The 57,671-nt window shown below is 43.0% G+C and carries 38 protein-coding genes, 3 tRNA genes, 3 rRNA genes, 19 pseudogenes and 1 riboswitch (1 of these 64 running past the window's edge); of the genes and pseudogenes, 33 read left to right on the plus strand and 30 right to left on the minus strand.

Annotation, left to right across the window (positions count from 1 at the left end):
* From phnE to ITG10_RS25385, 4 genes are all read right to left on the minus strand, one after another.
* Positions 1-219, minus strand: partial view of a phosphonate ABC transporter, permease protein PhnE gene (gene phnE, locus ITG10_RS25370; protein ID WP_017629953.1) — the beginning only. The gene continues 570 nt to the left of window position 1, outside the view; 219 of the gene's 789 nt are visible here — the first part of the coding sequence; it begins with the start codon at positions 217-219; its stop codon lies beyond the left edge, outside the window.
* A gap of 50 nt (positions 220-269) precedes the next feature.
* Positions 270-1,265 (minus strand): phosphonate ABC transporter substrate-binding protein, encoded by a 996-nt coding sequence (gene phnD, locus ITG10_RS25375; protein ID WP_017629954.1) that lies wholly within the window; start codon positions 1,263-1,265, stop codon positions 270-272.
* Between the two features lie 17 nt (positions 1,266-1,282).
* Entirely contained in the window at positions 1,283-2,095 is an 813-nt protein-coding gene (phnC, locus tag ITG10_RS25380; protein WP_017629955.1) for a phosphonate ABC transporter ATP-binding protein, read from the minus strand.
* Between the two features lie 374 nt (positions 2,096-2,469).
* The gene (locus tag ITG10_RS25385) at positions 2,470-3,693 is read right to left on the minus strand and encodes an MFS transporter (RefSeq protein ID WP_017629956.1); all 1,224 of its coding nucleotides are present in this window, start codon (positions 3,691-3,693) and stop codon (positions 2,470-2,472) included.
* A gap of 407 nt (positions 3,694-4,100) precedes the next feature.
* On the opposite strand from ITG10_RS25385, the pseudogene ITG10_RS25390 reads away from it, so the two are divergent.
* The 7 genes and pseudogenes from ITG10_RS25390 (at position 4,101) to ITG10_RS25420 (ending at position 10,393) form a co-directional block, all read left to right on the plus strand.
* Positions 4,101-4,766: pseudogene (locus ITG10_RS25390) on the plus strand (PAS domain-containing protein).
* Positions 4,767-4,790: 24 nt separating this feature from the next.
* Positions 4,791-5,174, plus strand: coding sequence for a RidA family protein (locus ITG10_RS25395; RefSeq protein WP_017111552.1), 384 nt, complete (start codon positions 4,791-4,793; stop codon positions 5,172-5,174).
* Between the two features lie 37 nt (positions 5,175-5,211).
* The gene (locus ITG10_RS25400; RefSeq protein WP_017629959.1) at positions 5,212-6,618 is read left to right on the plus strand and encodes a cation:dicarboxylase symporter family transporter; all 1,407 of its coding nucleotides are present in this window, start codon (positions 5,212-5,214) and stop codon (positions 6,616-6,618) included.
* 77 nt (positions 6,619-6,695) lie between these two features.
* Positions 6,696-8,018 carry a CoA-disulfide reductase gene (locus ITG10_RS25405; RefSeq protein WP_017629960.1) on the plus strand — a complete coding sequence of 441 codons (1,323 nt, stop codon included), beginning with the start codon at positions 6,696-6,698 and terminating at the stop codon, positions 8,016-8,018.
* A gap of 664 nt (positions 8,019-8,682) precedes the next feature.
* Positions 8,683-8,910 carry a hypothetical protein gene (locus ITG10_RS25410; protein ID WP_102463808.1) on the plus strand — a complete coding sequence of 76 codons (228 nt, stop codon included), beginning with the start codon at positions 8,683-8,685 and terminating at the stop codon, positions 8,908-8,910.
* A gap of 99 nt (positions 8,911-9,009) precedes the next feature.
* Positions 9,010-9,481: pseudogene (locus ITG10_RS25415) on the plus strand (DDE-type integrase/transposase/recombinase); the annotation flags it as partial.
* A 75-nt stretch (positions 9,482-9,556) separates the two neighbouring features.
* A pseudogene (locus ITG10_RS25420) lies at positions 9,557-10,393 on the plus strand (IS5 family transposase).
* Between the two features lie 123 nt (positions 10,394-10,516).
* On the opposite strand, the gene ITG10_RS25425 reads toward ITG10_RS25420, so the two are convergent.
* From ITG10_RS25425 to ITG10_RS25435, 3 genes and pseudogenes are all read right to left on the minus strand, one after another.
* Positions 10,517-12,007, minus strand: a complete 1,491-nt coding sequence (locus ITG10_RS25425) for a hypothetical protein (RefSeq protein ID WP_248387012.1) — start codon at positions 12,005-12,007, stop codon at positions 10,517-10,519.
* Between the two features lie 595 nt (positions 12,008-12,602).
* Positions 12,603-13,521 (minus strand): annotated as a pseudogene (locus ITG10_RS25430) (IS5 family transposase).
* 170 nt (positions 13,522-13,691) lie between these two features.
* The gene (locus ITG10_RS25435; RefSeq protein ID WP_016769046.1) at positions 13,692-14,102 is read right to left on the minus strand and encodes a hypothetical protein; all 411 of its coding nucleotides are present in this window, start codon (positions 14,100-14,102) and stop codon (positions 13,692-13,694) included.
* Between the two features lie 305 nt (positions 14,103-14,407).
* Here ITG10_RS25435 and ITG10_RS25440 point away from each other — a divergent pair.
* Positions 14,408-15,336: pseudogene (locus tag ITG10_RS25440) on the plus strand (IS5 family transposase).
* A 249-nt stretch (positions 15,337-15,585) separates the two neighbouring features.
* Here the strand turns inward: ITG10_RS25440 and ITG10_RS25445 are convergent.
* On the minus strand, positions 15,586-16,614 hold the full coding sequence (locus tag ITG10_RS25445; protein WP_017632805.1) for an IS110 family transposase: 1,029 nt from the start codon (positions 16,612-16,614) through the stop codon (positions 15,586-15,588).
* A gap of 118 nt (positions 16,615-16,732) precedes the next feature.
* On the opposite strand from ITG10_RS25445, the pseudogene ITG10_RS25450 reads away from it, so the two are divergent.
* Positions 16,733-16,858: pseudogene (locus ITG10_RS25450) on the plus strand (IS110 family transposase); the annotation flags it as partial.
* Positions 16,859-16,911: 53 nt separating this feature from the next.
* Here the strand turns inward: ITG10_RS25450 and ITG10_RS25455 are convergent.
* Positions 16,912-17,294, minus strand: a pseudogene (locus tag ITG10_RS25455) (IS5/IS1182 family transposase); the annotation flags it as partial.
* A gap of 51 nt (positions 17,295-17,345) precedes the next feature.
* Here ITG10_RS25455 and ITG10_RS25460 point away from each other — a divergent pair.
* Complete coding sequence (locus ITG10_RS25460; protein WP_248387013.1) at positions 17,346-17,822, plus strand: helix-turn-helix domain-containing protein; 477 nt, start codon at positions 17,346-17,348, stop codon at positions 17,820-17,822.
* Here ITG10_RS25460 and ITG10_RS25465 read toward each other — a convergent pair.
* Positions 17,774-17,998: pseudogene (locus ITG10_RS25465) on the minus strand (IS110 family transposase); the annotation flags it as partial. The gene ITG10_RS25460 and the pseudogene ITG10_RS25465 overlap by 49 nt on opposite strands.
* 487 nt (positions 17,999-18,485) lie before the next feature.
* Between ITG10_RS25465 and ITG10_RS25470 the strand changes: the two are divergent.
* From ITG10_RS25470 to ITG10_RS25490, 5 genes and pseudogenes are all read left to right on the plus strand, one after another.
* Entirely contained in the window at positions 18,486-19,892 is a 1,407-nt protein-coding gene (locus ITG10_RS25470) for a hypothetical protein (protein ID WP_017631285.1), read from the plus strand.
* A gap of 449 nt (positions 19,893-20,341) precedes the next feature.
* Positions 20,342-20,656 (plus strand): hypothetical protein, encoded by a 315-nt coding sequence (locus ITG10_RS25475; RefSeq protein WP_032545065.1) that lies wholly within the window; start codon positions 20,342-20,344, stop codon positions 20,654-20,656.
* A 433-nt stretch (positions 20,657-21,089) separates the two neighbouring features.
* A pseudogene (locus tag ITG10_RS25480) lies at positions 21,090-21,408 on the plus strand (IS66 family insertion sequence element accessory protein TnpB).
* 5 nt (positions 21,409-21,413) lie between these two features.
* Positions 21,414-21,518, plus strand: a pseudogene (gene tnpB, locus ITG10_RS25485) (IS66 family insertion sequence element accessory protein TnpB); the annotation flags it as partial.
* A gap of 45 nt (positions 21,519-21,563) precedes the next feature.
* Positions 21,564-22,666 (plus strand): annotated as a pseudogene (locus ITG10_RS25490) (IS66 family transposase); the annotation flags it as partial.
* 400 nt (positions 22,667-23,066) lie between these two features.
* Here ITG10_RS25490 and ITG10_RS25495 read toward each other — a convergent pair.
* Both ITG10_RS25495 and ITG10_RS25500 read right to left on the minus strand, forming a co-directional pair.
* Positions 23,067-23,645 (minus strand): porin family protein, encoded by a 579-nt coding sequence (locus ITG10_RS25495; RefSeq protein WP_016769054.1) that lies wholly within the window; start codon positions 23,643-23,645, stop codon positions 23,067-23,069.
* Positions 23,646-23,697: 52 nt separating this feature from the next.
* Positions 23,698-24,038: pseudogene (locus ITG10_RS25500) on the minus strand (alpha/beta hydrolase); the annotation flags it as partial.
* 352 nt (positions 24,039-24,390) lie between these two features.
* On the opposite strand from ITG10_RS25500, the gene ITG10_RS25505 reads away from it, so the two are divergent.
* The 4 genes and pseudogenes from ITG10_RS25505 to ITG10_RS26535 form a co-directional block, all read left to right on the plus strand.
* Positions 24,391-24,627, plus strand: coding sequence for a hypothetical protein (locus tag ITG10_RS25505; RefSeq protein ID WP_236610067.1), 237 nt, complete (start codon positions 24,391-24,393; stop codon positions 24,625-24,627).
* A gap of 411 nt (positions 24,628-25,038) precedes the next feature.
* Positions 25,039-26,358, plus strand: a pseudogene (locus tag ITG10_RS25510) (ATP-binding protein).
* Between the two features lie 220 nt (positions 26,359-26,578).
* Positions 26,579-26,896 (plus strand): hypothetical protein, encoded by a 318-nt coding sequence (locus ITG10_RS25515; RefSeq protein WP_248372268.1) that lies wholly within the window; start codon positions 26,579-26,581, stop codon positions 26,894-26,896.
* 138 nt (positions 26,897-27,034) lie between these two features.
* A pseudogene (locus ITG10_RS26535) lies at positions 27,035-27,299 on the plus strand (IS110 family transposase); the annotation flags it as partial.
* Positions 27,300-27,358: 59 nt separating this feature from the next.
* Here the strand turns inward: ITG10_RS26535 and ITG10_RS25520 are convergent.
* Together ITG10_RS25520 and ITG10_RS25525 are read right to left on the minus strand one after the other, a co-directional pair.
* Positions 27,359-28,397 (minus strand): annotated as a pseudogene (locus tag ITG10_RS25520) (IS481 family transposase).
* 108 nt (positions 28,398-28,505) lie between these two features.
* Positions 28,506-28,694: pseudogene (locus ITG10_RS25525) on the minus strand (transposase); the annotation flags it as partial.
* Positions 28,695-28,970: 276 nt separating this feature from the next.
* Here ITG10_RS25525 and nrtS point away from each other — a divergent pair.
* The 3 genes and pseudogenes from nrtS to ITG10_RS25545 all read left to right on the plus strand — a co-directional run bounded on the left by nrtS (position 28,971) and on the right by ITG10_RS25545 (position 30,909).
* Positions 28,971-29,209, plus strand: a pseudogene (nrtS, locus tag ITG10_RS25530) (nitrate/nitrite transporter NrtS).
* A 2-nt stretch (positions 29,210-29,211) separates the two neighbouring features.
* A pseudogene (locus tag ITG10_RS26540) lies at positions 29,212-30,140 on the plus strand (methyl-accepting chemotaxis protein).
* A gap of 37 nt (positions 30,141-30,177) precedes the next feature.
* Entirely contained in the window at positions 30,178-30,909 is a 732-nt protein-coding gene (locus ITG10_RS25545) for an EAL domain-containing protein (protein WP_248387015.1), read from the plus strand.
* A gap of 679 nt (positions 30,910-31,588) precedes the next feature.
* Here the strand turns inward: ITG10_RS25545 and ITG10_RS25550 are convergent.
* From ITG10_RS25550 to ITG10_RS25560, 3 genes and pseudogenes are all read right to left on the minus strand, one after another.
* Positions 31,589-32,405: pseudogene (locus ITG10_RS25550) on the minus strand (IS5 family transposase).
* Positions 32,406-32,697: 292 nt separating this feature from the next.
* Positions 32,698-32,928 (minus strand): hexameric tyrosine-coordinated heme protein, encoded by a 231-nt coding sequence (locus ITG10_RS25555; protein ID WP_016784144.1) that lies wholly within the window; start codon positions 32,926-32,928, stop codon positions 32,698-32,700.
* Between the two features lie 1,418 nt (positions 32,929-34,346).
* The gene (locus ITG10_RS25560; RefSeq protein WP_248387016.1) at positions 34,347-34,943 is read right to left on the minus strand and encodes a type IV toxin-antitoxin system AbiEi family antitoxin domain-containing protein; all 597 of its coding nucleotides are present in this window, start codon (positions 34,941-34,943) and stop codon (positions 34,347-34,349) included.
* 473 nt (positions 34,944-35,416) lie between these two features.
* Between ITG10_RS25560 and ITG10_RS25565 the strand changes: the two genes are divergently transcribed.
* The 3 genes from ITG10_RS25565 to ITG10_RS25575 all read left to right on the plus strand — a co-directional run bounded on the left by ITG10_RS25565 (position 35,417) and on the right by ITG10_RS25575 (position 38,126).
* Complete coding sequence (locus ITG10_RS25565) at positions 35,417-36,148, plus strand: site-specific integrase (protein WP_248387017.1); 732 nt, start codon at positions 35,417-35,419, stop codon at positions 36,146-36,148.
* Between the two features lie 442 nt (positions 36,149-36,590).
* Positions 36,591-37,475, plus strand: a complete 885-nt coding sequence (locus tag ITG10_RS25570; RefSeq protein WP_248387019.1) for a hypothetical protein — start codon at positions 36,591-36,593, stop codon at positions 37,473-37,475.
* A gap of 72 nt (positions 37,476-37,547) precedes the next feature.
* On the plus strand, positions 37,548-38,126 hold the full coding sequence (locus ITG10_RS25575; RefSeq protein ID WP_248387021.1) for a hypothetical protein: 579 nt from the start codon (positions 37,548-37,550) through the stop codon (positions 38,124-38,126).
* A gap of 85 nt (positions 38,127-38,211) precedes the next feature.
* On the opposite strand, the gene ITG10_RS25580 is transcribed toward ITG10_RS25575, so the two are convergent.
* The 9 genes from ITG10_RS25580 to ITG10_RS25620 all read right to left on the minus strand — a co-directional run bounded on the left by ITG10_RS25580 (position 38,212) and on the right by ITG10_RS25620 (position 46,547).
* A complete protein-coding gene (locus ITG10_RS25580; RefSeq protein WP_017633219.1) occupies positions 38,212-38,643 on the minus strand; it encodes a hypothetical protein in 432 nt (143 codons plus the stop codon).
* Positions 38,636-39,892, minus strand: coding sequence for a site-specific integrase (locus ITG10_RS25585; protein ID WP_248387023.1), 1,257 nt, complete (start codon positions 39,890-39,892; stop codon positions 38,636-38,638). Before ITG10_RS25585 ends, ITG10_RS25580 begins: the two co-directional genes overlap by 8 nt.
* A gap of 88 nt (positions 39,893-39,980) precedes the next feature.
* A tRNA-Ser gene (locus tag ITG10_RS25590) sits at positions 39,981-40,071 on the minus strand.
* Between the two features lie 69 nt (positions 40,072-40,140).
* Positions 40,141-40,256: ribosomal RNA gene (gene rrf / locus ITG10_RS25595) — 5S ribosomal RNA — on the minus strand.
* A gap of 94 nt (positions 40,257-40,350) precedes the next feature.
* Positions 40,351-43,241 (minus strand): 23S ribosomal RNA (locus tag ITG10_RS25600).
* A gap of 411 nt (positions 43,242-43,652) precedes the next feature.
* Positions 43,653-43,726 (minus strand) — tRNA-Ile (locus tag ITG10_RS25605).
* Between the two features lie 2 nt (positions 43,727-43,728).
* A tRNA-Glu gene (locus tag ITG10_RS25610) sits at positions 43,729-43,803 on the minus strand.
* 88 nt (positions 43,804-43,891) lie between these two features.
* Positions 43,892-45,441 (minus strand): 16S ribosomal RNA (locus tag ITG10_RS25615).
* The 16S, 23S and 5S rRNA genes sit together here with 3 tRNA genes alongside, the layout of an rRNA operon.
* Before the next feature lie 581 nt (positions 45,442-46,022).
* On the minus strand, positions 46,023-46,547 hold the full coding sequence (locus ITG10_RS25620) for a DUF3087 family protein (protein ID WP_017631593.1): 525 nt from the start codon (positions 46,545-46,547) through the stop codon (positions 46,023-46,025).
* A gap of 256 nt (positions 46,548-46,803) precedes the next feature.
* Here ITG10_RS25620 and trmY point away from each other — a divergent pair, with 256 nt between their 5' ends.
* Together trmY and ITG10_RS25630 are read left to right on the plus strand one after the other, a co-directional pair.
* Positions 46,804-47,403: a tRNA (pseudouridine(54)-N(1))-methyltransferase TrmY gene (gene trmY, locus ITG10_RS25625; RefSeq protein WP_248387024.1), complete on the plus strand. Its 600-nt coding sequence runs from the start codon at positions 46,804-46,806 to the stop codon at positions 47,401-47,403.
* A gap of 252 nt (positions 47,404-47,655) precedes the next feature.
* Positions 47,656-48,858, plus strand: coding sequence for a hypothetical protein (locus ITG10_RS25630; protein ID WP_017631592.1), 1,203 nt, complete (start codon positions 47,656-47,658; stop codon positions 48,856-48,858).
* 105 nt (positions 48,859-48,963) lie between these two features.
* On the opposite strand, the gene ITG10_RS25635 is transcribed toward ITG10_RS25630, so the two are convergent.
* On the minus strand, positions 48,964-50,064 hold the full coding sequence (locus tag ITG10_RS25635; RefSeq protein ID WP_017631591.1) for a permease: 1,101 nt from the start codon (positions 50,062-50,064) through the stop codon (positions 48,964-48,966).
* Between the two features lie 233 nt (positions 50,065-50,297).
* On the opposite strand from ITG10_RS25635, the gene ITG10_RS25640 reads away from it, so the two are divergent.
* Together ITG10_RS25640 and sigZ are read left to right on the plus strand one after the other, a co-directional pair.
* On the plus strand, positions 50,298-50,594 hold the full coding sequence (locus ITG10_RS25640; protein WP_004733042.1) for a metalloregulator ArsR/SmtB family transcription factor: 297 nt from the start codon (positions 50,298-50,300) through the stop codon (positions 50,592-50,594).
* Positions 50,578-51,177, plus strand: coding sequence for an RNA polymerase sigma factor SigZ (sigZ, locus tag ITG10_RS25645; protein ID WP_017631590.1), 600 nt, complete (start codon positions 50,578-50,580; stop codon positions 51,175-51,177). The genes ITG10_RS25640 and sigZ overlap by 17 nt, the downstream gene beginning before the upstream one ends.
* A gap of 144 nt (positions 51,178-51,321) precedes the next feature.
* On the opposite strand, the gene ITG10_RS25650 is transcribed toward sigZ, so the two are convergent.
* Both ITG10_RS25650 and ITG10_RS26545 read right to left on the minus strand, forming a co-directional pair.
* Positions 51,322-51,936: a YitT family protein gene (locus ITG10_RS25650; protein ID WP_017065874.1), complete on the minus strand. Its 615-nt coding sequence runs from the start codon at positions 51,934-51,936 to the stop codon at positions 51,322-51,324.
* A 472-nt stretch (positions 51,937-52,408) separates the two neighbouring features.
* The gene (locus ITG10_RS26545; protein ID WP_206598117.1) at positions 52,409-52,558 is read right to left on the minus strand and encodes a hypothetical protein; all 150 of its coding nucleotides are present in this window, start codon (positions 52,556-52,558) and stop codon (positions 52,409-52,411) included.
* Between the two features lie 29 nt (positions 52,559-52,587).
* Between ITG10_RS26545 and ITG10_RS25660 the strand changes: the two genes are divergently transcribed.
* The 3 genes from ITG10_RS25660 (at position 52,588) to ITG10_RS25670 (ending at position 55,195) form a co-directional block, all read left to right on the plus strand.
* The gene (locus ITG10_RS25660; protein ID WP_017631588.1) at positions 52,588-53,799 is read left to right on the plus strand and encodes an MFS transporter; all 1,212 of its coding nucleotides are present in this window, start codon (positions 52,588-52,590) and stop codon (positions 53,797-53,799) included.
* Positions 53,800-54,023: 224 nt separating this feature from the next.
* The gene (locus ITG10_RS25665) at positions 54,024-54,749 is read left to right on the plus strand and encodes a sulfite exporter TauE/SafE family protein (RefSeq protein ID WP_206598116.1); all 726 of its coding nucleotides are present in this window, start codon (positions 54,024-54,026) and stop codon (positions 54,747-54,749) included.
* An 83-nt stretch (positions 54,750-54,832) separates the two neighbouring features.
* Positions 54,833-55,195, plus strand: a complete 363-nt coding sequence (locus tag ITG10_RS25670; protein WP_017631586.1) for an MmcQ/YjbR family DNA-binding protein — start codon at positions 54,833-54,835, stop codon at positions 55,193-55,195.
* A 47-nt stretch (positions 55,196-55,242) separates the two neighbouring features.
* On the opposite strand, the gene ITG10_RS25675 is transcribed toward ITG10_RS25670, so the two are convergent.
* Positions 55,243-55,986, minus strand: a complete 744-nt coding sequence (locus tag ITG10_RS25675) for a phosphatase PAP2 family protein (RefSeq protein ID WP_017631585.1) — start codon at positions 55,984-55,986, stop codon at positions 55,243-55,245.
* A gap of 373 nt (positions 55,987-56,359) precedes the next feature.
* A riboswitch (FMN riboswitch) is annotated at positions 56,360-56,510 on the plus strand.
* Positions 56,511-56,697: 187 nt separating this feature from the next.
* Here ITG10_RS25675 and ribB point away from each other — a divergent pair.
* The gene (gene ribB / locus ITG10_RS25680; RefSeq protein WP_017631584.1) at positions 56,698-57,354 is read left to right on the plus strand and encodes a 3,4-dihydroxy-2-butanone-4-phosphate synthase; all 657 of its coding nucleotides are present in this window, start codon (positions 56,698-56,700) and stop codon (positions 57,352-57,354) included.
* Positions 57,355-57,671: the final 317 nt, after the last annotated feature.

Here is a 57,671-nt window from a genome sequence, read left to right on the forward strand (position 1 = left end):
TAGCATTTCAGTTAAGTACACATTGCTTTCACTAAAGTCAGCAGGGAAAAAGTCTTTGCCTAGCTGAACCATGTTCTCAGGGTGTTCAAAGAACATCATTGGTGCCATTTCCGCGCCTTGCCACGCCCAGCTAAGGACCAGTAGTGCTATCACAGCAATCACGCCGTTTTTAATCGACAGCTTTGATGAAGGCTCGTAACTTTGAGTCATTGCAGTCATTATTCTCTACTCTTTTATTGCGCCGCCAACAGCGGAGCATGGGGATGTGGTTAACCTTTCAGCGCATCAATTTCTGTTTGCAGCTGGTCGATTTCGGCTTGGTATTGCGTCATACGATCGGTTCTCACTTTCTCGCTTAGGTTGCTGTTGTTTTCAGCTTCAACTAGCTTCTTGAACGCTTCCATTTGACGAATAGGCAGTAGCTGGTTGTTATCAGTAGCAGCAAAGCCAGACCAAGCCAGTTGATTTAGGTTTTTAAGCTGCTCTGGCTGTTCGCCGTAACTGACGAAGAAATCACGCGCCTTTTGTTTCAAGCCTTCGTTCAAATCTTTGCGGTAGGTAATTACATCTGATGGAATGAGCTCTGACTGCCAAACCACCTTAAGCTTGCTAAACAGCTCAGGGTTCTGATCTTCAATGCGAATAAGGCTCATGGTGTGATTAGTTGCGACATCGACTTGGTTATTCGCTACGGCCATCACGTTAGCGCCATGGCTTGCGGTCACATTGCGGTGAAAATCATTCGCGGAGATGCCATTGTTGGCAAATGCTTCGAAGTTCGGAACGAGAAAGCCCGACGTAGAGTTAGGATCGCCATTACCAAGCTTGAGTGTTTTGTGTTGCTCTAAAACATCTTCAAGTGAGTTGATATTGTCGTTTTCAGCGTTAACAATCAGTAAGCTGTAATAGCCTTGTAAGCCATCTTCATCGATGTAACGAACAAAGGCTTCAGCGTTTGCACGGTTAGCAGCTTCCATCGCCGCCTTATTTCCATAGTAAGCAAAATCCACTTTGCCAAAACGCTGCGCCTGAATAATGCCTGCGTAATCAGGTGCAAAATAGGCGTTCACTGGCATGCCTAACGCTTTACCTAAGTCATCCAGAAGAGGCTCCCAGCGGCTACGCAAGTTTTGTTGTGCATCGGTAGCTATGATGCCAAAGTTGATCGAATCTTTGGCAAAAGCGTGACCAGCAGTGAGTGTCGTCATCAACACGGTCGCTAGCGTCACTGCCTTCTTAATTCCTGATTTCATTGAATGAAACATCTTAAATTCCCTGATACTTAAAAAGACGCAGCGAGCACGTCGTTAGGTTGAATGTGTGGCGTGTTTGTCGATTTTTTAGAACGATATAGCTCTTCAAGCTGAGGTTTAGTCAGTTCCGCACTCTTTCCTTCGTAGAACACTTCTCCGTCTTTAAGCGCTATGATGTTTTCGCAATACTTGAGAGCATGGTCGACTTGGTGGAGTGTTACGATGACAGGAATTCCTTCCTTCTGATTGATGTCCGTAAGCAACTCCATCACGATGCGTGCTGATTCTGGGTCAAGCGAAGCGATAGGCTCATCGGCAAAAATTATTTTGGCTTTCTGCATCAGCGCACGTGCGATTGCGACACGTTGTTGTTGGCCACCGGATAGGTTGTCAACGTGTTGTCCTGCGAAATCTTCCATACCAACTCGACGCAGTGCTTCAAGAGCTTCTCGCTGTTGTTCAACCGTAAAAATACCCGTCAGAGTGCGCCACTTAGGTGTAGAACTCAGCGCGCCAATCAGTACATTGGTCATCACCGATAAGCGGTTAACGAGATTGAATTGTTGGAAGATGTAACCCGCTTGCGCACGGATGTCGCGGACATTACTGTCTGCCTTACCGTTCGCCTGTACCGTTTGGCCAAGCACGTTAATTTGAGAATCCGTGCTTTTATCTCCGATGATCAGACCGCTTAAGTGACGAAGCAGTGTAGATTTACCTGAACCAGACGGGCCAAGTAGCGCTGTCATCTTACGACTGGTAATCGTCAAATTGATGCCATTCAGTGCCTTGTTCGAACCGAATGTTTTGTTGACCTTCTTAACTTCAATGATGTTATTCATCGTCAATGTCCCTGTTTGATTTAAGGCCACTTTGACGTCTGATTATTAAAGTTACGTGTCGGTTTATTTGCAGAAATGAAATATTTCAAGGGGTTAGTTAACTTGTCTAGACAAGCTTAACTCGCTGTTTTAAATACCAAAATCAGGAGAGATTTGAAGGGGAATATCAACTTATATACGGACGTAATTCACAGTAATTTGACAATAAAAAGCTCAATAAACATGGCAACGTCTTGGTGTTCTCCAAGCAATAGATACACACCTCCAATAACTGCTAAATTCACATACAAAAAAGCACCCCATAAAGGAGTGCTCAAAGTGATTAAGTGTTTAATTTCAAAGCGATGTGAATATCGCCTCAGCACAATCTATGTCTACGATAAACACGATTGAGTTCGAGCGAGATGAAGCCTTGATACAGTGACTATCGAGATAAAACCAACAACTGCACTACCAAAGATACTCCACAGCACCCATTGATAACCGCCTATTTGCCAAATAATCGCGCCAAAGTATGGCGACAATGCAAACGCCAACAAATAAGGTACCGCCATTGCACCCGCTAAAGAGCCAAAGTTAACTTCCCCCATCACCTCACGAGTCGTCAGTGGTTTCACAATGCTCATCACACCATAAGCGGAACCTTGTAAGAGTACAAAACCGAACACTAGATACAGAACATTCTCAGACAGAATCAAACACAAGGTCGCACAACAGATGCTCAGAAAGCACGCGACAGTGATTCGCATGATCGACCAGTGTTTATCAACCAACAACCACATCACACGCCCAGCCACCTGCATAGGCCCTATCAAAGAGATCACCAATATCGCTAAGTCATCAGGGACATTACGCTCATCCAACAATGGCAACAGGTGGTTTAACACCACACCATGATTTAATGCGAGCATCGAGAAACCAAAAGCAAGTAACCAGAACATTGGATTAGACAGGTAAGAGGCAGAGCTTGAGTGAGTAGTTGAAGATCCAGATATTTTGGGAGGCAATTTTGAGTCAACCTCACTGTTAAATGACACATGAAGCCGAGCAAGCGATTTAGTATTGATGAACAGTGACGGAGCGGCGACGAACAAAACAACTACGGCAAAAACCTGCAATGTAACCACCGGGCCGTAGTGCTGAGCGAAGTAGTGAACCGTTGGAAAGCTGAGAGTACTCGCAAAGCCTGCCACTAAGGTGATCATAGTGATCGCACGTTTGGCTTTCGTTCTCAAATTGCGGATCAGAAAGGCAAAGCAAGGCTCATAAAGGCAACCTGCCATTGCTATTCCCATCAATCCCCAGATCACATAAAACCAAGCCAGTTGTTCTACCAAACTGACTAGAAACAACAGCACGCCACCAATAACCGCCGAAACCGTCATCATCAATGCGCCATAACCCTTGTCAATCAGGCGCCCCGCAGGTAAAGCCGCAATGGCAGACACGCCCACAGCCAATGTCAGCCCAAGCATAAATTCAGAACGACTCCAGTCGTGCACTTCCTCCCAATGCAGAAGCATCGCCGGAAAAACGTAATAGAGACAACACCAGAGCAATGTCTGGCCGAGGGCTAAACCCCAAACCGCTTTGTTCATAAATCCACACTTCTAGAAAATTCGAATAATTTAAATACAGTTATAGTAAAAGACAGCATCACCTGCTCACCCTATCGCTCAAAAGTGACAATCTAAAGAAAACCAGATGAATAGTTTGCAAAGCGTGTTTTAGCTGAATGTAGAACTTGTCCTAGATCATCAAAACATTCAATAACGCAACCTTTGATTTTAAATATGTAAACTTTGATAGGGTTTAAGAAATTAAACCTATTTTGACTATCTTTGGTGATCTTGTTCAAATTTCACTCGTGATTTAGATCTAAAATTCCATTTTCGTTGATGTTTTGAACGCTTTTTGTCGGTTTACAGAAGTTTACTGCATCTTGCCGAAATACCACCAAAGGAGTAGTTTTCAGTCATTGAGTTCAAAAATGTAAACCGAAATCATGAATGTAAAACAAGTTCGATTCACCGATGAAGACAGAGAATGTTTAAGCAATTACTTCCGCTTAGCGGACACAATTGCTGACTTGATTGGCCCTTACTGTGAGGTGGTCATTCACTCCTTTGAAAGCTTAGAAAACTCTGTTGTGAAGATCGTCAATGGTCACCACACGGGGCGTGAAATTGGTTCACCGATCACCGATTTAGGTTTACGCATGTGGAGTGCATTCGAGAAGACTGGCGAAGTTTCTCCAAAAAGCTACTTCACCAATGCAGCAGACGGATCCCTACTATAATCGACTACCTGCGTATTGGCTGGTCCACAACAAAAGCCGATCGGCATGCTGTGTATCAACATGAACTTATCTTTCCCATTTCCAGAAATCGTCAAAACGCTGATGCCGCAGTGCAATGTGCCGCAAGCCATTGTCAGCGAGACATTCAGCAACAATGCAAACGACGTGATTCAACAAGCATTGAGTTCAGCCATTAACGAGGTTGACCAAGACGAGTCGGTTTCTTCCAAAGGTCGCAATAAAGCCATCATCCGTTGCTTATTTGATAACGGAGTATTTGAGCTAAAAGAGACGACTACACAAGTATCAGAGCAACTTGGGATCAGCCGTCAGGCGGTTTACAAGTTTATCCGTGAATTTAAATCAGAATAAAACCAATAATTTAGGAGTTACATCGTGAAACAAATCATTGCCACTGAACAAGCACCTGCAGCTATCGGCCCTTACTCACAAGGTACGTCTTACGGCGACATGGTTTATACATCAGGCCAATTACCTCTCGTTCCAGAAACCATGCAGTTTGTTGAGGGCGGCATCAAAGAGCAGGCTCGTCAGTCTCTAGAAAACTTAAAAGCGGTATTAGAAGCGAGTAATGCGGGACTGGACACTGTGCTTAAGACAACCTGTTTCCTATCAGACATGGAGAACTTCGTAGCCTTTAACGAAGTGTACACAGAAGTGTTTGGTACAGAGAACGCACCCGCTCGTTCTTGTGTTGAAGCAGCAAGATTACCAAAAGACGCATTGGTTGAAGTTGAAGCCATCGCATACAAAAAATAACCGACTTAGTTATTAATGGGTATCATAGGAGATTCTCATGAGCGTTTCATTTATTGGATTAAGCATACTGTTCTTTGGGTTCTACGCACTGCTGTCGAGCTTCAAAAAGCAAAAGAAAAGTTTTAACTTCCGCGTACTGAGTGCGCTTGCTGCTGGCTTACTGTTCGGTGGCGCGATTCAACTTGTTTTCGGTGTCGGTAACGTTGCGACATCTGGCTTCGCTGAACTGATTTCTGTGTTCGGTAAAGGCTACATCAAACTTCTACAAATGATCGTTATCCCGCTCGTATTCGTGGCTATGATCTCTTCGATCATGAACGTTGAAGGCGGCGGCGCGTTATCTCGTATCGCACCGAAAATCATCGGTATTCTACTTTTCACTTGTGCAATCTCAGCGGCTGTTGGTATCGCAAGTATTTACCTATTTGGTATCGATGCGAACGCTCTAGTAAGCACAATCGGCACAAACAGTGCAATTGAAGCTCGCGGTGATTCACTGGTAGCAACACAAGATGCAATGGCGAGCAGCGGCCTATCTGGTATGGCTCTGTCTATCATTCCAACCAACATATTCGACATGCTAACAGGCTCTCAACGTACTTCTACACTATCAACTGTACTGTTCGGTATGTTCCTTGGCTACTGTATCCTTCAAGTTAAGAATCGTAAGCCTGAGAAAGTGCAAAACTTCGTTGATTTCATCAACTCTGCAAAAGAAGTGGTGCTTTCAATGGTACGTGAAATTCTGAAGCTAACGCCTTACGGTGTATTCGCTCTGATGACCACGTTCATGATGACGAATGACCTATTCGCACTGGCTGAAATGGGCCGCTTCCTTCTAGCAAGCTACGTAGCAATCGGCGTGATGTTCGGCATCCACTTCGTGATGGTGTCAATGTTTGGCCTGTCTCCTGCTAAGTTCATGAAGAAAATCTGGCCAGTATTGGTATTCGGTTTCGGTTCTCGCTCAAGCATGGCAGCTATTCCACTAAACGTTGAAACACAAACTCAACGCCTAGGTGTCGACGAAGAAACAGCAAACATGTCAGCGACATTCGGTACCAGTATCGGTCAGAACGGTTGTGCGGGTATCTACCCTGCCATGCTAGCTATCATGGCGGCACAAGTGATGGGCATGCCAGTTGACCTAGGCTTCATCCTACAACTGATTGCAGTTATCGCGATTGCTTCATTCGGTATCGCGGGGGTTGGTGGCGGTGCAACGTTCGCAGCAGTAGCAGTACTGACCATCATGGGCCTAGACATCACAGTAGTAGCGATTCTGGTGTCTATCGAAGCTCTGATTGACATGGCTCGTACAGCGCTAAACATCTCAGGCTCTATGTTGTCTGGTGTTCTAACGGCTAAGAAAAACGGCTCGTTAAACACAGAACAATACGACGCTGACGTTACAGCGACAGTATCAAAAGAAGCAGCAGTATAATTCTCAAACTTAATTAAGAGCACTCCACGTGGGTGCTCTTCTGTTTTTCCTGAGTTCAGGTTATTTAGGTAGTAAATATGAAAGTTGTTGTTATAGGCGGCAGTGCCGCGGGTATGAGTTTCGCAGCAAAATACAAACGTAATCAGCCATCAGACGAAGTCGTCGTTCTAGATAAGCGTAGTTACATCTCTTTTGGAGCATGTGGTTTACCCTATTTCGCAGGTGGAATGTTTGATGACACAGAACGAATGATCTCTCGAACACCAGTTCAAGCTATTAAGTCAGGCTTAGATGTACGTGTAGAAACCGAAATGGTGTCGTTCGACCGCACTGAAAAACAAATTACGGTACGTCACCAAAATGAAGAAAGCGTCATCGATTACGATATGTTGGTCATTGCAACAGGTGCGCGGCCAATCGTTCCATCATTCGGTGAATTCAATCCAGAACACGTATACACACTAACCAGCATGGAAGACGGCTTGGCGGTTAAAGAAGCGCTAAAGGATAGTAACAAGAAGCGTGTGTGTGTTATTGGAGCAGGCTTTATCGGTCTGGAAGTCTTCGACGCTGCACACGGCTTAGACAAACACGTGACGATCATCGAACGTGAACAGCACATCATGAGCCGTCAGTTCAGCCCAGAGATCATTGAAGTCGTTGAAGGTGCGATTCGAGAATCCGGTGCTGACCTTAAAACCGGTTGTAGCGTGTCTGCTATTCGCGATGCGGAGCTAGGTGGTTACATCGTTGAAACTGATAACGGAAACGTAGAAGCCGATGTCGTGATCCTGTCACTCGGTTTCAAACCAAATACCGAAGCATTCGAACTGCCAAAAACCGCAAACGGCGCTTTGCTGGTAAATGAATATGGTGCTACTGAAGATGCTTATATCCATGCTGTCGGCGACTGTGCTGTTGTCCATCATATGGCACTAGATAAGCCTGTTTATGTTCCTCTAGCAACCACAGCCAACAAACAGGCGCGTATGATGGCGGATAAGCTAGCAGGTAAAGATGTCTACATGTCAGGCTTCTTAGGTTCATCTTGTTTGAAAGTGCTCGACTACGAACTAGCCTGCACTGGCGTGAATGAACTACTGGCGAAAGAACACAACTTAGATGTGAAAGTATCAACCATTTCAGATAAGAACCAAACCGATTACTACCCAGGCCAAGAAGACATCAAAGTTAAACTGGTTTATAACCCAGAGACTAACGTTCTACTTGGTGGCGAAATCGTAGGCAAGAAAGGAGCTGTAGGTCGTATTAACGCACTAGCCGTTGCCATCACTGCAAAGATGACCACCCAACAACTTGGTTACATGGACTTCTGTTACGCACCACCATTCTCCCGCACATGGGATGCACTTAACGTGGCAGGTAACGTAGCCAAATAGGCCTTACTAGTCGCAAAGACATACAACTAAAACATCAAAGCAGAGCCTGAGCGCTCTGTTTTTTAATACCTAAGCTCTACATAACCTAAAGCAGAATTAGATAACGACGTATCTAAAAGTATTTGGGCTTTCTTTTGTCAAATTCAAGACGAAAAAAAGCCCGCTGATTTCTCAGCGGGCTTTCTAATGGTGGTGGAGGGATAGGGATTTGAACCCTAGAAACTCCGACATTCATTCATTAAATAACCTGATATCAATAACTTAATCATAATGCAGACTAAATTTGCTAATGATTGACTTACCAAATTGACTATAGTTTGTTATTCGTAAATCCGTCAAGTAACGCTTCTAAAATATCCTATATTCGTTCACTTTAGACTAAAAATCACTCCCGCTCACAGGCCGCGTTTACACTAAATCACCTATAGTTGAAACTTGGGCAAACAGGCGCTTACTAGCAGGGTAGCTGTCACTGTTAGAATTTAACCAGTTTGGGCGATGAAGAGTAGTTGTGTCTCGTATCTCAGTAGAAAGAAAAGAAGCGATATTGAAGAAGCTATTGCCTCCCTATTCGATGTCAGTTAAATAAGTGTCGGAAGAGGAAGGAATTAGCACTGCGACCCTGTATCATTGGCGGCAGTAACTCAGACGTTCAGGAGCCGCTGTGCCAGATAGCAACACTTCATCAGAGCAGTGGTCTGCTCAAACTAAACTTGCCATTGTAGCTGAAACCGATTCAATGACAGAAAGTGAACTCAGCCAATATTGTCGTGAAAAGGTCTTTTTCCAGAACAAATCCAAAGCTGGCGCAGCGAATGTATGCAAGGGTTTAAGTCGAGTAAAGAGCAGGAAGCCGAGAGCCATTTACGGGGAAGAGCCAGAGGGCGACTAACCTCAACCGATGAAAGGCAGACCCTAGTGACTCTTATCCTTGAAGCGAAGCAATACGGATGTCGTTTAGAGCCAGCTGACATGAAGTTCAAATAGACTGAGAACGTACCGTCGCTGGTATCAGCAAGGTGAAGTTCAAACTCACAAAAGGCCAATATGCATCAGACCTGAGCCTGCTAACAAGCTGTCGCCGGAAGAGCGTGATGCGATTATAGAGGTGAGTATATCGCCTTTGAGTCGAGCAAATATCGAATACTGAGTACGCAGGGGCAACTCCACAAACGAGGTCGTCAGCGGAGCAGACAGAAGCAAGCGAAGCCAACAAGTTAGACAGCGACGGACTCGAACCAAGTCTAGACGTGGGATATCACTTACTTACCTTCAAGGGTTCGAGGCAACACTATTACCTATATGTCATTGAGGACATCTACAGCCGAAAAATTGTTGGTTATGAAGTGTATGAGCATGAATGCGGTGAGTTGGCGTCACAACTTCTGCAACGAACGTTGATGCGAGAGCAATGCTTCAATCAAGCGCTGGTTTTTCACTCAGACCATGGTGCACCGATGAGGCCTTGTTGCGTAATTCAATGGAACTAAAACAAGAGCCTACGATCAGATGAGCTACGTCCACTCTCTCTTAGCCCTATGCCTAAACCTCGTTACAAAACAACCAACTGGAAGCAATACAACCAATCACTCATTAACCGTGGCTCTCTGACTTTTGGGATTGATGAAGAGGCAATAAGCGGGTGGGCGCAAAGCAAACAGAATAAGCGCGGGAGGCCACGGCGGTTCAGTGATTTAGCTATCACGACAGCACTCATGGTGAAACGGATTTCTCTATGCCACTGAGAGCGCTGCAAGGATTTATCGACTCGATATTTAGGTTAGTCCATGTACCGTTAAGTTGACCGCATTACACCTGCATCAGTCGTAGAGCCAAGCAAGTTGAGGTCTCATTTAAGACTAAAACGAGAGGGGCGATACAGTACCTAGCCATTGATTCTACTGGCCTTAAAGTTTATGGCGAAGGTGAATGGAAAGTCAAAAAGCACGGGACAGATGTCAAGCGTAGAGTCTGGCGAAAACTTCATATTGCCGTCGATACAAGCACTTATGAGATCATTGCCGCCGAGCTTAGTTTGTCAACGGTTACAGATAGAGAAGTCTTCCTGAACTTACTGAAACAAACACGCCGAAGTATCTTTGAGGTGTCTGGTGATGGCGCTTACAACACGGGAGCGTGGTCACCCTCGAAATCTCGCCGTGGGTTGCCAGAAATTATACGGCTCAAAGAAGTATTGGAAAGAGCGATATGGATACAACAGACGTTCACTCTCAGAACCGGCGATGTATCAAGTTAAACAGTTGCTAGGAGGAATATTGAGCTTAAGAAATTACAATGCAAAGGTGGGTGAAACTTACGCGATGATAAAAGCGTTGGACAAGCTTACTGGGTTAGGCGCACCATTAACTTTATAGGATGAGTCTATTCTGATTAACTACGCTCTATCTGGGCCAGCAGAAATCTAGCCCAGATTCAAGATGACAAGTACCTAATTAAAAAGCGTAGCTATCAATTCAGAACAGGATTAGCACAAATTATCATTTAAAATCTTGAGCCCAAAATGACTGAATACCTGCTTTAGCAGAGGGCTTAGCGTCTCTAGAGGCAATACCCACTATAGTATGACCTGCTCCCATAACGTTCTGACAATGCCCTTCGTGTCCAGCCCAACTGCTATGGCCTGCATTATTTTTGTTGCCGTCAGTTCTAGGCTCTGTATAACCAATAATTGGAATAATTGCTGATTTAGATTCTAATACGAATGCGTTTTGCGCATTAAGATGTCCCCAATGACCTTGAGCATTTCGGTTATATTGTTCATCTGAGGTGATTTGCGCATCAGTTTTCAAACTATCATTCCAAGCGACTGGTGAAACGGCTGGGTAGACACCAGCTGGATCTTTCCCGTGCGAATCGCAATAACGTGCTGTAGAGCGCGCGCAGTTTGTTGCTATCACAGTTTGATACCCAATAGCACTACTTGTTACGCCCTTAGGAATATTAACGATCTTACACCAGTTTTTGCTAGCTACACTACCACCAGGAGAGCTCCCAAACACTGTACCATCAAGTATTTTACTTCCTGTCAGTGCATTGAAATCATAAACGTCAGTGTTAACATTATTGCTTACAGATAACGTAATCAATCCATTATTATCCACATTAAACAATGCATTTCCGGCATTATTCGCAGCCGCTACTATATGTGGCCCTTGAATAGATAACCAGGCAGGTCCAAAACTATCTTCAAGTTGTTCACCATAAGCTTTTGCTAAGAATTCATATGTGTGTAGTGCGCTCTTAGCTCCAGATGAATCAATAGAAAAGACTGTTCCAACCTGTGCCAACTTTAACTTTGCATCCATTTTTGCATTTTTGAACTCATATGAGGCAAGCAAATTATTACTGCATTTCTGGCCAGTAGCAGAATAGCCATACGCATACTCTGCAATATTCCCGTCAACGGTAAGAACATTAGCATCACGTTGAGCAGACAATTGCGTCGATTTATAACAATGCCACTCGTTCCCATTTTGAATGATGATGGTCGCTTTTGCAGGACCTCCTATAGCAGGGGATGGTGATGTCGAGAATTGTATTTGTGTGTTAACGATATCTGCCCCTCCAAACAAAGGCACATTGTTTGACACTGCTATCTTGTCATAATGTTTGAAAGTACTGTTCTGCGAAGCATTAGCATTTTCAAGCAAACCATTAATTACAGTAAAGATATTACCTTTAGGCGTAGGTTGTACCGAATTGTTGATTCCACCAACCTTACTTGTAACCGGTCCTAATCCGCCGATTTGATTTTTTAACTGTGTTATTTGTTGACTGGTTAATACACCTTTCGGCTGATTTAATAACGTCTGTATCTGTTGATTTGTCAATGTACTTACAGGTTGTTGCATTAAATTTGAAATCTGCTTAGGTGTTAAATTTTGTGTATGAGTATTTGTTCCATCAGAAGATGAATTACAAGCGGCAAGTAATATTGGAGCTAATAAAATAAAAAAACGTGAATACATAGAACAAGTCCTCAGGATGATTATACGAAATACGAACGATGAAGTAATAATTGCACGCGATGTTCAATTAAAACAATTACATAAAAATCAATTGGATAGCAATACAGCCCCATATTGACGCTCAAAAAACAGAGGAGATAATGCCCTAATTTATATTTATTTATAATAGTTAAAATCAATATAACCTTGAAGTTCTCAAATATGAGACAAGGTTTTTCTATGTATAAATCAAGAGTAAGCATTTAAATTTAAATTTAAATTTAAATAATGTAATCAATAAATTAGACCACAAAAGCAGAACAAAATAAAAAAACAGTGTACATAATCGATTTATTTTGATACGTGACAGGTGAAAAATCTCTAAGTAATGTTAGGGATTATATGATTTTAGATGAACATTGAGTGTAAACCCTACTCAATATGAAGGATTTATCATAAATGAAATACAAAGAACCTTATAGATTTACATTTAAATAACAACAAAATATTCCCTTTTAAATATAAAAATGAATATATGTGAAGAGTTGTGTAAATTCGTAATGGCTTTGTTGCGTAATTAAATTTAGAGATAGAGCCACCCCGTTTCGCGTATTTCTTAGTCAATACGACAAGTTTCAGGCATACCTAACCCAGTAAGCTTGTCCAACGCTTTTATCATCGCGTAAGTTTCACCCACCTGTGCATTGTAATTTCTTAAGCTCAATCGTCCTCCTAGCAACTGTTTAACTCGATACATCGCCGTTTCTGAGAGTGAACGTCTGTGGTATCCATACCGCTCTTTCCAGTACTTATTTGAGCCGTATAATTTCTGGCAACCCACGGTGAGATTTCGAGGGTGAGCACGCCCCCAGAAGGCTGCCCCTTCTCTTGGGGGAACAAGCGCAGTGGCTCCCTGAATCTGAATCGCAGCGTGACACGCTCCCGTGTCGTAAGCGCCATCACCAGACACCTCAAAGATACTTCGGCGTGTTTGTTTCAGTAAGTTCGGGAAGACTTCTCCATCTGTAACCGTTGATAAACTAAGCTCGGCGGCAATGATCTCATAATTGCTTGTATCGACGGCAATATGAAGTTTTCGCCAGACTCTACGCTTGCTGTCTGTCCCGTACTTTTTGACTTTCCATTCACCTTCTCCATAAACCTTAAGGCCAGTAGAATCAATGGCTAGGTGCTGTATTGACCTTCTCGTTTTAGTCTTAAATGAGACCTCAACTTGCTTGGCTCTACGGCTGATGCAGGTGTAATGCGGTCAACTTAACGGTACATGGACCAACCTAAATATCGAGTCGATAAATCCTTGCAGCGCTCTCAGTGGCATAGAGAAATCCGTTTCACCATGAGTGCTGTCGTGATAGTTAAATCACTGAACCGACGCGGCCTCCCGCGCTTATTCTGTTTGCTTTGCGCCCACCCGCTTATTGCCTCTTCATCAATCAAAAAGTCAGAGAGCCACGGTTAATGAGTGATTGGTTGTATTGCTTCCAGTTGGTTGTTTTGTAACGAGGTTTAGGCATAGGGCTAAGAGAGAGTGGACGTAGCTCATCAGATCGTAGGTTCTTGCTTTAGTTCCATTGAATTACGCGACAAAGCCCGTGTTTTGCTCAGCTTAAGGCTGATATTGTAATATTTAACAAATCGAGCTTATCTCTGGTATTAACATATTCTAATACGTATTACTTTTTTCTTAATTTATGGTGAGGCTGTGCGAATTGTCGTAACGTAAGACGTTGTAATAAAATGCGGCAACCAATGAGGTTCCCAAGCAACTTATCGCCGTAAAATCCGACGCAAAAAAACGAAGAATTAATGCCATTGGAAAACTAAAAACGATGCACCAACCCACCGTATACAACACGTTAGAGAATACGCCACTGGCTTTATAAGGTCTATTGTAACGATCAATGATAAAACAGAGCGCCGCTAAAGTTAAAAATATCGCCATGACAAAATTAATGCTAGAAAGCTCTCCATACCCAGGTAATCCCCCGTCCCACCTCGGCTCCATAGCTCCAAGTTGATTAGAATAGTTAATCACCGAGGAAAGTAGTGAATAGATTAATGTGAACGCTTTCGTTGTTAATTCTTGTAATATCATGATGCTCTCCATTATAAGTCCTTATACTAAAATAAAGATTAGTGGAAATAAGTACAGGCAATAAAACAGTGTATTTTATTATTCTCATTATTGAGAATAATTTAGAGATAAAGTGGAAATTAATGCTCTGTTTATAATAATCTTGTTTCTTATGAAACAATAAATCAGCGTCAGTCGCTGATTTTTAACGTTGTTGTACCAAACGGCGTTATTTACTAAATCAGTTGAACTTTTCCTCAGTCCTGCGATCTGATCCCATGTAGTAGATGCATGGTGGTGTCATGGGTAAGTAGAAGAAGAAGAAGATAACGAACTGGAACAAGTATAATGAAGCCTTATGTAAAAGAGGCTCAGTCACATTTTGGATTGATGACTCAGCCGTTGAAGCGTGGCAATGCAAGAGTCACCATGGCAAACGTGGTAGAGGCTTTCAATTTTCTGATACCACTATTGAAACTGCTTTGATGATAAAAAGCATATTCTCTCTCCCGTTACGTGCGCTCCAAGGTTTTATCGACTCTATATTTGCATTGATGAGTGTCCCTTTACGTTCCTCTGACTACACCAGTATCAGTATCAGTATCAGTATCAGTATCAGTATCAGTATCAGTATCAGTAAGCGTTCAAAGACGGTTCAGGAAAAATACAAGAATAAATCCAAAGGCCCAGTTCGCCATATTGCGATTGATTCAACAGGTTTGAAAGTCTTTGGGGAAGGTGAATGGAAAGTTAAAAAGCATGGAGCAGAAAAACGTAGGACTTGGCGTAAATTGCACCTCGCTGTTGATTTCGTTACCCACGATGTGATTAGCGCAGAAGTCAGTCTCGTCAATGTTGGTGATAGTGAAGAGCTCCCAACACTATTGAACCCGCTTCGTAGAAAGGTTCATTCTGTCTCTGCTGATGGTGCTTATGACACCAAAAGGTGTCATGAAGTATTACAGAGTAAGGGCTGCAAGCCTCTCATACCTCCCAGAAAAAATGCGGGTTATTGGCAGGAGGGGCATCCTCGGAATGATGCGGTCGATGCACTTAAAACGATATGTTAGCTCAGTGGAAAACTGACTCTGGCTATCACAACCGTTCAATCTCTGAGACCGCAATGTCTCGATATAAAGGACTGACTAGCGGTACATTGAGCTTGAGATGTTATAACGCTCAAGTTGGTGAGGCATTGGCCAATGTGAAAGCAATGAACAAAGTCCTAGGGCTAGGTATCCCTGTTAGAAACTAACAGGTAAACACCGTAGGATAACTGCGTCCTCTACCTGATTTGATCATATATGGACACTTCCTATTGGCAAGTAGTAAATCTGAAAATTTTAGGTAAAAGATTGCAGACATATATCCGAGTTCAAGGACTCTTAATGATTTCCGCTGAGCATGCTCTTATCAACAACACGAACTTGAAAGTCCTAAGATCAAATCAGAGTTCCATACTCACGGTCTTACCTGTTTTCTCATTTTCACTTCATGCGCAATTTTAGATAGATAGTAATTCAGGATTGTAATGTTGCTGATTAGCCAATAAAGCCCATGCAATTCGAGCATTCCGATTAGCCAATGCGACTATTGCCACATTCTTGTGTTTTCGTTTCAGTAAGTCATTCAACCAGCGGTGAGTATAAGTGGTTGACTGTTGTTTTAAGTGTCCGAGAACAGCTCTTGCACCATGCACTAGTAGTCTTCGTAAATAGCCATCCCCCCTCTTGCTTATACCAAGCAATACTTGTTTGCCACCCGTTGAAAACTGCTTAGGTACAAGTCCAATCCATGCAGATACCTGCCGTCCATTATTAAAAGATGCGGGGTCACCTATACTGGCAACAAGTGCGGTGGCAGTTATAGGGCCAATTCCAGGGATCTCTGCAATTCTTTTAGAATCAACATTCGTACTGTGCCATTGTTCAATTTCTTTTGTTAACGCACTAATTCGTGAAGAAAGCTCATCAATCAGTTCTTTTAAATGAGCAACCAAACAGCGAACCGATGGAGACAAATTATTTTCAGCATCCTCTAAAACCATAGGGATCTGCTTGTTAAGTGATGCACTTCCTTTAGGAAAGACAAGACCAAACTCAGCCAGCAACCCACGTAATTGATTAGTTTGGCCAGTTTTCACTGATACTAATCTTTCTCTAGCTTTGTGAACAGAAAGGATTGATTGCTGTTCAATCGATTTTATGGGTACGAAACGCATGTTAGGACGAGTTACCGCTTCACAGATTGCTTCAGCATCAGCGGTATCGTTCTTATTTGATTTCACATAGGGCTTAACAAACTGCGGAGGCATAAGCTTAACGTCATGGCCAAATTGCTTGAATACTCTTGCCCAATAATGAGCACTGGAGCAAGCTTCCATACCAACAAGACAAGGAGGCATATTGTTCAACGTTTCGGACAACTTCTTTCTGCTGATATTTTTCTTCAAAAGAACTTTACCTGATGAATCTACTCCGTGAAGAGCAAAAGAAGATTTAGCTAAGTCGATACCTAAAGTTGCAATGGTCATGGTCTCTTCCTTATTTATGTTACCGACTATAAGTTTAGACGGTGGGTGGAAGTGTCCATATCATTAACAACGCCGTACCAAACTAATAGTACAATCAGTGAGAACAGGAGTAACAAGTATGTCTATTAAAGCTATCGGTATCGATATAGCAAAAAATCTCTTCCAAGTATATGTGTTGAGTACTGATGGACAAATTTTGATAAGCAGAAAGGTAAAGCGAGATAAGTTTCTTGATACTATCCGCGGCTTTGTTGCGTAATTAGATTAAAGATAGAGCAACTCCGTTTCGGGTATTTCTTAGTCAACACGACAAGTTTCAGGCATACCTACCCTGTAAGCTTGTTCAATGCTTTTATCATCGCGAAAGCTTCACCCACCTTTGCATTGTCGTTTCTTAAGCTCAGTTGCCCTCCTAGCAACTGTTTAATTCGATATATCGCTATTTCTGAGATTGAACGTTTGTGGTATCCATACCGCTCTTTCCAATACTTATTTGAGCCCTATAAATTCTGGCAACCCACGGCGAGATTTCGCGGGTGACCACGCTCCTAGAAGGCGACCTCTTCTCTTGGGGGAATAAGGGCAATGGCTCTCTTAATCTTAGTAGCAGCGTGGCAAACTCTCGTGTCGTAAGCGCCATCACCAGACACCTCAAGGATACTTCGGCGTGTTTGTTTTATACCAATCCCGTTAATTTTATGATCTATTGAGGACTCTTAAAAGGAGTCCTTATGAAGCATGATTTTCCGAGTTTGATTAATTCCACATCCAACGCTCGACTTAAAATACGTTATTTGGCTGTTTCTCATTTTGTTGACGGTAAAAGTCACCTTGAAATAGCTAAGTACCTTAAAGTTAGCAGAGTAAGCGTTAATAAATGGGTTAAAGCATATCTCGATAATGGTCTTGAAGGGCTTCAGGAGAAAACATACTCAGGTAGACCTCACCGCCTAACTGACGAACAGAAATCGCAATTCAAAGAATATGTTGTCGAACATGCCATTAATAAGAATGGTGGTCGTCTCCAAGCGAAAGAGGTTGGGCTTTATATAGAAAGTAATTTCGATACATCATATAAAAAGTCAGCGCTCTATCAGTTATTACACGATACCGCTCTGAGTTGGATTACTACTCGCTCTAAATATTCTAAGCAGTCAGTTATGAGTGATACCTTTAAACCAAGCCCTAAAAAGACTCGTCCCCAATAATGTGATAATGCACATGACTCTATAGCCAGCAGGGTATTATCTGGAGGTTGACCGATTGTATGGAGCAATCTGTCTCGATGAACCTTACGGTTTGGCGAGATAGTACCATCAATATTCAATACGCATACTTGAAAGAAATCCTTGGCTAAATCGATACCGACAACTTTAATGGACATGGTTGTTACTCCTACTTTTTAATAGCTGTACCTTTAGTGCGGTACAACAACGCTAGAAGGGAAGTGCGCCCATCACATCGAAGCCGACGCAGGCCGCTAAGACGACAACTTCGTCGGTTCTTAAGACTTTGTTTTTTTAATCCAATTGCATTTAAGAATGTTTTTTGTTTTAAATCAAAAACTTAAGTTAGGTTAACAATGAGAGTTCCGCATTTTATAAAATAAACATTGGGCTTTATATTTGTTTTTCATCTAACCACTCCGTCTCATAGTTGAGATTAATTAAATTATGTTCGCCTTTCTCTTTACAGAAAATTAATTTTGTCAGACTATCGCCACCAATTGAACAGTGTTTTATTTTAATTTAGGAAATTTACATCTAAAGCCTACGCTCGGAGTTTTGTCCAAAGGACCTGTATTTTTTCAAAGTAAATACAGCCATCACTTTTGTCATGGTTCGATTTTTCATGAATAAGGATTAGTAAATATGAAACTCAAACAGATTAATTCATTAATAATCATGGTGTTATCTGTTACCGCTTGCGGTGGTGGAGGTGGGTCATCGAGCCCAAGCTCTTCTGGTTCGACTCAGCCGACAATAGCAAGCACACCAACACCTAAAACATCAACTACATCGGTCACTAATACGGCATCGAATGTGGCTGTTCCTGCGTTAGTCGGCCAAAGTGCTGATATTATTCCAATGAGTAACAATATAGTTCATGTTGTACGCGGTCTTATGTTTGCTCAGGAAGCTCAAAGAGGACAAGTGTTAGCAGACAATACGTGGCTTAATCTCGACTTATCAACCGATCTTGATTTAGCGTATGGCGGTGATATTTCAACGGTAAACATAATGATGTCGAAACCGACTGTTATCCAACAAGGGGCTATTGCACGTTGCTATAGTTCAAATAATCTAACGGTAAAACAGGAAGGTCGGAAGTTATATATTGATGGTGCTATTTCGGAATATGCAACAGACACAAATCGTCTACCAGGAAATAAATTCGTTAGTCATTGTTTAACCAAAATAAAGTTGTCAGAATTTGCGTTTAATAACTCTGTAGTAAATGAAGCACTATTTGTCGAAGCTATTGATACTGTTTCTTATAAAGGTTCAAGTACAATAGGGCATGCGTTTTTACCTACGTACCAATTTACCGCTTTGGTTTATGAACATAATTTAAAAAAATTGCACGGTGATGCCTGGGCTATAATGCAGAACGAATATATTAACGATGCTGCCAAAGAGCTGGGGAATCACCTTTTTAAACAAAGTTTGAATTCAATCGATATTGATATTACCCCCTTAACTAGCGAAGCGTTAATTGATTTTGATAGTTTAGATAAATCTCAATTGCTAATCGGTAGTATTTGGGGATCGCCAGGTGCCGACACTGCAGACAAACGTTGGTGCAAGATTGTCAATTTCCCTGAAAATTCACATGCAGATACGATAAAATATCAAACAGTGATTGCGGTCAACTGTGCTCGTTCGACAAAGCGTTGGTGTGGTACCAAATATTACAATAAAGCTTTAGACGCCGTAGCACCAATCGCTTGGAGTGATTCGGCAGCTCGAACAGCTAAGCTAACAGCGTACGCAGAGAAACTGAGAGCGACCGTTACAAAATCTCAATCTAACCTGCCTAACGTATCACCGGTAAGATCACATTCTGCTATAAAACCTTTGTTTGGTGACGGTTATCCACAAACCAATACCATACTGAATCAAAGTAATAACGCAGGTTCTGCCTCTCAAACTGGGCGTACAATTTCATGCCAAGACATCATGAATCCAAGTCATACTGAAATCGGAATCGGATATAGCAACTCCCCTGCTAGTACAACCAATACTATGCATGATTTCTGGACTCATCAGTTAAATTAGTCGAGCAAAGATATTACAATTGAAACAGTATCAAGCTCATAATGATTTGCCGAGAAAGTCGTCATTGATGGTAGTAAAATTAGCTACGCAATATGGAATAAACTGAATTTGTAACTTTGATTAACGAGTTATTCATCTTAGTACTAGTTAAATTTTTGGGTATTAAATACTTGGACTACATCGCCGATCAGAGTTAACACAGGGTCAAAAAAAAACGGTAAGCTTAGGGGTTAAGGTCAATTAAAGAGTCTCTGTAAGTCGTCATGGTAGGGAAGTGTGGCTGTGTTCAAGCGCAGCTAAAAAAGTTAGGAGGTAAGGCCATTGATTGCTTCTATGCAGCTTTCAAAGAAATAGTGCCTAAAGGCCATACCTGTTACGACACAACAACTATTTTTGGCCATGGCCGTTTTAAGGCTATATACAAGATATTTAGTTATAGGGGAAACAACATGAAAAAGGTAGCATTCTGGCTGATGTTAGTCACGGCTTCACTCGTTATTATGGGGTGTTCTGCTAAACAAGCCTCACGACTGGGTTTTCGCCAAAGCACTGTCACTCGGAATGCACAACAGATGTCCAACATAGAAGTTTGCGAAGTACAACTCTATAGAAGAAGCACAACCCAATCACGGGCAGCTGTAGCTAGTGAGTGGTCTCGCCGTAAACTTTCTCGCTCGTATTGTGATGATGCTTTAAATGAACTGTATATTGCTACATTCACAAAATGGCTAATGAAAGAAAATAAAAGTCCCCCAAATAATTAAATTCTGGCAGGCTTGCTGATAATTTCTTCGGCTTTGAGCCTGTTGAGTAATTAAGTTTAGAGCTATCCCGTTTCGTATATTTCTTAGTCAGTACGACAGGTTTCACATATACCTAACCCAGCAAGCTTATTTAACACTTTTATTCTGTGGATACAGAAAACTACAAGTGTACCTGTGGATGAATACCTTTAGAGATGGCACGATGACTAAATGCAATATTACACCTCGTACCACAATGTTTATTACATGAAATGTCACGTAGTTTGGGTAATTAAGTACCGTCGGAAAATCCTGAGTCTTGGTATGTGCAGCTACCTACAGAAAGTTATACCAAAGTTACTGCGAAGTTTACCGTAAGCGTACCATGAAGCCCGCATTCTAATCTTTCAGCACGAAGAATAAGATCAACTCTCCAACCCAAAGGAGAGTTGAAATGGCAAAACGACGCACCAATCTAGAATGGCAAACACTGTTTGAACAATATGAAAGCAGCAATATTACACAGCGTGCTTTTTGCGAACAACATAGACTGAGTTTATCCACGTTTCTTCGCCAAGCGGCGTCAACTCCAAACAGCAAACCAATCGGAATCTGTCGGATTTGTTAGAGCCGAAATCGTCGAAAAGACAACGAAGTATCAGGCGCAGATAGCTACGGCTAACATGACACTGCTCGTCAATGATGTGGAGTTGAGCATTCCTCAAGGCACGCCAGCGACCTATCTTGCTGAACTCATTGGAGCGTTGTCATGAAAGGTATGCTTAGCGCTCCAGACATTTATCTTTATCGTGAAAGTGTCGATTTTAGAAAGTCCATCAACGGCCTGGCGGCGATTATCGAAAATGATACGGACTTGCCTCTTGGTAGCGGGGCGCTGTTCCTGTTTACCAACAAACAGCGCGATAAGATTAAGGTGCTGGAATATGTTCGCCCTAAGTACGCTTGCCCCCAGTGCGAAAAAGCAGGCGACAGTAGCCGTATCGTTCAGAAGCCATCCCCTCAGAGCCTCATACCTAAAAGCTTCGCCACAGAAAGCTTGCTGGCCAACATCATTCTTGGCAAATACCAATACGCAATGCCACTTTACCGCCAAGAATCGCTGTTTACCCAGTCAGATATCGAGTTATCACGTACCACGATGACAAGGTGGGTCATCCAAGTCAGCGAGAAGTTCGCTCCGCTGTATGCGGCCTTGAAAGAGCACCTACTCCAACAAGTGGTGGTGCAGGTGGATGAAACGCCACCAATGTGCTCAAGGAAGAGAAGATGCGTTATATGTGGCTCTACTGCTCAGGCGCTGACTCGCCCGAAGCGGCATTACCGAATGTGAAAAATATCGTCTTGTACGACTATCAAAACAGTCGCGCGAGGGCGTGCCCTATTGCCTTTTTAGGCGACTACAACGGTTATCTACAAACCGATGGCTACGCGGCTTATGATGGTCTACATCAGGTCACTAATGTGGGGTGCTTAGCGTATGCTCGTCGTAAGTTCATGGATGCTAAGAAGCTTCAAGGGAAAGATAAGTCGGGGAAGGTTGATAAGGCGCTGGCTAAAATCCAAAAACTCTACGGAATAGAATCACGCTTAAAAGGTGCGCCTGTCGAAAAGCGGAAAGCAGAGCGTCAAGCGTATTCCAAGCCGATACTGGATGAACTTTACCAATGGATGACAACCCAGAAGGTGATAGGCTCAAGCCCATTAGGTAAAGCGATAAAATACACGCTCGGCCAATGGCCGAAGCTCATCCGCTACGTCGATTACGGTCACTTATCGATAGAAAATAACCGCGCTGAACGTGCAATTAAACCTCTGGTCATTGGCAGGAAGAACTGGTTGTTCTCGAACACAACAAATGGTGCTGACGCGAGTGCGATGATTTACAGTATCGTCGAGACAGAGGAAGCCAACGGCCTAATCCTCTACGGCTACATGGTCAAGTGCATGAAGGTCCAGGCGAAAGCTGAGCCTGATATCAACGCACTCTTACCTTGGAACTTCAAACATTAACAGCATCGCCCCGTGGGTTCATGGGGCGTTTACATCCAAGTTTGCATGGACGAGAAGTGTGGACGATGTTGAAACAAGAGCAGATAGATGTAGAAGGTCAGACGGCCCTTGAACGATTCTATGCACTCACAGCGTAATTGTACCTGTAGGGGGATCTGTCACACCTCTAACTAAATTTGTGACAAAACCGTCTTGTCTTAGAGTGCATAAGAGTTCCATCACCTTCAATTACAGCAATTATAAATAAAGATGGCTTCAGAATTTCAGCTCGTTGTTTACCGTTTTTATAGATATAGTCTGTCACTTTCGATGTATTGCTGAGAACGAACTGAACAGCAATACATCGCCAAGCCTTAATGACTAGAGTTTAGGGAATCTCTATAATTCAAATATAAAGCCTCTAGAAGTCGTACGAAGCACCTATCATAACGGTACTAAACGCTGTGTCTCTGCTTTTAAGTCTTTTACCGTTATTATCAGTGAATTCAATATTTACGGCATCTGCCTGTGAAATCAGACGTAACGTAAGCCTGTCAATTGGAGTATATTCAACGCCAATTCCGAAATGGAAACCGGCACCAGAATCGTCATCAATTTTGTAATTACTACCCTTACCAGAATTCAGGTCAACATAGCTAAGTCCAGCAACAAAGAAAGGTCGTATTGAATTATCAAATGTGTAACCGACATTAGCCGAAACAGACAATGCTGTTGGAGAGAACACTTTGTCACCAACTTTCGAATCGTAGTCACCATAATCGGTGTAGCCAAGTTCAACACCGATTATGCGGTTAAATTGATAACCACCATAAACGCTATATCCCATGCTTTCAGCATCTAGATTGCCACCACCATCGGTATCTGAATCTTGATGGACACCAAAGCCGGCCCCAATGTATGAGCCTCCTTCGATATTCGCAGCAAATGTAGGAAATGAAACCAAACCAACTAGGCCTAATAGAAATGTAGATTTAAGCATGTAAATATCCTTTTAACTTGATGTGTCGTAATGAATTTATATTATAGACCACTTACTCAAGATGAGTAATGAAATTGTATTTTTCCGAGTCTGCTTTCGTTATCCAGTATTCGCCAACTGCCGGGACAGAATCCAAGATAAAGATATAGAAACCAATCCCTTTTTCTCCCAACATAGTTTTAAAGTAGGTCGCTTGCCTACGATGACTCTCGTCAGTGTATGGGAATTATTTGGCCGTTTTATCGTCCTCAGCCCAGCTGTGTACACCTATTTGCTTATTCAATTCAATTGCTTTGGTGGCGTCTGCACGTTGTAAAATCCGTGGACTACCGGCTGCGAAACCAGATCTGTGCCGCCAGAAAACACCGAACCCGTTGGGGTTACTATTGTAGTCCATGTCTTTTGCTCTAATGAAATCGTTTTCGATAGGGAGACTTTATTGTTTATCTGCCAAATTATCTGTCATGAGTATGTATGGATATGTATACTTTTTTAGGACGTTATTTTTTGTTTCTTATTCATCCACACCACATAAAATTAGCGTAGAACATATTTAACCAATCAGTTTAGGTATTTTTTGCGAAGTAATTAAACTCAATATGCAATATTTATTAAGCTAAAGATGAAGGTAATTCACGACATTTCATTTAAGTTAACACTCGATTAGGTTTGCGGTCGAATGGCAAACTCTAAAATGGTCACCGTGGAAGGCGATCTGTAACTTCAGAAATATTTCAAGATTACTTTGTCGTTCAACATTATGTGTCCTGCCTATGGCTGTAATGTTGCGCAGACCATCCTCATCGAACAACTTGACATCGTATTGCTGGATTTAATGCTTCCTGTAACCGCTAGACTGACAATGTTCCGACAGACGCATACACTCTATAAAGGTAAAGTATTGATACTCACCACTGGTGATGACGACTTTGATCGTATTGCGGGTAAGAAAGGACTGATGACTCTGCCATCAAGCCAATGAAACCAAGATTTCTACTGGCCTGGAGTTCGTTCACTATTACGCTGCCAAAACTGCTTCAGACGGTGGTTCAAATAACCTTCAATTTGATTAACTCGCTCTGAAAAAACATATAATAAATATGAACTTTCAGGTGCAGTTTATCACTCACAGATCGCGAGTTTGATCGACTTTATTAGCAAGCAATTCAGATACGCCGTAATCACTTGACTATTTGACGAAGATACTGGTTAGCATTGAGTATGACAGGATCGACCGGACGATTAATAACAAGGTTGTGCGCCTAAGACAAATGCTCGGTGACGACCATGCTCGAGCAAAAATAATTCAGATCATTCACGATAAAGACTACTTATTTTTTTAACCGCTAGGTATTAACTTCGCTCACTACGAGCGTAATAAACGAGAACGATTATGCGACGTATTTATTTGGAGTCTTTATTGGGGCTGTTAGTTTGCTTTTATTGGTATTGTCGCCTACGAAGTTTCTGTCTATCAACTCAATACCGACTACGACTATGTGCTGCAAGATTACGAAGCGACAGCCCACCAGCAACTCATAGCAAACATCGCAAAAAATCAAAGCCTTAAAGCGGCTCATCAAGCGATAGATCAATTTGTGGAGACCTCTCAAAATATACTCGTCACGTTCAGTTCAAATGATGAAATACCGGGGCCAGTTTCGGAGTTTTTTAGTACTCACCCGAATAGCTTTATCTTTCACGATGATGAACGAAATCTTTGGTTTCGTTTAGCAGGCAGTGATAACACTTATCATTACCTACCCGATAATCAAGCATTTGTTCGAGAAAAAATAGAATTGGAAGATAACCTCATTTGGGTATTCTTTTTGGCTAGTTGTATCGTTTACGGCGTAAGTCATCTGTTAATTATTTTCCGCCGTGTTAGAAAGCTTGAGGTTGCCACTTTGCGTTTTTCTGAAGGCGATCTCTCGACACGAGCCGAGACTTCAAGTGGTATTGCGATTGGTTCACTGAACAAATCCTTTAACCTAATGGCCGACCGAATTCATCACTTAATTGAAAGTAACCGCTCACTCACCAAAGCCGTTGCTCATGAATTACGCACGCCGATATTTCGTATTCAATGGCAAACTGAAATACTCAAAGACACGCCGCTTAATGAATCGCAACAACACACCGTTGAAAGTATTATCGAAGATACAGAAGAGATGGAAAAGATGGTCGAAGAACTGTTGTGCTACGCCAAATTTGATAGCATTGACCTCGAAAAAGCAACCCCAGTCATTAGAGATAAGAGACGTTTCTCGAGCACGCGATGACACGCTGGAACAAAGACACAGAGCTCAACATCGACTTATCACTGCCAGAACAACCTAGCTCAATACTAGCGGATGAAACTCTGCTTATCCGAGCCTTAGATAACCTAGTACGTAACGCAATGAAGTTCGCACGTTCACAGATGTCGATTGAAGCCAGCGTGCATCAAGATCAGCTACAGATTGCGGTACATGACGATGGTGATGGCGTAGCACAAGAACACCAGGCTCGTCTGTTTGAACCCTTTTACGTGGGCGATAAAGCGCGTAATAAAGCTAAGAGTGGCCATGGCTTGGGGCTTTCAATCGTCGATAAGATCTGTGCTCAACACAACGCAACCGTGGAGGTTGGTCAGAGCCCAACCTTAAAAGGTGCGGTATTTACTATTACCATTCAGATATGTAATGACTCAACTGACAAACCCATACAGTAACTACAAAACATCTCTGGAATAATGTCCAACATCGGTCGGGAGATGCTGTCTCCCAATGAACTTATTGAGTCTAGATAATCATGACACGGTCGTTTATGGCTTGTCATTACAGCACTGTTAATTAGAAGCAAAGTAAACCGTTACTTATTAATTCGTACTTTGTTAGCAGTTGAAGCCATAGGCTTACTATCTAAATTCCCAATTATTCTTAAGGTATTTTATGAAAAAGTTATTGTGTGTTTTAGGCGTTATCTCTCTAGCAGGTTGTTCAGGTATTAGCCATAACGATGAGGTTTACACAGCGCATGCTGAAAGCTTCAATATTATCGGTTTCCAAGTACCTGGTAACACTCAAGATCGTGCAATGGAGTTAGTGCCAGAAGGAGCAACGGTTGAGACAATTCGCTCAACAAACTCTGATACAAGCTCTGCTATGGGGATCATCAATCGTATTATCGGTATCGAATACATTCAAGTCGGTGGTAAAAGCAATAATTTAATTACTGTTCGTTTAGGTAGCAGCTATGTAGATAAATAGCCTAAGCCAGTGACATTGAAGTGACCCCATAAAGTTGGACATTTTTGTTAAGCGGCTTTCAAGGCCTGAGTTCGATATTCTATCGGAGTCAGGCCTTTTAGTTTCACTTTTATACGTTTGCTGTCTTCTACGACTACACCTTCTATTGTGGCTGTTGAAGGGTGTGCTAGCTGCCATTATTGGGGACGTTTCGCTGAACGGTTTAGTCACGATGTACGAATCATTAACCCAAAGAAAGCTAAAGGCAATCTTGAAGGTCCACAAAACTGACGCGAATGATGCGTTGGCTGTAGCGAATGCCGCATTACAAATTGATCTTAAATGCAGTAAGCCCAAAACAATTGACCAGCAAGGACTCCATTTTCTTGAAACCAGTCGTCAGTTATTAACTCGTTCTATGGTTTTGTACTAATTCAGACCTGATCTGACAGTTACCCACTTTTAGACTCGGTGACTGTCAGATTATATCTGGGCTAAATTCTTTTCAGCCCAGATTGATTTCCCATCCTCTAATGTTTCTATTGGCGTTCTGCCGCAGCACATTTTTCCTTGATGGGTACGATGATTGCTGTAGTAGTCCATCCATTCGTCCAGATCTTTCTGCAACTCTTCCATCGAGCCATACAGTTTTTTTCTGAATGTTACTTGGTAGAACTCATTCAATATGGTCTTGTGGAAGCGTTCGCAGATACCATTTGTCTGCGGTGACATTGCTTTCGTTTTTGTGTGGTCGATATCATTGATGGCCAGATAGAGTTGATAGTCATGTTGATCAACACGGCCACAGTATTCAGTACCTCGGTCTGTCAAGATTCTCAACATTGGCAGCTCATGATTCTCGAAGAACGGCAGAACCTTGTCATTCAACATATCTGTTGCGGTGATTGGTGTTTTTGTCGTGTAGAGTTTTGCGAAAGCTATTTTTGCTGTAGGTATCAACGAACGTCTGCTGATAGATACGCCCAACCCCTTTAAGATTGCCAACATAGAATGTGTCTTGAGAGCCTAGATAGCCTGGGTGTGCGGTCTCTATCTCACCACAAACTTCATCATCATGCTTTTTGCGCTCGAGAGCTGCGACTTGCTCTTCCGTTAGAATGATACCGTTCTCAGCAACTTGTTTTCTAAGGCAATGAGGCGTTTTTTGAAGTTTTCTAGGTCGTTGCGGAGCCAGATTGAGCGCACGACACTTGGAGATAAAGACACCCAGTTTACGTAGTTCATTGCTTGTTCTAACTTGCCCATGAGCAGGAAAGTCGATGGCGTATTTTAGGACGGCTTGTTCAGTTTCACTATCGACTCGATTCTTTAAGTTTGGTGTTCTTCTGCTCTGATTAATCAGAGCATCAATACCGCCAGTTTCAACCAACTCTTGATAGCGATAAAACGTGTCTCGAGAGACACCCATAACCTTACAGGCTCGAGATACATTACCAAGCTCTTCTGCAAGATTGAGAAGCCCAGCTTTGTGTTTGATTATTGGATTGCTAGTATGAAGCATGAGAGTTACCTCTTATTGTCTTTGATTGATGACTAAGCACCTTTAATCAAAGTGGGTAACTCTCTTCTTTTCAAATTGAAGTGTCAGATCTAGTCTGAATTAGTACACTTTAATCATCAAAGCTGTTTCAATAGCAGTATCAGGAAATTGAAAGCCTCTACCACGTTTGCCATGGTGGCTTTTGCATTGCCATGCTTCAACGGCAGAGTCGTCAATCCAAAACGTTACTGAGCCTCATTTGCACAAGGCTTCATTATATTCACTCCAGTTCGTTATCTTCTTCTTAGATTTACCCAAAACATCACCATGTTTTGACTACATGGGATCAGATCGCACTATTGAGGAAAGGTTCAACTGATTTAGTCAACAACGCCATTCACATTTACTTACATCGAATTACGCAACAAAGCCTCAATGCGAAAGAACACTGCTAAGGCACATAGAACTTTTAGCGATTGAATATACTCAATTAACCTTACGTAAGTTGCAGTTGAACACCACTATTAATTTGAACAATCGTTCAATAATATATATGATTCACCAAAACAATACTCATCTAAACAGAGGTTGCAGATGCCTTTAGCTCAGTTTATTAAAACCGCAGGCGAACCTACGATACTGAAACGCTCACTCAAGGTTTCTCTCATAGTTGGCACCATTCTTATGTTCATTAATCACGGTGACAAATTGCTCTCCAGCAACATTGACATAACGCTGATCATTAAGATCTTGATGACTTACTGCGTACCCTTTGTGTGTCTACCCAAGCCAGCGTTTCTGCAACTCTTCAATCCCGAAAGAAGGCCGTCTAATAATGATATTTTCGTTTAAAAACCGTCATCGGATATTGTCGAAGTTCATACTAGCCATCTTGCAGAACTGAAGAAAGTCTCTGAAAAGTACTCTCTATTCAAACAGAATGATCCCACCGACTATGCGAAGAAAAATTTACGTCAATGCAGCCAATGTCCATAAAGCGTCACGAAGTCGTGCTGAGTCGATTAAACAGAGCTATGAGTTAGTGAATCACTTTATCGAGCAGTCAGAAAGTATTAACAAGCTGTCTTGTGAGAGCCATCAATACTCCAGTCAAACGGCAGAAACTGCGGCTAATACCATCGACAAGCTGGAGGCTTTGGAAGAGCAAGTATTAGTTTCCAAAGAAAAGATCTGCCAGTTTAGCGAACTGCTCGAATCACTGAATGAGATTAACAAGAACGTCACCCAATTGGTGGATTCTATTAAAGGTATCGCTGCACAAACAAACCTGTTGGCGCTTAATGCCGCGATTGAAGCCGCTCGAGCTGGGGAGCACGGCCGCGGTTTTGCAGTAGTCGCAGACGAAGTCCGTCAACTTGCGAACACGGCGAATCAGTCTGCTGAGAACATCGACACTGAAATGGCGTCGATTTCAAAGATATCAGACAGCATTTTCAACAAACAAAAGAGGTTGAGGACGTCATTATTCTTAGCTCAGAAGTAACCAAAAACACCATGCATAACATGAAGAACTTGATGAACATGTCGCTTGATAGTAAAACAGCTTCTAAAACCATCATGGACGCCATTGAGGCTCAACTGTCCGACTCCAACACGGTTAAGCAAAACATGGAAGCCCTAGTTGAAGACACCAAGCTATCAATAAGCCTCTCGGGCAACAATCATGAACTCGCGGAACAGATCCTCAACTCTTTATCTTATCTGCAACTGAATGATAAAACGGACCAGAAAAGAAATGCTTAACTCCGATAGCGTGTAAGCAAACAAGGAAAATTGCGACATGAACCAAAGCCAAACACCACTTGAAACAGGGACTGCTGTTTCACTGAGTGATATCTTAAGTGAGCGTTCACTATATTCATATGTTCAGTCTATTAGAGATCTTAAACGCCAGACCACTTATGGACATGAGGTTTTAGTTCGTGGTCCTTCAGACTCCTTGTGGCATCGACCCGATCAGTTGTTTATCGCTGCTCAATCACAACAACTCAGCAGGCAGTTGGAAATTGTCATCCTCGAAGTTCATCTTGAAAACATTGCCGCCCATACATCTATAGGATGTTACACCGTTAATCTTGCTCCTAACCTGTTGTTAGATATAACCGTATTTCAGATACTAAACCGCTACGCACTGGCTGAAAGAATTAAGATTGAGCTCACTGAACACTTACCGATACGTGACTGGCAACCAATAAAACAGCGAATGGCTCAATTGAGAAAGCAAGGCTATCAGTTCTGGCTTGACGATGTTGGCTGCGGATTTTTTGATTTGGCGCTGATCGATGAAGTCAAACCAGAGGTAGTCAAACTTTGCATCAAAATCATCAGCAGACTTACGTTTGATCCTACTCTAGTTGATGAAATAAAAGCGGTCGTCAAAGCGGTTCATGACTACGGTGGCGCTGTTTTAGCTGAAGGGATTGAGGAGCACGTACAGCTCGATATGGCGGAGCAACTGAACATCGATCTAGCACAAGGCTATCTTTTTGATAAGCCACAGCCACTTATTTGAGTCACAAAAACCTAGTCCTCAATAAAAATCGTACAGTTGGACTTTGATATCCTTATTGTTCTATAATATTGAGATTATAAATATAGCCACATTTATCTAAAAATACCAACAAGTATACTTTGCTTCAAGTAGAACAAATCCACCCAACTGAAGAGGTATACCAAATCTCAAAGTCACTCAACATTATCACTCGCGCATGCTCCGCTCTTTTGATTTTCGCAGTAACGCTACAACCACAGAACACACGCATACAAGATCAAGTATAATTGAAATTACCGCACAAGAGGGACAAAACACTGCTCTTGCTGACTTCCTTTCGGTTGGTGCACAACTCGTTAAGAGCTACGATCCTGACACATTGTTCAATAATTAGGAGGGTAGATATGACTTTTTGTAAAGTTTTGTCCAATAGTGTGCAAGCCCCTGCTCTCGTATGACATTAGGGAATGGGTTCTTCTCCGCTTAAATGAGTCTGTAAATTAACAAAAAAATATCCGCCCTCTTAGAAGACGGTTTTGCTTTATAGCCCCCTAGAAGGGGGCGTCCACGCTATCAGTTCTTCAATAACTGAAGTTGTTGTTCATACTCTATGTCCTGTTTATCTTGGTGTCGGACATATCATCGAGGCTTTGTTGCGTGATTAAGTTGAGAGACAGAGCTAACCCGTTTCGTGTGTTTCTTAGTCAATAAAATAAGTTTCAGGCATATCTAACCCTGTAAGCTTGTTCAACGCTTTTATCGTCGCGTAATTTTCACCTACCTATGCATTGTAATTTCTTAAGCTCAATTGCCCTCCTAGCAACTGTTTAACTCGATACATCGCTGTTTCAGAGAGTGGACGTTTGTGATATCCAAACCGCTCTTTCCAATACTTATTCAAGCCGTTTAACTTCTGACAACCCACGGCGAGATTTCGAGGGTGACCACGCTCTCGTGTCGTAAGCGCCATCACGAGACAACTCAAACATACTTCGCCGTGTTTGTTTCAGTAAATTCGGGAGTACTTCTCCATCTGTAACCGTTGATAAACTTAGCTCGACGGCAATATGAAGCTTTCGCCAGACTCTACGTTTGCCATCCGTCCCGTGTTTTTTGACTTTCCATTCACCTTCGCCATAAACCTTAAGGCCTGTAGCATCAATAACTAAGTGCTGTATTGCTCCTCTCTTTTTAGCCTTAAATGAGACCTCAACTTGCTTGGCTCTACGACTGATGCAGGTGTAATGTGGACAGCTTAATGGAATATGGGCAAGTCTAAAGATCGAGTCGATAAACCCTTACAGCGCTCTCAGCGACATAGAAAAAACTCGCTTCACCATGAGCGCTGTCGTGATAGATAGATCACTAAACCGACGAGGCCTCTCGCGCTTATTCTGTTTGCTTTGCGCCCACCCGCTTATCGCCTCTTCATCAATCCAAAAGGTCAGAGAGCCACGGTTAATGAGTGATTGGTTGCATTGCTTCCAGTTGGTTGTTTTGTAACGAGGTTTAGACATGTGACTACGAGAGATAGTGGACGTAGCTGATCAGCTCGTAGGCTCTGGATTTAGTTCCATTGAATTACGCAACAAAGCCGGGGTGTTTACCTCGGTAATAGGTGTCGCTTATCCGACAAAAGTTTGTTCCACACATGCTTGAAGAGCTAGTGCGATGAGTATAATCGCACTAGTTAATAGGCTTGGTTGAGGTGCACACCAAGTGATTATGGTAAATCGACCATGTCATTTTACCTACGCACAACGACTGTAACGTTAAATGGCCTCTACAATCACAAGGCCTTATGTGAATTTAATTATCTCTCCAATAGTTATTAGCCTGAGATACTGTCTGAAAATGCATTGCAATTGTCTTTGATGATTCAATAAGCAGCGATGCACTTTCTGAGTATTCGGGTCTTAACTTATGTAAAACCTCCATGTCTGGTTGAGTTTTCTTTACTCCCATTCTGCTCAACTTAATCGCCAGTTCAAAACCCTCACTAGGCGTTTCTGTGATTAAACTAGGTAACCATTGCTCCATTATTTATTCCTTGCTTTATTAGATGATGGAGGGAAATTAATACCACATTCAAGCTGATAAAGTTAACTTTAAAATCGAGCTTTTAATAGGACTGGATCACACTTTATTAACAAATTTGTTCTCTATAGCACCAAATCCGTAACTACATAGCTACTTTTAACTTAATTGAGCACAGAATTACCTTCTACTTCTTACACCAAGTAGTAAGTACATAACCCACAATGAATTTAATGCTTATACTACTTGCTCATAATCCATATCAACTCCCATCACCTCGACAAACACTTCTGATATTTGTTCACCGCGCAGACTGGTTGAACTTCCGTCATTTCGCAGCTGATTTAGTAATTGAAATAGTATGAACCAGCGGTCATTTAATAGTAAAAACCACGTGACCGAGATTATCGAAGAGGTGATTATTTCGGGCTCAATTGCGCCTGTATTTGCCATTCAGTGGGCGCAGGCAAATAAGGTAAAGATTTAACCTTCCTGAGCACCGTAGGTATGTAGTGGGTTTGAAAAATAAGTCACATAGTAAATACGTTAACACGATTTATGGAACCCACTCCCTCAGTTAGTCTATATTTAGCGAAGTGGAACTAACTCTGAGGGCTGCATGGTTAAGACCGTATTGCTTCCATTTGGTTATTTTGAAATGAGGTTTAGGCATAAAGTTGCGAGAGGAAGTGAATGTAGCAGATCTAATCGTAGGTTCTAGATTTAACCCCCCGAAATTACACACCCTTGTGAGTTTGTGGCGCTTTTTGAGCGATTTACAGTTCAAAAATCAACATGTTACTTTTATGAAAGAACCGCACAATAGTGCCCATTTTCATACTTTGTGAATTTTGAGTTATATGAATTTGCTAAGCAGCTATCGACAGTTAACCTGACATTCGTTAACCAGCAAAACAGAATCAAGGGGTTTAAACTAGGTAATGTCACTACTGCAGTTTAATCGTCTGTAGTTAGTTGTAAAACTACACAAGTATTCAAGAAACTGTATCAGGAAAACTATGCGATATTTTAGTAAGCGCTATAAAACGAAGGTCAACACATTGCTGCATTTAGCAAAGATAAACGACCTCCCTTTGGGATCTTTTATTGATACCTTGAAAGGCAGAAGCGTCCTCAAGCAAGATGAACGCTATAAAAAGCGCGACGGTCAGCGTGTTGTTTGAGGCGAAGCTGATATAAATTGCTCTACCGCTGCTTTTCCTCTGGAAACCCTCAAAGGCAAACGCTTAAATTCTTTGGCTATATGCTTCACACTTGAGCAATTCCACGCTTTAGAGGTGTGTTATAGTCATTGTCCTGAGAATATAGCCGTCGAAGCAATTGCAGCGCTTTCTACAATATGATCGATGTTCAATCTCGCACTCTATAAAACAAGGTAACAACGTGTTAGAAGTAAGTGACTAACCATTGTAGTTTATTATCTCCATATAGGGCATCATTACATTTGTCATTCTGTAATGCTTTACATACTCCCAGAGCTTCCCTTGCTCTAATCTGTTAGCTCTTTTTGCCTCTGTAAGTGCTTCAATCGCGACATCAATCCCGATCTTGTTGCGGAACTTAAAGCAATCAACAATCGTCCGCTCAACGTCCGTTACTAAAACAGGGATGCCATCAACTTGTGTTGAAATCACCCCCAAATCCGTCACGTCCCTGGTACGAACAATCTTAATGCTTGGGTACTCAATATTGGGAGCTCTATCATTTTTCTTAATGCTGAGCCATATCTGAAAAGGTGCTTGGGTAGTGAGATTGTGGTAACTGAGTGCTGATAGAAGGCAGATAACCCCTTTTTTCGCTCTGACACTGACCTCAGCAAAAGAGTGCATCTCCGATTCTTCTCTACCTATATACCCGTAGAGTCCTCGCTGTAGTTTTTCTATGTCACCTTTTTCCACAGCGCGAGAAAGGGCGGCACGAGTTACATTGAATTTTGCAGCGTCTGAGGTGGTGAATATGGATAGCTTTTTAAGCTTATCGAGTTGTGATGGATTCATTTTTAATGATACGTTTTGTTATACTTAATTTGTACTATATGCCAAAACGTAACATTTTTCTTTCATTCCTTAGATGGTGCAAACAACACTGCTATTGAGCGGAAATAGCTAAACCCATTAAAAATAGCCAGCTTCCTACATATCAAAGTGATTCAGATAAACAAAAAATTATGAATTTCATATTTCAATATGATCATGTTTAAAAAGATAACCAATTCAACATCATTAACTGATTAGAGTGGTTAATGATGGTGGTTTTTGCTGGTTCAAATTCATTAATAAGTTAAATAGATTGGTTGGTTATATTGTGCGATATCGCTTAATTACTTTTTTAAGCGATTGTTATTTAAGCAATAATGTTGGGGTGTTTATTTATTTTATAGTAAAATCATGCACTTATGATTTACCAGTATTATTGACGGTTTTTTTGTAAATCTGTAGCGTAGATTTCAAATAAAAATGAGGTTTGCATCATGAAATGCAGAGATAAGTTTTTGTTTCGCACGGTAGCAGAAACAATGTTCGAACTTGAAAAAGGAACTTACGCTAACTCAACAATAAAAGCATGGAGATCTAAGTTAAAACGTATCGTAACGTTTTTCGGAGAACTCGACATACGAGATATCGTACGAAGCTGTATTCTTCGCTACTTACATGCACACAATGATCTTACAAACAAAACACTAAATGAAGACCTGACACTTATCCGAAAAGTATTCACGTTTGCAGTTGGGGATCGGCTTATTACACAATCTCCAGTTGATGGTATCCATAACTTACAAAATGCTCCCATTAGCTGTAATCCATTCACACTGAATGATATAACCTGTTTAACTCACCAAGCAGCAGCTTGCTCAAGTGTTAAAAATGGGGTCCTTCTGGCTTGCCATACAGGGCTTCGAAAAAGTGAGTGGTTGGCACTAGTTGTTGATGATTATGACCCAGTAAAAAGAGAGCTTAAAGTCGAGAGAGCTTGCGTAGTTAATCACTTTAAAAGGCCAAAAACTACGGGATCAAAGCGTAGGATTCAATTGTCTAAGACAGCCCAAAAGATAATTGAAAACCAGTTAAGTTTAATCTTTGGCTTAGCGGCTCAAGAAATCCATATCACCGAAAGTGATCAAAAGACCCGAACCAAACTTACCGCAAAACCTCTATTCCCTAATCTTGATACAGGGAAATTTTACCAAAAGATAAAGCAATAGATCGCACCTTTAAAAACTGGCTCGTTACAGCCAACGTCGCTCATCGAGGTGCGAGTCAGGCCCGTCATACATTCGCATCTCAAGCTATTTTGAGTGGGGCAAATCTTTATAGGATAAGGTCTCAACTAGGGCACAACACGCTAGATATGCTTTATAAGCATTACTCAAAGTGGATTGAAGAAGACGCAAAAGACTACCCCAACCTGATTGATTTGCACTTCAGAAAGCTGCAAATTCGGTCGACAAACTCATCCTTTAATTTGCCTCATTCCGGTGTCTCGACACCGGCTTTCAAAAAGATAACGACATCGTAACCAAGGACACTGCAACACTTTTACTGCGTAAAAGATGAACGAAAGCTTTTCTTGAGGGGGCTACGCCCTCAACCCCCAACACGACAACACACAAACCGAGGACTACACAATGAAAAATAAAGCATCACATGCTTTTTTCAACGCTTCCGTATTCCGGCACAGCAGAAAAACAGGCCAAGCTTAAGAAGTCAGCAGGACATAGTATCCGAGATGAAAATGCGAAATCTGAAACCATTGAATGGAATCCCGATCTCAGTCACCTCAACGAAGTATATATCAATAACCAATGGACGAAACTTGATGAATTGAGCAATGACGATAAATCCCAGTTTATCGAATCTATAAGACTTCCTCAGAAACCTCAAGAAGGCCTAGCTAAATGTAAACAAAGAAAGAGAGCATATAAGAAGAAACTAAAAGCCGTTTTGCAATCAGAAAAGGGAAATACCGAGGGGTCTAATTTTATCACTAAGATTTTAAGCACCCCTGAACATGTCCCGCTTAAACTCGACTCTTTGCTTAATGAAGCTAGGAATATTGATTTCTCTCGCAAGAAGCAAAGGCTGAACGCTTTTGAGAAGTACATTTCACTTCATAACAAACTGGTTTCGTTCCCTAAAAATTTGAACTCAAACTTGGTAGAAGAGTCGATTTTTGTCATTCCACACCGAAATGAAGTTTCTCAGGATCTTCTTTGTGGTAAAGAAATGGCTGAAGCGTTTATGAACTATTATCGCCGATTCTTCAAAGACTATGAAATATTAGCCGTGTTTGTTCATATCGATGAAAGAAGTCTCAATGAAGATACTGGGGAGCATGTCCACCTCTTCCTTAACGCGCAAAATAGCCGAACTAAAGAGTGGGATCTTAGAGTCGCCAAAGCAAATCTAGCTCAAAAAATGAAGCTCACCTTGAACCGTTCACACTCGCCAATTCAATACAAAAAAGGAGCATGCTTTACGAGAAAGGAACAATCAGAGCATGGAGTTCAATCAAGAACTTCAGAAAGATAAACAAAAAGTAAAAGAAATGCGCCGGCAAGGAAAGCAAAAAAAAGTGAAAGGGATTGTAATTATCACACTAGAATGCTGGAAAAGGAGCAACTGCAAATTGAGCAAAAGATCTCAGCGAAGCTAGAGGAGTTGAGCCAATTAAATCAACACATCAACGAAGTTAAAAATCAACAAAAGGAGGAACAAGAAAAAATAAGAAGATTACATGTAGATATAGACTTACTACGATCGGATACAAACGCTGCAACTAATCAACTGGATAAAACCTCTACCGCTCTATCAACAGTCAAAGAACAGCTCAAAACGGCAGAATCAAAAGTTCTACACAATGAAGAAAAAAATGAACAGTTAGAGAAATCGAACTCATATCTAAAAAAGGTGATCGCTAAACTGACTCATACCGTTGTTGAAACGTTAGCTCCCATCTTTCAAGATCTAATGAAATCATTTGTCTTTGAACAAAGGGATGAGAAAGAACTACTGACTTTATTAGAAAGAAGGATGTCAGCTCACATGAAAAAATTGGATGGAAACCCAATACAGCAGGCACTTGTATGTGGGATGAAAGACGCCCTCCTAGATAATAGGGAAAACCTGAACACTGCTTCCCCCAAAAAACGGAGAATAAGTGCCGACCGAGAGTTCGATTGATAAGGTCTTCATAATAATTTAAAAGGTAAATCTCGTGAGTTCTAAGGTGTTCACGAGATTTGGTTTTTCAAAATGACATTGAGATTCAGCGCTTTATATTAACTTGAATTTCTACTCCTGACACACGATGTACGAAAGTAAAATGCTCTTGGCTTCTAGTGCTAATAAGAACAATCCCTTTCTTTGACATAATGGTCCAATAAGGTAGAACAAAGGCATCAAAACACTCTACGTGTGACATGGGTGGAGGGCTTACGAGCCCTGCAATTTCTCTCAGTGTTTCAAAGTCACCAAACAGTGCCTGCTGTGTTTGCCAATCTATTCCTAATGCCATTAATGACATAGATGTGGTGCTTGGCTTATCTTCGAGGCGCTCAAAAAGCTGATAGAGGCAGTGGATATCTTGATAGTCATACTGTTTTGATAACGCAAGCAACGAGGTTTCATCCCCTTCAAAATAGCTTTGCTTGAACGCCTTATAAACCGTGTGCAACTCATCATAGTTGAACTTACTCATGTGAGCCTCCCAGTTGAAGTGAGAACTGGTTCACCGCACTAAGCATAAGTTTCAGTTTTGTTTGCTTACCATATCGGCCAAATGTCATTGAGGGGTGATGATGGCCAACGATATCAGCGACTGTAGACTCAGCCACTTCCTTTTGCTTAAGAACATCAATGAAAGTGTGACGGAGGGAGTACGCAGTAGGGCGTTGCCCTGCTTTCAATCCGATCTTAGATAGGAGTCTGCCGAATTGTTGGCTCCAGTCCTTGTTGAGACCCAGTGGCTTGTAATCGAATAGATCGGTTTTGCTATTGTTCTTACGAAGCTCAACATACTCAAGAAAGCCATGTTTGATTAGACTCTGATGAATGGGGACTTGTCGCAGAGCATAACGATTCTTGATCCGCTGTCCGTGACCTTCATCTGTTACGTTTAAGTAAGGGACTGGACCGCTAACGACCACGTCTTCTGTACGTAGCTGACACACTTCATTCGGCCTCATCCCCATGTACGTGAGCAATAAAGTAACCCAGTAGAAACCATTATCCACTTGCTGAAACTGCTCAGATGAGAAGAGTGTTGAAAGCTGACTCTCTGACCACCTTGAGCGCTGCTTATCAGCTTTTATAGACTTCTTGAAAGTCGCTTTGATATCTGCAGACACGTTTCTTTCAATCAAAGACATGGTCGCACACCAACATATAAATTGACTTAACGCCGCGTAATAATCTTTACAGCTTTTTGCTGAAAGACTAGAGCTATTGAGAGTCTTAATGTACTCCATCAGTGTCATCGCAGTTATTGTTGATAAACCAGATAGCGCTGTGCTCTCAAAGAAAAAGGTAATGCGCTGTTTCAACTGATGGACAGTCAATGCACTGACCCCTTGAACCCCTTTGAACTCTAGAAAGTGTTCTAACGCTTCACTCCAATGCTTTTCTTCACTCAAACGCTTAGAAGTATGACTTATAGAAGGTATACAACCTAAATGTAAGCGATCATCCTGCTTCTGTGATTGTAAGTTCAGATGGTGGGACAAGATGCCTTTTAGATGCAACTGAAACTCTGAAAAGCACAGAGAACCTGTAGTACGAAAGGCCTCTTTGACAGCACTAACAAGGCTTAAGCCAATGACTTTAGCTAGTTTAGGGTCTTTTGTTCGAAGGCTGATTTTTAGATCGAATGGGAATCCCAACGCTTTCAACTGTGCTGGAATACAAATCCGTGCGTAATAGACGCCGTGGGGAGATTTTTGTATATACATTGACTTACCTCGTTGTTTCGAAGCAAATTCAAGTCTTACAGATACAAAAAAAGCCTTTGATAATCAAAGGCTTTTTTTTGATGAATAGTGGTGGAGGGATAGGGATTTGAACCCTAGAACCGCTATTAACGGTTGCCGGTTTTCAAGACCGGTGCTTTCGACCACTCAGCCATCCCTCCAACAAATTGTCATCAACAGATTAGTACACTGTTGAGGTTGTTACTTGCTATGCAAATAACGAAATTAAAGCCTGGCGATGTCCTACTCTCACATGGGGAAGCCCCACACTACCATCGGCGCTATTGTGTTTCACTTCTGAGTTCGGCATGGAATCAGGTGGGTCCACAATGCTATGGTCGCCAAGCAAATTTTAAAATTCGGAAAACTGTAATTTAAAAGTGTCTCTTCAAACTCATTCAAGGTCTGTCTTTGAGTCCACAAAACCCCTTGGGTGTTGTATGGTTAAGCCTCACGGGCAATTAGTACAGGTTAGCTCAATGCCTCGCAGCACTTACACACCCTGCCTATCAACGTTCTAGTCTTGAACAACCCTTAAGGACGCTTATAGCGTCAGGGAAAACTCATCTCAGGGCTCGCTTCCCGCTTAGATGCTTTCAGCGGTTATCGATTCCGAACTTAGCTACCGGGCAATGCCATTGGCATGACAACCCGAACACCAGAGGTTCGTCCACTCCGGTCCTCTCGTACTAGGAGCAGCCCCCTTCAATTTTCCAACGCCCACGGCAGATAGGGACCGAACTGTCTCACGACGTTCTAAACCCAGCTCGCGTACCACTTTAAATGGCGAACAGCCATACCCTTGGGACCGACTTCAGCCCCAGGATGTGATGAGCCGACATCGAGGTGCCAAACACCGCCGTCGATATGAACTCTTGGGCGGTATCAGCCTGTTATCCCCGGAGTACCTTTTATCCGTTGAGCGATGGCCCTTCCATTCAGAACCACCGGATCACTATGACCTGCTTTCGCACCTGCTCGAATTGTCATTCTCGCAGTCAAGCGGGCTTATGCCATTGCACTAACCACACGATGTCCAACCGTGTTTAGCCCACCTTCGTGCTCCTCCGTTACTCTTTGGGAGGAGACCGCCCCAGTCAAACTACCCACCAGGCACTGTCCGTAATCCCGATTCAGGGACCAACGTTAGAACATCAAAACTACAAGGGTGGTATTTCAAGGACGACTCCACCACATCTAGCGACGCGGTTTCATAGTCTCCCACCTATCCTACACATGTAGGTTCAATGTTCAGTGCCAAGCTGTAGTAAAGGTTCACGGGGTCTTTCCGTCTAGCCGCGGGTACACTGCATCTTCACAGCGATTTCAATTTCACTGAGTCTCGGGTGGAGACAGCGTGGCCATCATTACGCCATTCGTGCAGGTCGGAACTTACCCGACAAGGAATTTCGCTACCTTAGGACCGTTATAGTTACGGCCGCCGTTTACCGGGGCTTCGATCAAGAGCTTCGACCGAAGTCTAACCCCATCAATTAACCTTCCGGCACCGGGCAGGCGTCACACCGTATACGTCATCTTACGATTTTGCACAGTGCTGTGTTTTTAATAAACAGTTGCAGCCACCTGGTATCTGCGACTCTCGTCTGCTCCATCCGCAAGGGACTTCACTGATAAGAGCGTACCTTCTCCCGAAGTTACGGTACCATTTTGCCTAGTTCCTTCACCCGAGTTCTCTCAAGCGCCTTGGTATTCTCTACCCGACCACCTGTGTCGGTTTGGGGTACGATTCCTTACAATCTGAAGCTTAGAGGCTTTTCCTGGAAGCATGGCATCAATGACTTCACTACCGTAGTAGCTCGACATCGTATCTCAGCGTTAGTAGCGGTCCGGATTTACCTAAACCACCCGCCTACGTACTTGAACCTGGACAACCGTCGCCAGGCCCACCTAGCCTTCTCCGTCCCCCATCGCAATTGTAAGAAGTACGGGAATATTAACCCGTTTCCCATCGACTACGCCTTTCGGCCTCGCCTTAGGAGTCGACTTACCCTGCCCCGATTAACGTTGGACAGGAACCCTTGGTCTTCCGGCGAGGGAGTTTTTCACTCCCTTTATCGTTACTCATGTCAGCATTCGCACTTCTGATACCTCCAGCAGCCCTTACAGACCACCTTCAACGGCTTACAGAACGCTCCCCTACCCCACATACCCTAAGGTACGTAGCCGCAGCTTCGGTGTATAGCTTAGCCCCGTTACATCTTCCGCGCAGGCCGACTCGACCAGTGAGCTATTACGCTTTCTTTAAATGATGGCTGCTTCTAAGCCAACATCCTGGCTGTCTGAGCCTTCCCACATCGTTTCCCACTTAGCTATACTTTGGGACCTTAGCTGGCGGTCTGGGTTGTTTCCCTCTCCACGACGGACGTTAGCACCCGCCGTGTGTCTCCCGGATAGTACTTACTGGTATTCGGAGTTTGCAAAGGGTTGGTAAGTCGGGATGACCCCCTAGCCTTAACAGTGCTCTACCCCCAGTAGTATTCGTCCGAGGCGCTACCTAAATAGCTTTCGGGGAGAACCAGCTATCTCCAGGTTTGATTGGCCTTTCACCCCTAGCCACAAGTCATCCGCTAATTTTTCAACATTAGTCGGTTCGGTCCTCCAGTTGATGTTACTCAACCTTCAACCTGCCCATGGCTAGATCACCTGGTTTCGGGTCTAATCCTAGCAACTGTACGCCCAGTTAAGACTCGGTTTCCCTACGGCTCCCCTAAACGGTTAACCTTGCTACTAAAATTAAGTCGCTGACCCATTATACAAAAGGTACGCAGTCACACCACGAAGGTGCTCCTACTGCTTGTACGTACACGGTTTCAGGTTCTATTTCACTCCCCTCACAGGGGTTCTTTTCGCCTTTCCCTCACGGTACTGGTTCACTATCGGTCAGTCAGTAGTATTTAGCCTTGGAGGATGGTCCCCCCATATTCAGACAGGATATCACGTGTCCCGCCCTACTCGTTTTCACTGATGATGAGATGTCGATTACGGGGCTATCACCCTTTATTGCGGCACTTTCCAGAGCCTTCATCTGTCTCATTAAAAGCTTAAGGGCTAATCCAATTTCGCTCGCCGCTACTTTCGGAATCTCGGTTGATTTCTCTTCCTCGGGGTACTTAGATGTTTCAGTTCCCCGGTTTGCCTCCTGTTGCTATGTATTCACAACAGGATACTTACTTATGTAAGTGGGTTTCCCCATTCAGGAATCCCAGACTTAAAGGTTATTACTACCTAATCTGGGCTTATCGCAAGTTATTACGCCTTTCATCGCCTCTGACTGCCAAGGCATCCACCGTGTACGCTTAGTCACTTAACCATACAACCCGAAAGGGTCTTAATGTATGGCAACTAACCAAGGTTTGACTCAATTGTGAATCAAATAAATTTTTGTTGTTGTCATTAAGAAGGGTTAATTCTCAATGACTGTTTGCCGGACTCAATGTGAGGATCAAACAAACTACACTTGAATGTTTGATTTATTTTGTGAATAAAGACACTTGAATGAATGTTTGTTGTTTTTATACCGTTCTTATTAAATAAGAGCAGATAAACATTGAGAACTTTTAAATTTGATTTTTGAATTACTCGTAAGTAATCAATCAGTCAGCTTTCAAATTGTTAAGGTGCTCTCCCAAGAATATTTTCAACCAGTGACCCCCTGCTTGTAAGGCAGGTGCTCTCCCAGCTGAGCTAAGCCCCATCTAGGTTTTATTTCCTTGGGAGAAAATGGTGGGTCTGCAGGATTCGAACCTGCGACCAATTGATTAAAAGTCCTGCTCTACCAACTGAGCTTAACGACCCAATGGTATCCCGTAGGGGAGTCGAACCCCTGTTACCGCCGTGAAAGGGCGGTGTCCTAGCCTCTAGACGAACGGGACACTGCTAATTTATCTCCACCAAAAAGGTTCTCTTAACTTTTCTAAACCTAATCAATCTGTGTGGACACTTATCGTGAATATCTTCGTATAAGGAGGTGATCCAGCCCCAGGTTCCCCTAGGGCTACCTTGTTACGACTTCACCCCAGTCATGAACCACAAAGTGGTGAGCGTCCTCCCGAAAGGTTAAACTACCCACTTCTTTTGCAGCCCACTCCCATGGTGTGACGGGCGGTGTGTACAAGGCCCGGGAACGTATTCACCGTAGCATTCTGATCTACGATTACTAGCGATTCCGACTTCATGGAGTCGAGTTGCAGACTCAATCCGGACTACGACGCACTTTTTGGGATTCGCTCACCATCGCTGGCTTGCTGCCCTCTGTATGCGCCATTGTAGCACGTGTGTAGCCCTACTCGTAAGGGCCATGATGACTTGACGTCGTCCCCACCTTCCTCCGGTTTATCACCGGCAGTCTCCCTGGAGTTCCCGACATTACTCGCTGGCAAACAAGGATAAGGGTTGCGCTCGTTGCGGGACTTAACCCAACATTTCACAACACGAGCTGACGACAGCCATGCAGCACCTGTCTCAGAGCTCCCGAAGGCACACCTGCGTCTCCGCTGGCTTCTCTGGATGTCAAGAGTAGGTAAGGTTCTTCGCGTTGCATCGAATTAAACCACATGCTCCACCGCTTGTGCGGGCCCCGTCAATTCATTTGAGTTTTAATCTTGCGACCGTACTCCCCAGGCGGTCTACTTAACGCGTTAGCTCCGAAAGCCACGGCTCAAGGCCACAACCTCCAAGTAGACATCGTTTACGGCGTGGACTACCAGGGTATCTAATCCTGTTTGCTCCCCACGCTTTCGCATCTGAGTGTCAGTATCTGTCCAGGGGGCCGCCTTCGCCACTGGTATTCCTTCAGATCTCTACGCATTTCACCGCTACACCTGAAATTCTACCCCCCTCTACAGTACTCTAGTTCACCAGTTTCAAATGCAGTTCCGAGGTTGAGCCCCGGGCTTTCACATCTGACTTAATGAACCACCTGCATGCGCTTTACGCCCAGTAATTCCGATTAACGCTCGCACCTCCGTATTACCGCGGCTGCTGGCACGGAGTTAGCCGGTGCTTCTTCTGTTGCTAACGTCAAGAGATAGCGCTATTAACGCTACCCCTTCCTCACAACTGAAAGTACTTTACAACCCGAAGGCCTTCTTCATACACGCGGCATGGCTGCATCAGGCTTTCGCCCATTGTGCAATATTCCCCACTGCTGCCTCCCGTAGGAGTCTGGACCGTGTCTCAGTTCCAGTGTGGCTGATCATCCTCTCAGACCAGCTAGGGATCGTCGCCTTGGTGAGCCATTACCTCACCAACTAGCTAATCCCACCTAGGCATATCTTGACGCGAGAGGCCCGAAGGTCCCCCTCTTTGGCCCGTAGGCATTATGCGGTATTAGCCATCGTTTCCAATGGTTATCCCCCACATCAAGGCAATTTCCTAGGCATTACTCACCCGTCCGCCGCTCGACGCCCATTAACGCACCCGAAGGATTGTTAGTGTCGTTTCCGCTCGACTTGCATGTGTTAGGCCTGCCGCCAGCGTTCAATCTGAGCCATGATCAAACTCTTCAATTTAAGATTTTGTCGACTCAACGAATACTGACTTCAAAACTAATATTTACCACTCTTTCGAAAAAGAACAGAAACATGTAATTCTAAAGCTATTATCCCTCTCTTCTTAAATAAATAGGAACAGAAAGATAATGAATTGACTGTGCCAAGTCCTAAGACTTGATTGGTCACTCAGTTCATTGAAATCAATTTTGATTCCGAAGAATCTGTTTTATCTAACGATAAAACGTTTTGATATTCATCAACGAGTGCCCACACAGATTGATAGGTTTAAATTGTTAAAGAGCTTTGCTTATCGAAACTTTCTTTTTACAAAGAAACCCTTGAAAGCGGACGTAAATTCTAGCGACTTAATCTTAAGTGTCAAACACTTTTTAAAATTAATTTCTTTCGAACTTTCCGTCTTACTGATTACCGTTGAAGCCTTGTGGCGTCTGCCGTGTCAGTGAGGGGGCATTATAGAGATCATCGAAAACATGGCAACCCCTATTTTAATAAAAATTCAAAAAAGTTGCCTAAGCGGCTACTTTTACGTCAAAACCCTCTTTCACAGGTTAAAGCTCATACAATCAAGAGCATATAGCTTAGAATTTTGCGACTAGATCTTTCGAGAATGCCTCTATATCCAGTTCGATACTCCACTTTTCACTTAACTCCACTATGTTATCTAGCGATTGCTGAACCGTTTTTATCGTCAATGTATTGTTATCTAGGTCGTATACCTGTTTTTGCGTAGTGTAATAGAAGTAAAGGATCGTTAATGCTTCTCGATCGCCTTGCTCAGCTTTTGGTTGAATACGCTTAAGCTTACGATAGATTTGATTGTGGATTTGTTTCAGGTTCCAAACATAAAGCGCTTCTTTAAAATACTCATGCCCTTTCATTCGGCTTGCGATAAACGCATTCAAAGCGACAGATAAGATCACCCCAAGTACGTTCAAATGAAAGTTTCCTGTCGATTCACCAGTAATAGAAGTAGCCGAGCCAAACAATTCAATCAGAATGGTGCCGAATACAATGGCAAACAATGCAAGTGACCCAACTAATGACACCAACAACAGGTTCATCTTCTTTCTATATTCTTCTTTATTGATCTTTTGTAACTTCACCAACAGCTTCCTTATGTAAGTCACTTTATGATTTTGCGCATACTATCTATGTAAACATTGGTTCGCTTCAACCGTTACCGTCTTGTAATGTGGTCATTCTCTATTTAATACTCAAAGTTCGCTGGTTGGTACTAAGTGCAACTCCATTTGACTTCATTAATAGAAAAGAGTTACATACCGCCACAATTTTGGTTATTCATCAATTCATGTTGATAAAGCCTGTTTCGCTTTATCACATACTGACAAGGTACATTCCATGCGTTCATTTGTATTACGCGCTCGCGCAGCCCCTACAGAGAGCAAACTTATCTTAGAAGGTGTTGGGCAAGACGCTCATACCGAGATTCTGGCTCATACTCTGATGAACACGATCTTTGTTGCTCAATCTCACCGTGAGAATGTCACCGTACACCTTGTATTAGAAAGTACTAAAGACTTTTCACGTACGATTACATTTGATTCAAACGAGATCACCAACATTGGTGGCTTTCATGAGTCTGCATTGTTATCTGCGGTAGTAAGAGCGGTTGACGCTTCTCAAGGTATGACTAAAGAACAGACACGTCAGGTTGAACCGGGCATCACTGTTCGTACTATGAGTTTTGAAAAGCTGGTTAAAGAGCTAGCTGAAGACCACCAGCTGTACATGATGGATAAAAAGGGTGACTTTATCCGTGATGCAGAGATTGCTCAAAACCCATGTTTCCTTCTAACTGACCACATCCCTATGCCGAAGAAAAGCTACAACAGCTTGAAGCGTTTAGGGACAGAGAAAATCAGCTTAGGTCCAAACATGCTGTTTGCTTCTCAGTGTGTGGTGTTGATCAATAATGAGCTTGATATAAGAGGCTTTTGATTTTTTAATCATTACCTCAAACATAATCTTGTTCTTAAGCCCGGCATTCTGTCGGGTTTTTTGTTTGCATTCCAATACGTTCTCAATTTCCTTTCCGTTTACTTCATAGTGCCCTGTAATTATTAGGTCGAGTTCCACTTTGTTACATCGAATTTCGGAGCAATGCCTCTCTCTAACTCATTCAATCTTATAAATTTCTCATATCACTTCTATACTGATTCCAATCTTAATTAATCGTGTTAAAGGCAAAGGATGAGCGTATTAACCGTATTCTTCTGTGGCACAGGCTCAAACTCAGAAGACAACAATCACAAAAACTATGTTTCTGGCGAATTGATTTCGACGCTAGCGAAGAATGCAACGGGCAGAGACATGATTGACTACATTCAAGTGGATGGGGTTGGTAGTGGGAATCAGAATGAGTGGTTGAAGCAAGGTAAGGACGACACCTACTCTGGAGTTAAGGGAACATTGCTGGGTAAAGGCATCGACAGCAATATGCGCCATGTACTGAATATCTTGCGCGGAAGCCAACAAGATAAGAATGACTATGTAAAGCGAGCCAAAGGACTGCTCAGTGAATCTCGCCCTGCAAAATCGGCTTGGCCTTTTGCAACCAACCAGAAATACCAAGATTGGTTGAAAGATTCACAAGAATTAGCCGCTGACCTAAAACACGGTATGGCAGCGCGCCAACAGAACATCGCGATTGAGCGCCAAAGTAAACCGATTAGCCAAGTGAACATCGTGGGTTGGAGCCGAGGTGGTGTAAGTTGCTTTGAACTGGCGAACCGGATGCTCAAAGACCACAAACTCAGCCATATTCCCGTCAACATCTTTGCGTGTGATCCCGTACCCGGAGGGATGAACGCATTCAAGGATTACAAATCACTCGGTAAAAACGTTAAACAGATCGTGTGTGTTTTCGCTGAAGACGAACGCTCACTCGCTTTTAAAGCAAGAATGCCCCGCTTGTCCCCTTCAACTAAATACTACACCACCTACATGCCTGGTCGACACGGCACTTTGGTAGGAAATGCCAATACTTCCGGCGGAAGCAAAGGCGCGGGATTACTTACCGGACCAGGGCTGGTGACAAGAGATTTCATGGAAAAGGTATTAAAAGGTTGGGGCACGCAGCTTAAACCAAGTACGACATTGAACTTCTCTCGACAACGCATTATCGAGTTATACGAGCAGATGCGCAGTCACGAAGCGTATTTCAATAAAATGCACGGCATGACTTACACGGCTAAGAACCGACTACTATGGACAAGCAAAGATAGAATAGGCCAACAAAAAGAGCGCCGATATGGTATTCCGATGTATCGTTTTCAGTTTCCCGGCATAACCAACAACTATGGCGATGCGATTAATCGTCACCACTGTGATGTGTTAGCCACTAATGCTTTCGCAGCACACGGTACTTCAGCTGTAATACCAAACCCAGTCTGATATTCCTATTTGATAAGCCGTTAAACAAAAAAGAGCTCAACTAAGTGAGCTCTTTTTATTATCTATATCTTGTAATCAATTGGGTTATCTAGGAATCAGACCAGATTAGCCAAAGATGAAGCTGTATAGGAAGCCTGCACCCATCGCCATGGTTAGGATAACGAATAGGAATGCTGCAATCATTTGGTTTTTGAAGATTGACTTAAGCAGAATAACTTCAGTCAAACTTGCACCCGCACTACCAATGATCAATGCCATTACCGAACCTAGCGCCATACCTTTTTGTACTAGAGCTGCACTTAGTGGGATTACCGCTTCAGCACGAATGTACAATGGAATACCAATCACAGCCGCTACTGGAATCGCATACCACATACCTTCACCAGCGTACTGTGCAATAAGGTCTGTTGGAATGAAACCGTAGATGAATGAACCAATCGCGATACCCATCATTAGGTAAGGGAAAACTTGTTTGAAGTCTTTCCAAGTTGAGAACCAAATTCTCATCCAACGGCTAGGCTCTTTCTTCTCTACGATTTCAGCAGTTGCGCTTCCATCCGTTGAGCAGCATGAAACCGTTACTTGTGGCTCTTCTTTTTTCGAATCGCAGCAAGATGTTTCTTTTGCCATTACAGGTGCAGGTTCACCGCATGCACTTGTACCACATGAAGATTCTGCCTTCGCTGGCGCTGCTTTCTTAGGAGCAGAATCACCACAGCTAGTGCCACAGCTTGAAGCAGAACCTGTCGATTCATACGCTTCAGGTTTTACGTAACGCTCAAAGCCTAGTTTCTCTAGTGCGTAACCTGCCACTACCGATACTGTCATCGCGACTAAGAAGTAGAATACCGCCACTTGCCAGCCGAACGTAATCACGAACAAACCAATGATCACAGGGTTCAATAGTGGGCTACCGAATAGGAACACCATCATTGGACCAAAACCCGCTCGTGCGCGCAGCAATCCTTTTAAGAAAGGAATGGTCGAACATGAACAGAAAGGCGTAATCGCACCCAGTAGCGCTGCAACCACATAACCCTTACCGTTACGCGAGCTCAGAATAGATTGAATCTTCTCTGGTGTAAGAAACTCTTGCAGAATCCCAACAATGTAGCTGATCGCCAAGAAAAGGATGATTAGCTCTACTGCTAAGAAAGCGAACATATCAAGTGCATCTTTTAGCATTGTTAACATTTCATTGCTCATAATTAACTCCAAACAGGATTGAAGGCCGGACTCTATGAGGAAAGTAACCAACCCTTAATTTCGAATATTCTCGAATTATAGAAATATTTAGTGACAGATCAAGTTTTATTTCGATAAAAATCGAAATAAATTTCGAAAACACAGTTTTTCAATAACTTACACAGCCACCGTTTTTAAATTTGAATTTGGCATACATTTCGACTAACATCGAAATTAAATCTTGAGGAGTTAATATGAACTTAGAAGTCGTTGCGAAAGCACTTAAAGAGTTGGGGCACCCTATCCGCCTGACTATCTATAAAAGTGTCGTTAAAGCTGGCTACCAAGGCATTGCAGTTGGCGGCCTACAAGAAGAACTCGGTATCCCCGGTTCTACCTTGTCTCACCACATTTCAAGCCTAGCGTCGGCAGGACTAATCAGCCAAAGACGTGAGGGAAGAACCTTATTCTGCGTGGCAGAGTATGAATGCCTAGAAGGCGTGATTGATTTCTTACAAGACGAGTGTTGTGTGAATGAACAGTGCAACTAAAGCACCTTTGAATAGGGCTTCTTTGAATTTGGAACAAGTTTGGGCTGAGTATCAGCAAGCGTTAAAGTCATTCTTGCATTCCAAGGTCAACAACACCGCTGATGTAGACGACTTACTGCAAGAGATCTTGATTAAGACTTATCAAAACTTAGATAAGGTGCAAGATGCGAGCAGCGTAAAATCGTGGCTATTCCAATTAGCCAATCACACCATTATCGACTTCTATCGTAAACATGCTCGACAACAACGTGATAGCCAAATTGATGCTGAAGATCTATGGTTCACCGATTTAGACCACAACTCTGAGTTCAAACAAAAGCTTTCATTGTGTATCGAACCCTTTATTCAGGCGCTACCAGAACAAAGTTCATCGTTACTGCTCGCTGTCGACATCAAAGGCAAAAGCCAGAAAGAGATCGCAGAGGCGCAAAACGTCAGCTACTCAACGGTTAAGTCTCGCGTTCAGAAAAGTCGCGGAGATCTTAAGAACCTGTTTGAGGAGTGCTGTAACCTGTCACTTGACCAACAAGGCAATGTGATTGACTGCGAACTCAAGCCAGACAACGATTGCAGCAACTGCTAATAACTAATAACTAACTCGAACCTGTTATTCAAATACAACAAAGCCAGCAATTGACGCTGGCTTTGTTGTTTTTAGAATCTGTAAATCACTCTTTATTTAAGCAAATCTAGAGCTTAATCGAATCGAGTGTTTGAGCGAACCGAACTATGCTGCTTCCGCTTTTACCACAGGTTGATAGCGCCCCGGTTTATGGTTCATTGCTAGAATCAAGTTGGTGACTATCGCACCAAGCACAGACAGAAGAACCAATGACACATCAACAATGAACAGAGAAAGTACAACAATCGTACAGTCTAGTGCCATCTGCACCTTGCCCGCGCGAATTCCAAAACGTTCTTGTAAGAACAACGCCAGAATATTGAAGCCACCTAAGCTCATCTTGTGACGGAAAATCACCAGCATGCCGGTACCAATTAAGCCACCACCAAGTAAAGCTGCATACAATGCATGAATTTCGGCAATTTGAATCACGTGATACAAGTGATCCACGGCGAACGAAACAATCGAAACTGCGATAAACGTATTGATAGTGAAGCGCCAACCCATACGAGCGACCGACAAAATATAGAAAGGTAAGTTAAGTGCGAAGAACACTTGGCCAAAGCTTAGGTCTGTTACTTTGGTAATGAAGATTGCTAGACCAGCCGTGCCTCCGGTGAGCAAACCGACTTGGTTGAAAAAGATAACGCCGAGTGAAACCAGTGCGCTACCTAAGATCAGTGCCAGTAAGTTTTCGCGAAGGTTATGATCTTTATCCATGTGAATGACTCTCCCTGAATCTTTTAACATCGCGTTTCAGTAGTCTTGAAACGATTTATGCCCAAATTTACGATGTTTGACAGATAAGTCGAGTGAACAAGCAATCTTGCTTAGAAATTAGTTTGTATATTAGTTTTTACAGTTTTGTGAATTCTCCAATTAAACAGATAGTTAAAAACCTGTAGTTAGGCTTTCATTATTAACTGCATGCTTCTATCGCGGAATGAGTGAGCTTCGAGTTTTCCTATTTATTGGTCACGTTTCGCCCTAAATCTAGCGACGCATAAAACCATGCATAGATCTATGCATAAAACGCATAGACTAAATCACAAATGGTCATTTGATACATATCTCACTCGTCATTATGATGCGCGACTTCTTACAACATAGAGCGCATGTCAACACCGTATGTTTTCACAATCTCTTTTTGCCCAACTGGCCAGAATGACGCTATTTCTCGTCATTAGTTTGGTTATTGTGCATCACAGTCAGCCATTGATTGATCTCTTGGCTCAGCATGCCGTGAGCAGTGGCTGCCATCAGCAATCAGGGCATGAGCATTCTGGGCACGAACATCACCATGAAATGACTGACCAACACATGTCAGCGCAAGACCACTCACATCACCACCATTAATTAAAGAGTATTAGAATGAGCATTTTCCGTTTTCCTTTACTGGTATGGCTAGGGATAGGCACACTTATTATCAGTCTAGGGATCAGACAATCATTCGGCATTTTCATGATGCCAATTTCAGAGCATTTCGGTACAGGTCGCGAGTTTTTCAGCTTCGCTATTGCTCTACAAAACCTGCTGTTCGGCGTGTTCCAACCTTTTGTGGGCATGGCGGCTGACAAATGGGGAGCAAGACGCATCATTATCGCAGGAGCAGTTGCTTACGGTTTGGGTTTACTTCTTACCTCAATTTCTACCGAATCGAGCATGCTTTACGTTTCACTGGGTGCACTCGTTGGCCTTGGGTTAAGTGCGACAAGTTATGTGATCGTGCTTGGCGCAGTAGCGAAAGTTGTACCAGCAGAGCACGCGGCTAAGGCGTTTGGCTTAACCACGGCTGCAGGTTCATTTGGTATGTTCGCGGTAATTCCGGGCGCACAATACATGCTGAACGAGTTTGATTGGCAAAGTGCGATGCAAGTGTTTGGCGTACTGTGTTGTTTGATGATCTCTTTTGCGCTGTTCATGCGAGCGCCTAAAGCAGCCTCAAACAAACAAGCGCAAGCAGAAGAAAACCAAACACTGAAAGAAGCGCTGTCTGAAGCGTTTGCTCACAAAGGTTACTGGTTGATTCACGCGGGCTTCTTCGTGTGCGGTTTCCACGTAATGTTTATCGCAACGCACTTACCGAGCTATTTAGCAGATAAAGACCTACCAGCGAGCAGCGCTGCGATGGCACTGGCTTACGTTGGCATCTTCAACATCTTCGGATCTTACTTCTGGGGTGTAATGGGCGACAAGTTCAGCAAACGCCACGTTATGTCTGCACTGTACTTAGTGCGTACTGTAGTTATCGGCGCGTTTGTCACTCTACCAGTGACTGAATCAACCGCGGCTATCTTCGGTGCAGCCATTGGTTTCTGTTGGTTGGGTACAGTACCGCTAACGTCAGGCTTAGTTCGTCAGATCTTCGGTGCCCGTTATCTGTCGACGCTTTACGGCTTGGTGTTCTTTACTCACCAAGTGGGTAGCTTCTTAGGCGCTTGGGTTGGTGGTCGTATTTACGATTACTACGGTTCTTATGAGCCAATCTGGTGGTCAACGGTAGTACTGGCATTTGCGGCAGCGCTTATCCACTTACCCATCAATGACAAGCCGATTGAGCGACTGAAATTGGCAATGGCTTAACGTTTTATGCTGACTCCCCCACTAGCGTAAACAACAAGTCGTTCCAATAAAGCGAGTGAGTATTGAAAGGAAGCATCCTGAGATACTCACTCGCTTTTTTGTTGGTCGTTATAATAGAAATTATAACTAGCGAAACTGGCATAAACCTCACTGAATAATAAGACTATTCTTTTGGTTTTCATTTATAGTATCCACCCGCTCCTTTAAAACTAATCCGCAGGCTTATGGAATACATAGATCAGACTGTCCTTATTGCAATGGCACTCATTTTTGTCGGCTCGTTTGTGCAAACCGCAATCGGTTTTGGTTTGGCCATTGTTGCAGCCCCACTGCTGTTTTTAGTCTCTCCAGATTATGTACCTGCGCCGATCTGTTTAATTGGTCTGTTTATCTCGTTATTCAACGCGTTTAAACATCGAGCGAATATCTCTATTGGCGGGTTGAAAATCGCACTAATAGGTCGAATTCCAGGCTCACTAGCAGGCGGAGCTTTGTTAGTGATGGTTTCAACAAGCGTGCTATCACTATGGTTGGGCTTATTGGTAGTATTCGCCGTGATTGTTAGCCTACTGCCATTTAGACTCGAACCAACCCCAGCTAACATGGGTATTGCGGGGTTTTTCTCTGGGTTCTTTGGTACCAGTTCTGGTATTGGTGGTCCACCGATGGCACTGCTGCTGCAACACCAAGATGCCAATCAGCTCCGTGGTAACCTTTCTGCGTTTTTCGTGTTTAGTTCAATCATCTCGTTACTGGTACAGATCCCGATTGGCTTCTTCACCGTGCATCATTTAATCATTACCATCCCTTTGCTGCCTGCGGCTTGGTTGGGCTACAAAGTGGCATTGATGACGACACAAAGCATCCCTAAAGAGAAGATACGCATTGGTTCATTGCTGCTATGTTCTATCAGTGGCTTTACTGCAATCTGGCAGGGGTTAGCTAGCTAGTGCTCGGCGAAATAAAGACGGAAAGAAGAAAGACATCTTAGAAAACTAATACAGATCAAACACCCAATAGATAAGGACGTTCTATGACTTACGACGAATTCAATGCATTCTGCGAGTCACTGCCTGCAACCAGTTATGTGATGCAGTGGAATAACTCTCACGTTTGGAAAGTGGGTGGCAAGGTGTTTGCGATTGGTGGTTGGGGACCAAAAGATGAGCCTGCGTTTATCTTCAAGGCGTCCGATCAGAATTTTGATTTCCTGAAAGAAGAGCCGGGCTATAAACCCGCACCCTACTTTGCTTCGCGAGGCATGAAGTGGATTCAGCTGTTTGAGAGCACACCAGAAAGGGATGAGGAACTAAGATACTACCTCACTGAGTCACACCGAATTGTGTCTTTGGGGCTTACCAAAAAGAAACAAGCAGAACTCGGGCTCAATCAGTAACCAGAATCTCTGCTTGTTAAATATAGAATTATACACTTCTTAAAAGCTTAGGCCTCTCTTAAAAACTTGGGCAATAAAGGTTCTATCTTTTGCGTTGGAATCAGTGGCACCAATAAATAAATTAAACCCGCAAAGGCGATAGACGCCGCTAAGTCTTCAGGTCGATGCATACCAAGCCAAACACGGCTATAGGCGACACCACCAGCCCAAACCAACATACCGCCGACTAGATAAAAGCGTTTCGCCTCTAGGAACAATCCTCCAAAGAACGCCAAACACACACCGACGAAAATCATGTGCCCAGACGGGAAAGAGTAGTCAGTTTCACCTAACCAATGACGCGTTCGCCACTCGCTGACCTTATCTTGCACAGATTCAATCGCTGCATTTTTTTCTACCAAAGGCAATTCATAAAACAGCTCTGGCATTTCAATCACTTCCTGCGTCACCAAATACTCAGAATATGGACGCGGGCTCTCTGTTGAATGCTTTAAGAAGGTCTTTGCTGCAAAGCTAAGTACCAATAAAAAGCCTAACTGCAGACAAAGGCTGACCAGCTTAGCTTTGGAAAACTTCATCGTGAGCACTACTAAAGACAAAACAGCGAGCGCTACCAAGAATCCTTGATTACCTGCCGAGTAAGTCACGAACGTCATGAAGGCGCCATAGAAAGGCAGAACCGCGCTTCCAAGGTCGAAGTCAGATCCAAAGATCAAAAAGGGTACTAGGGAATACAAGCTTAAAACGAGCAGTAATAAACCTTTGGATTTGTTAGAGAACAGAGAAGTCATGGCTAAGATCTTTGAGATAAAGTGGTCGGATGCTATCGCAGCTTAACATCGCCAATATCAATTTTGTGTCAAAACGGTCAGTCAGCCGTCATGGTGTAACAATAATCGATTAATGGGCCTCTTGAGTATTGATCTGATGAACTATCGCGTCATCACTAATAATACAGACCATCCACTTGTGCACATATAGACATCAAAACCAACTAAACATAGCCTGCGCTCCACTAAAGACCACACGCCAAGGTCTGCCGATAAAGTGAACACTTACCGGACTATAAGGTCAAAATCTGAAAAACTTTGCTGTCAGTCCTTTAAATCCACTATCGAAAGGATTACCATCTGGCCTGCTTTCAAAGCAAAACAGATTATTAATTTTTATTCTCAGGGCGGGGCGAAATTCCCCACCGGCGGTATGTCCTTAGCAAAATCTAAAGATAAGCCCGCGAGCGCTCGATTCGTCGAGGTCAGCAGATCTGGTGAGATGCCAGAGCCGACGGTTATAGTCCGGATGAGAGAGAATGAAAACACACTCGTTTAAGTTGGAAAGGCGTACCCGCGTGAGTTGGGTTCGTGCCTCCAACTTAGGCGAGTGCATTTCGTTTTGGATAAAACCATAATGAGCTAAAGCCTCTTGTAATGAGTAGGCTTTGTTGTGCTCGGTTGAGATCCCTCATACAGCCCTGATTCTGGTGATATTTTAGGAGTTTAACCATGAATCAGTCTTCACTACTTGCCGAATTTGGCGAACCAATCACTCGCGTTGAAAACGCACTGCAAGCTCTACGCGAAGGTCGTGGTGTACTTTTACTTGACGATGAAGATCGCGAGAACGAAGGCGACATCATCTACTCAGTAGAACACCTAACGAATGCTCAAATGGCGCTTATGATCCGAGAATGCAGTGGCATTGTGTGCCTGTGTCTAACTGACGAGCAAGCAAACCAACTTGATCTTCCACCTATGGTTGTTGATAACAACAGCGCAAACCAAACTGCGTTTACCGTAACTATCGAAGCAAAAGTTGGCGTAACGACAGGTGTTTCTGCCGCGGACCGTGTAACAACGATCAAGACAGCTGCAAACCCAACAGCTAAGCCTACTGACCTAGCTCGCCCTGGCCACGTATTCCCACTACGCGCTCGCAAAGGTGGCGTACTTGCTCGCCGCGGCCACACAGAAGGTACAGTGGATCTGATGCAAATGGCTGGTCTTCAATCGGCAGGTGTACTATGTGAAGTAACTAACCCAGACGGCACGATGGCAAAAGCGCCAGAGATCGTTGCTTTTGGCAAACTTCACAACATGCCAGTACTGACCATTGAAGATATGGTGATGTACCGCACTGAGTTCGACCTTAAGCTTGCGTAACGTTTAGCCCTAAATGCTAAACACTTAGCAGTTAAGGTAACTGAACTGCTAACTGAACATTGAAAGGCCTCACCCTTACTGCTTTTTATAATTAAAAGCATATAAGGGGTGAGGCCTTTTTAATTTCTGCAGCTTGAAACAACCCAGAGATGGATCGCCAAAGTATCTCTACTTATCGAAACCTCCCCAACCTAATCGTTAGAAAAGCGTAACCTCTCAAAAAATCCTGCAAAATATGAGAAGCATTCACTCGAATGGTGAAGTTATGCACCATAATCGATCACTCATAATTCTAGTAAAATCATAAACAACTGAAA

This window comes from Vibrio sp. ED004, from assembly GCF_023206395.1.
GTDB lineage: Bacteria > Pseudomonadota > Gammaproteobacteria > Enterobacterales > Vibrionaceae > Vibrio.

Excerpts from the sequence above, each read along its gene's own strand:
- phnD (WP_017629954.1), bottom strand. The coding sequence starts at position 1,265 with ATGTTTCATTCAATGAAATCAGGAATTAAGAAGGCAGTGACGCTAGCG.
- phnC (WP_017629955.1), bottom strand. The coding sequence starts at position 2,095 with ATGAATAACATCATTGAAGTTAAGAAGGTCAACAAAACATTCGGTTCG.
- ITG10_RS25385 (WP_017629956.1), bottom strand. The coding sequence starts at position 3,693 with ATGAACAAAGCGGTTTGGGGTTTAGCCCTCGGCCAGACATTGCTCTGG.
- ITG10_RS25400 (WP_017629959.1), top strand. The coding sequence starts at position 5,212 with ATGAGCGTTTCATTTATTGGATTAAGCATACTGTTCTTTGGGTTCTAC.
- ITG10_RS25405 (WP_017629960.1), top strand. The coding sequence starts at position 6,696 with ATGAAAGTTGTTGTTATAGGCGGCAGTGCCGCGGGTATGAGTTTCGCA.
- ITG10_RS25425 (WP_248387012.1), bottom strand. The coding sequence starts at position 12,007 with ATGTATTCACGTTTTTTTATTTTATTAGCTCCAATATTACTTGCCGCT.
- ITG10_RS25435 (WP_016769046.1), bottom strand. The coding sequence starts at position 14,102 with ATGATATTACAAGAATTAACAACGAAAGCGTTCACATTAATCTATTCA.
- ITG10_RS25445 (WP_017632805.1), bottom strand. The coding sequence starts at position 16,614 with ATGACCATTGCAACTTTAGGTATCGACTTAGCTAAATCTTCTTTTGCT.
- ITG10_RS25460 (WP_248387013.1), top strand. The coding sequence starts at position 17,346 with ATGAAGCATGATTTTCCGAGTTTGATTAATTCCACATCCAACGCTCGA.
- ITG10_RS25470 (WP_017631285.1), top strand. The coding sequence starts at position 18,486 with ATGAAACTCAAACAGATTAATTCATTAATAATCATGGTGTTATCTGTT.
- ITG10_RS25475 (WP_032545065.1), top strand. The coding sequence starts at position 20,342 with ATGAAAAAGGTAGCATTCTGGCTGATGTTAGTCACGGCTTCACTCGTT.
- ITG10_RS25495 (WP_016769054.1), bottom strand. The coding sequence starts at position 23,645 with ATGCTTAAATCTACATTTCTATTAGGCCTAGTTGGTTTGGTTTCATTT.
- ITG10_RS25515 (WP_248372268.1), top strand. The coding sequence starts at position 26,579 with ATGAAAAAGTTATTGTGTGTTTTAGGCGTTATCTCTCTAGCAGGTTGT.
- ITG10_RS25545 (WP_248387015.1), top strand. The coding sequence starts at position 30,178 with ATGAACCAAAGCCAAACACCACTTGAAACAGGGACTGCTGTTTCACTG.
- ITG10_RS25555 (WP_016784144.1), bottom strand. The coding sequence starts at position 32,928 with ATGGAGCAATGGTTACCTAGTTTAATCACAGAAACGCCTAGTGAGGGT.
- ITG10_RS25560 (WP_248387016.1), bottom strand. The coding sequence starts at position 34,943 with ATGAATCCATCACAACTCGATAAGCTTAAAAAGCTATCCATATTCACC.
- ITG10_RS25565 (WP_248387017.1), top strand. The coding sequence starts at position 35,417 with ATGAAATGCAGAGATAAGTTTTTGTTTCGCACGGTAGCAGAAACAATG.
- ITG10_RS25570 (WP_248387019.1), top strand. The coding sequence starts at position 36,591 with ATGCTTTTTTCAACGCTTCCGTATTCCGGCACAGCAGAAAAACAGGCC.
- ITG10_RS25575 (WP_248387021.1), top strand. The coding sequence starts at position 37,548 with ATGCTGGAAAAGGAGCAACTGCAAATTGAGCAAAAGATCTCAGCGAAG.
- ITG10_RS25580 (WP_017633219.1), bottom strand. The coding sequence starts at position 38,643 with ATGAGTAAGTTCAACTATGATGAGTTGCACACGGTTTATAAGGCGTTC.
- ITG10_RS25585 (WP_248387023.1), bottom strand. The coding sequence starts at position 39,892 with ATGTATATACAAAAATCTCCCCACGGCGTCTATTACGCACGGATTTGT.
- trmY (WP_248387024.1), top strand. The coding sequence starts at position 46,804 with ATGCGTTCATTTGTATTACGCGCTCGCGCAGCCCCTACAGAGAGCAAA.
- ITG10_RS25630 (WP_017631592.1), top strand. The coding sequence starts at position 47,656 with ATGAGCGTATTAACCGTATTCTTCTGTGGCACAGGCTCAAACTCAGAA.
- ITG10_RS25635 (WP_017631591.1), bottom strand. The coding sequence starts at position 50,064 with ATGAGCAATGAAATGTTAACAATGCTAAAAGATGCACTTGATATGTTC.
- ITG10_RS25640 (WP_004733042.1), top strand. The coding sequence starts at position 50,298 with ATGAACTTAGAAGTCGTTGCGAAAGCACTTAAAGAGTTGGGGCACCCT.
- sigZ (WP_017631590.1), top strand. The coding sequence starts at position 50,578 with ATGAACAGTGCAACTAAAGCACCTTTGAATAGGGCTTCTTTGAATTTG.
- ITG10_RS25650 (WP_017065874.1), bottom strand. The coding sequence starts at position 51,936 with ATGGATAAAGATCATAACCTTCGCGAAAACTTACTGGCACTGATCTTA.
- ITG10_RS25660 (WP_017631588.1), top strand. The coding sequence starts at position 52,588 with ATGAGCATTTTCCGTTTTCCTTTACTGGTATGGCTAGGGATAGGCACA.
- ITG10_RS25665 (WP_206598116.1), top strand. The coding sequence starts at position 54,024 with ATGGAATACATAGATCAGACTGTCCTTATTGCAATGGCACTCATTTTT.
- ITG10_RS25670 (WP_017631586.1), top strand. The coding sequence starts at position 54,833 with ATGACTTACGACGAATTCAATGCATTCTGCGAGTCACTGCCTGCAACC.
- ITG10_RS25675 (WP_017631585.1), bottom strand. The coding sequence starts at position 55,986 with ATGACTTCTCTGTTCTCTAACAAATCCAAAGGTTTATTACTGCTCGTT.
- ribB (WP_017631584.1), top strand. The coding sequence starts at position 56,698 with ATGAATCAGTCTTCACTACTTGCCGAATTTGGCGAACCAATCACTCGC.